The sequence below is a fragment of the Lacihabitans sp. CS3-21 genome, from assembly GCF_024343675.1.
In the GTDB taxonomy this organism is placed as follows: domain Bacteria; phylum Bacteroidota; class Bacteroidia; order Cytophagales; family Spirosomataceae; genus Leadbetterella.
Genome location: NZ_RJUD01000008.1, coordinates 1 through 57671 on the forward strand (window position 1 = coordinate 1; position 57671 = coordinate 57671).

39 protein-coding genes and 2 pseudogenes (1 of these 41 running past the window's edge) are annotated in these 57671 nt (G+C 35.2%); 17 read left to right on the top strand and 24 right to left on the bottom strand.

The features are described 5' to 3' along the window. The 13 genes and pseudogenes from EGI24_RS06855 to EGI24_RS06910 form a co-directional block, all read right to left on the bottom strand. Positions 1-268, bottom strand: a pseudogene (locus tag EGI24_RS06855) (helix-turn-helix domain-containing protein); the annotation flags it as partial. Between the two features lie 396 nt (positions 269-664). Then, positions 665-2116 carry a hypothetical protein gene (locus tag EGI24_RS06860; protein WP_255047622.1) on the bottom strand — a complete coding sequence of 484 codons (1452 nt, stop codon included), beginning with the start codon at positions 2114-2116 and terminating at the stop codon, positions 665-667. A gap of 288 nt (positions 2117-2404) precedes the next feature. After that, positions 2405-3754 (bottom strand): glycosyl hydrolase family 28 protein, encoded by a 1350-nt coding sequence (locus tag EGI24_RS06865; protein ID WP_255047623.1) that lies wholly within the window; start codon positions 3752-3754, stop codon positions 2405-2407. Between the two features lie 860 nt (positions 3755-4614). Then, entirely contained in the window at positions 4615-6792 is a 2178-nt protein-coding gene (locus EGI24_RS06870; protein WP_255047624.1) for a hypothetical protein, read from the bottom strand. A gap of 42 nt (positions 6793-6834) precedes the next feature. After that, a complete protein-coding gene (locus tag EGI24_RS06875) occupies positions 6835-8490 on the bottom strand; it encodes a glycoside hydrolase family 30 beta sandwich domain-containing protein (protein ID WP_255047625.1) in 1656 nt (551 codons plus the stop codon). Positions 8491-8517: 27 nt separating this feature from the next. Then, complete coding sequence (locus EGI24_RS06880; RefSeq protein WP_255047626.1) at positions 8518-11445, bottom strand: VCBS repeat-containing protein; 2928 nt, start codon at positions 11443-11445, stop codon at positions 8518-8520. Positions 11446-11502: 57 nt separating this feature from the next. Next, positions 11503-11865, bottom strand: a pseudogene (locus EGI24_RS21965) (FG-GAP repeat domain-containing protein); the annotation flags it as partial. Positions 11866-11872: 7 nt separating this feature from the next. Then, complete coding sequence (locus tag EGI24_RS06885) at positions 11873-14740, bottom strand: glycosyl hydrolase (protein ID WP_255047627.1); 2868 nt, start codon at positions 14738-14740, stop codon at positions 11873-11875. A gap of 183 nt (positions 14741-14923) precedes the next feature. Next, the gene (locus tag EGI24_RS06890) at positions 14924-16429 is read right to left on the bottom strand and encodes a RagB/SusD family nutrient uptake outer membrane protein (RefSeq protein WP_255047628.1); all 1506 of its coding nucleotides are present in this window, start codon (positions 16427-16429) and stop codon (positions 14924-14926) included. Between the two features lie 24 nt (positions 16430-16453). Continuing rightward, a complete protein-coding gene (locus tag EGI24_RS06895) occupies positions 16454-20155 on the bottom strand; it encodes a TonB-dependent receptor (RefSeq protein ID WP_255047629.1) in 3702 nt (1233 codons plus the stop codon). 13 nt (positions 20156-20168) lie between these two features. Beyond that, positions 20169-21137 carry a FecR family protein gene (locus EGI24_RS06900; protein WP_255047630.1) on the bottom strand — a complete coding sequence of 323 codons (969 nt, stop codon included), beginning with the start codon at positions 21135-21137 and terminating at the stop codon, positions 20169-20171. 89 nt (positions 21138-21226) lie between these two features. After that, positions 21227-21883, bottom strand: coding sequence for an RNA polymerase sigma-70 factor (locus tag EGI24_RS06905; RefSeq protein ID WP_255047631.1), 657 nt, complete (start codon positions 21881-21883; stop codon positions 21227-21229). 486 nt (positions 21884-22369) lie between these two features. Then, the gene (locus EGI24_RS06910; protein WP_255047632.1) at positions 22370-22804 is read right to left on the bottom strand and encodes a polyketide cyclase/dehydrase; all 435 of its coding nucleotides are present in this window, start codon (positions 22802-22804) and stop codon (positions 22370-22372) included. A gap of 409 nt (positions 22805-23213) precedes the next feature. Between EGI24_RS06910 and EGI24_RS06915 the strand changes: the two genes are divergently transcribed. Together EGI24_RS06915 and EGI24_RS06920 are read left to right on the top strand one after the other, a co-directional pair. Continuing rightward, complete coding sequence (locus EGI24_RS06915) at positions 23214-23519, top strand: ATP-binding protein (protein ID WP_255047633.1); 306 nt, start codon at positions 23214-23216, stop codon at positions 23517-23519. Between the two features lie 206 nt (positions 23520-23725). Continuing rightward, positions 23726-23923: an ATP-binding protein gene (locus EGI24_RS06920; RefSeq protein ID WP_255047634.1), complete on the top strand. Its 198-nt coding sequence runs from the start codon at positions 23726-23728 to the stop codon at positions 23921-23923. Between the two features lie 221 nt (positions 23924-24144). Here EGI24_RS06920 and EGI24_RS06925 read toward each other — a convergent pair whose 3' ends face one another. Continuing rightward, a complete protein-coding gene (locus tag EGI24_RS06925) occupies positions 24145-25344 on the bottom strand; it encodes a site-specific integrase (RefSeq protein ID WP_255047636.1) in 1200 nt (399 codons plus the stop codon). Between the two features lie 695 nt (positions 25345-26039). On the opposite strand from EGI24_RS06925, the gene EGI24_RS06930 reads away from it, so the two are divergent. The 3 genes from EGI24_RS06930 (at position 26040) to EGI24_RS06940 (ending at position 29850) form a co-directional block, all read left to right on the top strand. Next, positions 26040-28700, top strand: a complete 2661-nt coding sequence (locus EGI24_RS06930) for a DNRLRE domain-containing protein (RefSeq protein WP_255047637.1) — start codon at positions 26040-26042, stop codon at positions 28698-28700. A 274-nt stretch (positions 28701-28974) separates the two neighbouring features. Continuing rightward, positions 28975-29421: a hypothetical protein gene (locus EGI24_RS06935; protein WP_255047638.1), complete on the top strand. Its 447-nt coding sequence runs from the start codon at positions 28975-28977 to the stop codon at positions 29419-29421. Positions 29422-29523: 102 nt separating this feature from the next. Then, positions 29524-29850 (top strand): hypothetical protein, encoded by a 327-nt coding sequence (locus EGI24_RS06940; protein WP_255047639.1) that lies wholly within the window; start codon positions 29524-29526, stop codon positions 29848-29850. Here EGI24_RS06940 and EGI24_RS06945 read toward each other — a convergent pair. Beyond that, the gene (locus tag EGI24_RS06945; protein ID WP_255047640.1) at positions 29843-30406 is read right to left on the bottom strand and encodes a hypothetical protein; all 564 of its coding nucleotides are present in this window, start codon (positions 30404-30406) and stop codon (positions 29843-29845) included. The genes EGI24_RS06940 and EGI24_RS06945 overlap by 8 nt on opposite strands. A 313-nt stretch (positions 30407-30719) precedes the next feature. On the opposite strand from EGI24_RS06945, the gene EGI24_RS06950 reads away from it, so the two are divergent. The 4 genes from EGI24_RS06950 (at position 30720) to EGI24_RS06965 (ending at position 38587) form a co-directional block, all read left to right on the top strand. Then, a complete protein-coding gene (locus EGI24_RS06950; RefSeq protein ID WP_255047641.1) occupies positions 30720-32015 on the top strand; it encodes an acetylxylan esterase in 1296 nt (431 codons plus the stop codon). After that, positions 32015-33400 carry a c-type cytochrome domain-containing protein gene (locus EGI24_RS06955; RefSeq protein ID WP_255047642.1) on the top strand — a complete coding sequence of 462 codons (1386 nt, stop codon included), beginning with the start codon at positions 32015-32017 and terminating at the stop codon, positions 33398-33400. Before EGI24_RS06950 ends, EGI24_RS06955 begins: the two co-directional genes overlap by 1 nt. A gap of 342 nt (positions 33401-33742) precedes the next feature. Beyond that, the gene (locus tag EGI24_RS06960) at positions 33743-36964 is read left to right on the top strand and encodes a DUF1553 domain-containing protein (protein ID WP_255047643.1); all 3222 of its coding nucleotides are present in this window, start codon (positions 33743-33745) and stop codon (positions 36962-36964) included. A 177-nt stretch (positions 36965-37141) separates the two neighbouring features. Then, positions 37142-38587, top strand: coding sequence for a DUF1501 domain-containing protein (locus EGI24_RS06965; protein ID WP_255047644.1), 1446 nt, complete (start codon positions 37142-37144; stop codon positions 38585-38587). A gap of 494 nt (positions 38588-39081) precedes the next feature. Here the strand turns inward: EGI24_RS06965 and rluF are convergent, their stop codons facing one another. From rluF to EGI24_RS07000, 7 genes are all read right to left on the bottom strand, one after another. Further along, a complete protein-coding gene (gene rluF, locus EGI24_RS06970) occupies positions 39082-39843 on the bottom strand; it encodes a 23S rRNA pseudouridine(2604) synthase RluF (RefSeq protein WP_255047645.1) in 762 nt (253 codons plus the stop codon). A 91-nt stretch (positions 39844-39934) separates the two neighbouring features. After that, on the bottom strand, positions 39935-40894 hold the full coding sequence (locus EGI24_RS06975; protein ID WP_255047646.1) for an aldo/keto reductase: 960 nt from the start codon (positions 40892-40894) through the stop codon (positions 39935-39937). After that, positions 40891-41205: a hypothetical protein gene (locus EGI24_RS06980; RefSeq protein ID WP_255047647.1), complete on the bottom strand. Its 315-nt coding sequence runs from the start codon at positions 41203-41205 to the stop codon at positions 40891-40893. The genes EGI24_RS06975 and EGI24_RS06980 overlap by 4 nt, the downstream gene beginning before the upstream one ends. Before the next feature lie 3 nt (positions 41206-41208). Further along, complete coding sequence (locus EGI24_RS06985) at positions 41209-42507, bottom strand: Gfo/Idh/MocA family protein (protein WP_255047648.1); 1299 nt, start codon at positions 42505-42507, stop codon at positions 41209-41211. Between the two features lie 168 nt (positions 42508-42675). Then, positions 42676-43446 (bottom strand): 3-ketoacyl-ACP reductase, encoded by a 771-nt coding sequence (locus EGI24_RS06990; RefSeq protein ID WP_255047649.1) that lies wholly within the window; start codon positions 43444-43446, stop codon positions 42676-42678. After that, positions 43443-44894 (bottom strand): NADH:flavin oxidoreductase, encoded by a 1452-nt coding sequence (locus EGI24_RS06995; RefSeq protein ID WP_255047650.1) that lies wholly within the window; start codon positions 44892-44894, stop codon positions 43443-43445. The genes EGI24_RS06990 and EGI24_RS06995 overlap by 4 nt, the downstream gene beginning before the upstream one ends. A gap of 15 nt (positions 44895-44909) precedes the next feature. Then, positions 44910-46298 carry a glycoside hydrolase family 88 protein gene (locus tag EGI24_RS07000; RefSeq protein WP_255047651.1) on the bottom strand — a complete coding sequence of 463 codons (1389 nt, stop codon included), beginning with the start codon at positions 46296-46298 and terminating at the stop codon, positions 44910-44912. Between the two features lie 211 nt (positions 46299-46509). Here EGI24_RS07000 and EGI24_RS07005 point away from each other — a divergent pair, with 211 nt between their 5' ends. After that, positions 46510-46962 (top strand): thioredoxin family protein, encoded by a 453-nt coding sequence (locus tag EGI24_RS07005; protein ID WP_255047652.1) that lies wholly within the window; start codon positions 46510-46512, stop codon positions 46960-46962. Between the two features lie 2 nt (positions 46963-46964). On the opposite strand, the gene EGI24_RS07010 is transcribed toward EGI24_RS07005, so the two are convergent. Continuing rightward, a complete protein-coding gene (locus EGI24_RS07010) occupies positions 46965-47348 on the bottom strand; it encodes an iron chaperone (protein ID WP_255047653.1) in 384 nt (127 codons plus the stop codon). Positions 47349-47462: 114 nt separating this feature from the next. Then, positions 47463-49004: an SBBP repeat-containing protein gene (locus EGI24_RS07015; RefSeq protein WP_255047654.1), complete on the bottom strand. Its 1542-nt coding sequence runs from the start codon at positions 49002-49004 to the stop codon at positions 47463-47465. A 405-nt stretch (positions 49005-49409) separates the two neighbouring features. On the opposite strand from EGI24_RS07015, the gene EGI24_RS07020 reads away from it, so the two are divergent. The 7 genes from EGI24_RS07020 to EGI24_RS07050 form a co-directional block, all read left to right on the top strand. Next, positions 49410-51053, top strand: a complete 1644-nt coding sequence (locus EGI24_RS07020) for a TldD/PmbA family protein (RefSeq protein ID WP_255047743.1) — start codon at positions 49410-49412, stop codon at positions 51051-51053. 69 nt (positions 51054-51122) lie between these two features. After that, positions 51123-52439 (top strand): TldD/PmbA family protein, encoded by a 1317-nt coding sequence (locus EGI24_RS07025; RefSeq protein ID WP_255047655.1) that lies wholly within the window; start codon positions 51123-51125, stop codon positions 52437-52439. Between the two features lie 78 nt (positions 52440-52517). Beyond that, positions 52518-53012 (top strand): GNAT family N-acetyltransferase, encoded by a 495-nt coding sequence (locus tag EGI24_RS07030; protein WP_255047656.1) that lies wholly within the window; start codon positions 52518-52520, stop codon positions 53010-53012. A 28-nt stretch (positions 53013-53040) separates the two neighbouring features. Then, positions 53041-54156, top strand: coding sequence for an alkane 1-monooxygenase (locus tag EGI24_RS07035; RefSeq protein ID WP_255047657.1), 1116 nt, complete (start codon positions 53041-53043; stop codon positions 54154-54156). Between the two features lie 416 nt (positions 54157-54572). Next, a complete protein-coding gene (locus EGI24_RS07040) occupies positions 54573-56180 on the top strand; it encodes a glycosyltransferase family 39 protein (protein WP_255047658.1) in 1608 nt (535 codons plus the stop codon). Then, on the top strand, positions 56177-56914 hold the full coding sequence (locus tag EGI24_RS07045; protein WP_255047659.1) for a glycosyltransferase family 2 protein: 738 nt from the start codon (positions 56177-56179) through the stop codon (positions 56912-56914). The genes EGI24_RS07040 and EGI24_RS07045 overlap by 4 nt, the downstream gene beginning before the upstream one ends. A 281-nt stretch (positions 56915-57195) precedes the next feature. Further along, positions 57196-57671, top strand: partial view of a TldD/PmbA family protein gene (locus EGI24_RS07050; protein WP_255047660.1) — the 5' portion only. 1165 nt of this gene lie beyond the right edge of the window; the window shows 476 of its 1641 coding nt (coding positions 1-476); its start codon is at positions 57196-57198; the stop codon falls past the right edge of the window.

Below are 57671 nucleotides of genomic sequence, written 5' to 3' on the forward strand. Positions count from 1 at the left end.
CTTTTACAACAGATGCAAAACCATCATATAGCGTTTCCAATGATGATTTACTTTGATATTCAGGCTTAACGATAAGTTGTAAATCATAATCATCAAGCTTATGCAACTCATGAAGACCTAAGGGATGAGAGTTGAAAATATGAATATATTTATCGACGGAGTTGCGAGAAATCTCAACGATTCGACTAATGTACCTACGGGATTTACCCTCCATCAGCAATCGCAAAGCTAAATGTAACTTATTCATAGATAAAATTTGATTAGCCATCTTGGTATTTTTATACCAAATTAGTAATCAAATCAAAAACCAAGTGGCTCACTTTCGCCCGGAATTAGTGGCTCACTTTAACCCGGAATCAGTGGCTCACTTTGAGCCGGAATATCCAGCCTGGTTGGCATAAGCGACATACCCATTTTAAACAGTCCAAAGGCAATTTTAGTGATCACATTACCCAACTTAAATACGCTAGTTACTCTAATTTCTATTTTTTCATTGTATAATTTTCACTTAAACTTTATTTAGATAGCTCTGGGAAGATCGCCTAGGCACCAGTGACGAAAGAATAATTAGATGCTTTTTATATTAAAAATTCGTCTGTTCATAATAATAGCTGTTGATATTGATTAAAGAATTTTCTGAAAATAAGATTCTAACAATTCTATCTTATCTAAAAATTGTAACAATACCACTACTTGAATGTTTAATTCGTAAAACGCCTTTTGTCCAAGTAAAACCTTCGTTATCATGTGTTTGAAATTCTCTTATTTCGTTTTTACCAATCAAAACTTTAGTTGGTTTTTTGGGCAATTTTATTATTTGCGTGGCCTCTTTTGCAATACAATGGTAGTATAATATTACTTTTTCTAAATCTTTATAAGGGACATCTTCACCCAAAGTTTTGTTAAAATTTCCATTATAACTCACCAGAATCAATGGGTGGGAACTATGTAAAATATGTACCTCATCGGTCGGGGCGAGTTCTGGTTTGTAGGCCATTGCTCGCAGATAATGCCTAACATAATCGCCATATCCGTCAGTTAACCAAACTTCATCACGAGGGTAGTTATTTTTTCCATCAAAATCGACCATATATGTGGCCCAATTCAATACTCTAATGGCGTTTTCTGTTCGAGAATTATCGCCCGATAGAGCGGCATATTGTAATTCGGCAGCAGCTTGGCGGCTGCTATGGCTATTGCCAGGGGTTTGGTAGGCAGTTTGTTCGTTCATTACAATTACACCATATTTTTCCCATTGTTTATTTCCCATGGTTTTGTATGTCCATTCAAAAATGACTTGTACTTCGGTCTTCCAATTTGGGAAAAAAGTTGGGTTTTCCATCATATATTTTGCAAAAGTTATGGCATTGATTTGGGTGTCAGACCAACCTTCGATATCTTCAAAAAAGGGGCCCCATTTGTTGGTTTTTAATGGAAACTCTTTCATCCATTTTAAAATTGTTGCATGGGCTTTTTGGTATTCAGATACATTGCCTATATTTAATTTTATTAGTTCTTCGAATAACCTAAGAGTACCCACCCAATTGGTGGTATAGGAAGATTTTCCCGAAATTACAGTTGCATCTGTCCAAGAATTTTTCAAATTGGCTACTTCCCCTGTAATGGCATTCACTTTAAAAGGTAAAGGAGAGTTATCGTTGTCTCCAATTTGGGTTTTTGCAGCCAAAGTATTCGCTATTTCCATTGCATAATCAAGGTACCTATTACTATATATTGGTTGCCATTGCTTACGTGATGTAGTATAATGCAATTGAACCAGCTCGTAACCAAAAGAACCCGCTTTATCAGGTTGTGTAACACCTTTCCCCTCTGTCATATCACCATCAAATACTCCTGAATAAACCAATGTATTGTATGGAAAAGGTATATTTGGCCAAAGAGCGTCTTTTGGGGATAAGCTGTGTGTGAGATAATAGTCAGCGATAAATTTCATGTTTTCTCTTACACTTTCATCGCCAGTATATTGGTAAAGCAACTGCCAAGAGGATAGTAGCATGGCAAATTGATCACCACCAATGCCACGGGGATCATTGGGTAGTGGCCGCCAAACTTGATGATTCATATAATAAGGTAATCCATTTTGGTCTGTTCGCATGTTTTGCCAAAAGTTCCAACATAGTTTTACTACATGACTATATGATTTCCCATAATCATATGAATACCAAGGAATTATATTTCCTTTAATGTCAGTTTTTATAGGATGGAATACTAAAAAACCCTCCTTAGTTTTGTCATATTTCGGTACTAATTGACCAAATAAATATATTGGGCAGAGGAAAATTAGTAAAAAAATAATTTGTCTCATTTGTTTATCGGTTGTTTCTTACTTTTTGTAATTTCATTTTTTTTTTAAATTAGCAGCGTTCTATAATTCTCACAATCATCATTTAAACTTTATGTTTTCACAATGAATAATAGCAAGCATTCCGTTGTAGATTGAGACAATTTTTTTGCCATGAATTGTAAAATCTTCCAAAGTTACATCCTTGATTATATGATCATCACTAAAGCCTAAAATTTGTGAGCTTGGGTAATGATTGCCTTCAACTGATATGGTTTTGAAATGAACTCCTTCAACTTTTCCTCGCTTTTGGTCTTTGGTATAATTCGATTTCATAATTCTAAAATCAATCAACCAACCTTTGGCGTCTTCTACCCTAATGTTTTCATACAAAATACTTTTCACAAAAGCTCTATCTCCATTATGAATTGTAAAAGTGCCTTCAGGGCCTTCAGTATGTATAATGTCACAATTTTTAAAGGTTATATTTTGAATAGTATCTGCCCGAGTTTCAAAGCCAATCTCAAGTGCATTGCCCCAGTCACCATTCCAAAAGGTTGAATTTTGTATTACTATATTATTTACATTAAAATCACTTTTAAACTTTGTATAATATGTAACTCCGCTTTTTACCGCAATACAATCGTCTTTCGTGCGAATAAAAACTTTGTCAACTAGAACATTTTGGCTTCCTACGATGTCTATTCCATCATCCCAATCATTATCAGAAACTATTTTGAAATTGTGATAAGTTACATTTTTTGATGCAAGTGAAGCACATGACCAATGCTTCGATTCTGAGATAATTATACCATCAATAAGCACATTATTTGAGCGATTTATTTCTATTGGTCGTACTTTGCCTTTTTCGAAAATACTATTATCAAGAATACCTCTGCCAGTTATTTTTACGTTTTCCGTACTATCAATTATAAAATTACCTTGCACTACAGCCCCACCTGCAATATAAACAGTTTGGTTTTTTTGTAGTTTTATGACGCCAACTTTATGGATTTTACCTGCTTCAAAAAATATAGTATTTGGAGTATTTTTGGTTGGTTGATTTATCTCAAGTGGATTAGCAAAAATAAATAGTGGTTTATTAATGTTTTTGTTGATTTCAACCGATAAATTTTCAGGTTTATCTAAAGTAAAAATAATCTCATCTCTATATTGTTTGGTTTCAATATTTTTGCTTTTGGGGCGAATATCAAAATTGTAAATCGGGGAGTTCACTATCACTTTTAGATCAATTTTACCTTCAAATGAAAAATAGGCAATTGCGGCTGTTTTTGTTTCATAAACAAATACTGTTTGGCCGTTTACCTCTAAATCATATAGACTAGATTTAGTAACATTGTTAGGTGAAGGATATATAACTAGCTGAGCAACAGAAGTATTGCAAATTAATATTAATAGGTTTAAAATGGTTAAATTTAAAATAATTTTCATTTTCGAATTGTTAAATTTTTTTAATGCTTTTCTTTAATTTTTTGGCGAATTTGGATTTGAATTACCTAATAAGATCTTTAATCAATAAATTCATAACGCTTTCAAGTTCATTTGTAATAAAACAATGCAAATCATTGCCCCTCTTCAAATTGAAATTATGAAAAGATAAATCATCAAATTATTGAGCATATAATCCATAGATACCGTGTTCAAATATTTATCTCTCTTAAGTGGCTGTTGGCGGAAGTTCAAAATTTCCTCCACTTAAAAGAGTTCCTTTACCTTTTTTAATATGCAAATTCACGCAATTCATCTGTATATTTACGATATTGCTTTGTCTAGTATAAAATAAGCGATACGCTTAATTTTATTTGAAATAATAATTTACGGAATACAATTGAGAAAGTTCACTTGAATAGACTCTTGTAAACCTTTTGATTTCTATTAAACTTTTTTGATATATTATTTAAGGATTTAAAATATTATAAGAATATTTTTGTCTTAAAAGATTTTAAAATTTAATACTACTTTTTACTAGTTAAATAACCAAATATGTTTTTTACTTCTATATTTCCTAAAACACTATTTCTTGAGAAGCCCATTTACTCTTTCCTGAATCGCACTAGCAATGGAATCATAACTTTTAGTAAAACAACAAGATTCAGCGTTTTTGGTCAATAATTTCTGATAGCCCCTACTACAATAAAATTAGCCACTGCATGAATGATATATTAAGTTTTTAAGATTTTTGCTTATTAGTGAATTAATTTTATCAATTTATTTGATTGTAAAATTATCCCAGACAGAAGTAGTATCAACAAAAAAAATTCTCTATTTTAAAATTTGATCATATTTCATTTTTAGTCTAATTTAATTTTTCCATTTTCTGAATCCAGTATAATTGTAGAACTATTTTTCAAAACCAACTTCATTTTTTTGCCATTTTTCAGAGTAATTTCTCTATCACCTGTGTCTTTTGCATGAAGCATTAGCAATCCAGAATTGGCATAAGTAAAATCATTATTCTCATTATAAATATGGCATCCTGCCTGCCGAAAAATTTCCCTAAAATTATTTGTACCATTCATTGGAACTCCACAAAATACAGATGTAAAATCATTCATTTTTTTTCTCACAGTAATGATTTTAGAATTTTCTTTTAAAATTGCCAAAGGTTCGCAATTGATTTCCTTTACAATAAATAATGGCTCAATTGGCCCATTAAATTTGTATTCGTTACCATTATTCATTTTTACGATTGGAATTACTGAAGAATCAATTTTTTGAAGGCTAATTTTTGTTAATGATTCTACGAATTTCAAATCTAAAATTTCCCCATTTGTATAACCAGTTAAATAATTCCAAACTAAAGTTCGACCATTTTTTGCCACTTTCTCCTGAATATATTGCCTTTGAATATCAGTCAATTTATATACATTCATAAAAACAATAGCTTTATATTGGTCAAGATTTACGAGATTCAAATCAAAATCATAGACGTGGTCACCAACTGTACCAGAATGTAATGCTTGTTCAATAGAATGGTCAATTACGTTAGCTGTAATCGGAAGAGTAGTAGATTTTAAATAATAAAAAACATCCTGACTCCAAACATATAGCACATCGGCTTCAGATTTGTAAGGAACTGAAAGTCTCTTTTCAAATAATTCTTTTTGTTCTTTTATCATTTTTAAATAATGGGGATTATCCCACCATCCAAATCCTACTTGTAATCCAAAATCGTATAACCAAAAGCCAATGCCTCGCATGAGTGGCAAGCTTACGCAACGTTTAAGTACGTTTGCATATGTGCTATCAAACCTTGCTTTGTATCTTATATTATCATAATCAGTTTTAGGGTGAAGGTAGCCATTATCAATTTCATCTAACCAAAGTTTTCCATGTAGCAAAGTCGACTCTATCAATCCTCTTGAATTACCAGATCCACCATCATTTCTACTTTCACCCCAATAAGTCTGAGGTGCAGATAGATAATCTATGTATTTACTTTCGAGAATTTGTTTGACAAAAAGGTGTCCACCAACAGTTTGACGATTAAAAGTCATGTGAAGATAACCATAGAAAATACCTGTTATTATTGGCCTTTTCCAGGTAGTCTTTACCAATTTACAGAAATATTCTGCATCGTCGGCAACCACTTCTTGCTGAGCTGTAAAATAATCAATTACACGCTGTTCAATTTTCGGATCTTTAAAAAAACCATCCTGAGTTTTCAGCCGATCTTCAATGTTCGGAACAGAGGCATTTTCGAATGTGTACTCATTTGTTTTCCAAGATCTTTGAAGATTTTCAGAGGTTTTGTATTTGTTTTTCAGCCATTTACGAAAATAATTAGTCATGGCAATACCGGTATCTGGATCATGGTCAATAAACCCCCAATAATGCCATTCACCATAAATGCCTCCTGCCAAATGCATTCCTATTACAGAATTACCTTCTTTAGTTTTTTGTAATCGCTTACAAAATTCAATCAATTTTTGACCAGATTCATTTTTCCATTTTTCCGATGCTAAACTTGCTCTTAAAGCTCTTTTTATATCATATTCTTCATTATGAAATGGTGGGCCTGCTTTTAGAGTTGTATCAATATTGCCATCAGCAAATTGAGTACATTCATCCAGATGACTTTCGTTCCACCAAAAAGGTGCATTTACATGAAATCTGATTATTATATTGGCATCAGGGCATTGATCGAGAACTCCTTTAATTTGCTTTTGAGCCTTATTTATATCTAAATTTTTGCTATTTTTTTTCCAAATATCTTCCAGCCAGATATCTACTTGATAAAGTCGAATACCGATTTTGCAAAAATTATTTATATTCCGAGAGGGAACTTCCTCCCAAGACCATCTTCCACCATAGGCATGAGTTAAAGCATAAAAAGCAGGAGTTTCAGGTCTATCATTAATGAAAATGGTAGGTCTACCATTGAATTTTTTTACTTCCGCCCATTTAAGATTTTGCGAGAAAGATTTACAAAATAAAAAACACAAAAAGATTAAAAAGAAATTTTTCATTAGCAGTAATGAATTTTAAAAAAATATTAAACAATAAAAAAATTAATATTCTCCTGAAAATAATGTAGTAACACCCATTGACTGAACAACAAATAATTGATCTTTAGTAACCCCTTTTACTTCAAGTGCATTTTCGAAGCTATTTGTGTTAATTACACGGTATTTTTCAGCCCCTCCCTTTATTTTCACTGCTCTATCAAAAGAAGATATATTAATTAACACAACAGTGGATTGCCCATTGTTTGAAAACGCAACAGACAAAACATCCGGAGATGACGTTGACTCAATTCTTACAGCACCTGGTCTAATGTATTTATAAAACTGTTTACTGACATAAAAACGTTTTGATTTTTCACCTTTTGAATTCATAAGGCTATATTCATCAATATTCTCAGTACTTAAAGTCCAGAAAACCCAAGCAGAAACATTTCCATATGTCAATGACATATACATTGCTTTGGCAAGATCTATTGCACCATCATATGTGTTTTTAAAACCAGAAGTCTCCGTCATCCATAGAGGCTTTTTAAAAGGGTTGCCCCAATCTTTCATTTTTCTCCAAGTTAAAGCATCGTTGCTTACAGATGTAATTCCATCAAAAGCATATCCATGAGTGGCAATTGCATCAATATACTGCCTGCTTTCTGTGTCAATTATACTAGGTTTTATTAGATTATCAGCCGCTTCAAACCATCCCACATCTTCTGGACCGAAAATTAGTGTTTTTAATCCTTCTTTTTTAAAACGCTTTCCAACAACTATCAAAACCTCTTTATATGCCTCTCCATTGTAAACACAGGAGGAATAAAATTGAGAAAAACGAGGTTCATTTTGAATACTTAATGCGTATAAATCTATTCCAATTTCACTTTTAAAAATTTTGCAATAAGCAACTAAGGATTCTGCAAACTCCTCATAAAATTCTTCTTTAAGTTGGTTAGTTTTGGTATCAGGTTTTGAATTAAATTCTGGGGCCGAATTATTTGGTGTTCCATTATCAATGTCATTGTTCCATTTCATCCAAGGAGCAGGAGACCAAACTGATGCAATAAATTTATTGATTCCTGCCTCATGCATTGCCTTAAAATGTTGAAGTCTAACCGCAAGCGGTTGATGGTGGCCCTCTATATTTTTGCTTAAATTAAATTTTTTCAAATCAATTATATAAGGATTATCATTGTCATTTATAATTTCAAAACTAGTAGGTACTTCATCCCTAATTATAGTACACCCTAGGTCATTTACAATGTCACTTACGAATCTCTCAGAAGTAAAAGGTCCATTTGACCAATAAACATTCTGTGCTCCAAATCCTCCAAAACCTTCAATTGTTTGAAAGGTAATGGACGGATTAATTTCAATTTCTTGTACTTCAGTCGAAATCGAAATAATTTTTTCACTTTCATTGGATATACCATCTGAAGCTATAACTTTAACAGAATATATTTGTCCATCTGAGAAAGCCTCAGTTTCTTTCTCATCTCCAAATCTTTTAATCCCATTTCCAAAATCCCAAAAAAGCTTTACATCATCAAATTCCTGATCTAATACTTTAGCACTAAATTCATAAGTCATCGGGTAAACACTAATAAGTTTAGACTCCAAAGTGACAACAGGAGATAAATTAACGTTCGAAATTTCTTGTGATTTGCATCCAAGAAAAAAAAACATAATAAATAAAAGGCGTTGAATTTTCATTTTTAAGAATAGATAATCTCTGTTTATTTATTTAAAGTTTAGAAATTTAAAAATTTGGAGGTTGGAATTAATATTTCCAATTATTAAAATCTTATCTCTTCTCCTCTTAACTATTATAGCTGACTTTGCTTCATTATCAGCTATTAAACCCCCATTATTTATTTTTTTAAATTCCCCATTTTCAAAATTTAAAACTGAACCAATGCTAGCATCCCACCACCCACCTACTGTTTCTGGTGCCTTTGAATTGCCAAATAGAAAGAGATAATTATCAGAATAAATAAAGGAATTAACCAATGAAAATTGGGCTTCGGCTGGAAAAGGATGAAACACAAAATTTAGCTTGCCAAGGTTCTCAAGCCAACCAGAGCGTAATTCTTCGACATTAAACTGTAAAGCACTTTCCAAATCTTTTTTGTCTAAAATATCTTTCATTTTGGCTTTTGCATAGTCACTATAAAGTGGGAAATAGCGTTTTAGCCCAGGGACTTGAAGAGTTATTAAATCTCTTGTTGGAACTGGAACCTCATTATTACCTAAATAAAAACTCATCACAGGATCTATTCTTCCGTTTGAGTCATAGTCTTTAGCATAAATCTTCAACGGCCTTTCTTTTGAAGCATGATATTTTGAGTTTTGTCCTATATTTCCTAGCATTAAATCTAAATCACCATCATGATCTACATCAATAGAATAAAGGGTTTGCCATAATCCATTTATCTTTTCAACAAGATTTTTAGCTGGTGAAAATTTATTTTTATTGTTTATTAATATCATTGGACTCATCCACTCACCAATCAAAACTAAGTCTGGAAGATTATCTTTATTTGCATCAAACCAAACAGAGGAGGTTATTAACCCTACTTTGCTCAATTCTGGAGCAAATTGATGGGTTTTATCTACAAATTTGACTTTGCCTTTAATAGTTTGATTTTCAAATAGAAAGCTTGGTGGTGAAAAAGGAAATTTTCCTGAAATTAATCGACTTCCTCGAAAAATATCCAAATCTCCGTCTTTGTCAAAATCAGATATGGAGACCGTGCTACCAGGGAAATATGTAGTGGGCAATCCATTCCTTTTAAGAGAGAATTTTCCACTTCCATCATTTATATACAGCCTATCTTGATAACTCTGAGAAGCACCTTCCGAATGACTCCCTCCACTTACAGCATAAAAATCTAAATCTCCATCTGAATCTGTATCAAATAATACTGATGAAACGGTTTCATATTTTTCACTTTCTTCTAAAGAAGTTTGAGAAAAACTACCATTTTCATTTTGAGTAAAAATCAAGTCAGATTGACCAACATCTGTTCCTATTATAAAATCATCAAGATTATCATTGTTAATATCTCCAGATGTTAAACTAGGACTAATTCTAGAATACTTATAGGGTAAAAGAGGATTTTGATTAAAATCATTGAAGTCTTTTTCTTGGTGCCTAAATTTCAAACCTACTGATTCGGGTGAAATTTCTAAATACTGTTTATCTATATTTTCTTTATGGATTGTAAAAAAAGGAATCGACTTTTTATCATTATATCTAATTTTAATACTTTGATTTGTATTTATAAGATTCTCAGATTGTTTTTTCCCATTTGGCCAAAAGACCACAACACTATCAATTTTTTTGTTTACTCCTAAACCAAAATGCAAAAAGTTTTCTACTGAGGAAACATAACCTCTAGTTGGTTGGTTTTCTTTAAAAAACACTTTGTCATCTGAAAATACCGCCACTTTTGCTCCGATGGCATCTTTATTGCCATCTAAGCCTTCAAATTTGATGCATATCCAATTTGGATGTTTTTCACTATTATTAGTTAGGTTTTCATAGAAAAAAGCTTTGCTATCAATGTTATTTACAACATAATCAAGATCACCATCATTATCAAAATCTGCATAAATTGCACCATTAGAGTAGCTTGGTTCATCAATTCCCCATTTTTTTGAAACATTAGTAAATGTCAAATCTCCATTGTTATGAAAAGCGTAGTTAGGAAGTTTAATTTCAGGCAGTTCCTTTATTTTTTCAAAAACTTTAAGATGGTCCTTAACTTTATTGTCGAACATTTGAAGGTCTCTTTGCGATGCTAAATATGCTGTAAAATCCATATTCGTAACATCCCGTCTATATCCATTGGTAATGAGCAAATCATTGAATCCGTCATTATCGAAATCGCCAAAAAGAGGTGCCCAAGACCAGTCGGTTTTATCAACTCCTGAAAATTGGCTTATTTCAGAAAAGACAGCTGGATAGTTATTTGAATAATCGAATTTTGATTTTTCACCTAAATCATTTGATAATTCCTTTTTTCTATTCAACTGTAAAGTGTTTCTCATAAATTGAGGTTGATACCCTAATTTTAAATCCATTTGTAACCTGTCATGATTTGAACCAGCGAGCATCATTTTTTGACGTTCGTTAGTTTCTGGCAACATGTCAACTACCATAATTTCTGGGTTAGCATCATTGTTTATATCCGCAATATCAACCCCCATACCATTATAGCTCTGATGTTTTAAATATTCTCCAGCCTTATTGGTAAAGGTACCATCCTGGTTATTAACCCATATCAAATCATTAGACAAAAAATCATTGGAGCAATAAACATCATCCCAACCATCACCGTTTATGTCAGAAATCACTAAACCTAGTCCATAACCTTCCGTTAAAATTCCAGCTTTGTGTGTAATGTTTTTAAATTTACAATTCCCTTCATTTCTATACAATCTATCGTTTGAAGGAGCTTCACCATTGACTCTTTTTGGTCTAAGAGTATTTCTATTTTCCTTTTCTAAAGCGTTTGTTAGAATATAGCAATCCAAGTCTCCATCTCGGTCATAATCAAAAAAGGCTGCTTGTGTACTGTATCCCATATCATTCAAGCCGTATTCAGTGGCTTTTTCTTTAAAAAATGGAATACCGTTTTTATTTAGTCCTTGGTTTTCAAACAAAAGATTTGCCCTTTTTGTAGAATCCTTTACAAAGCCTGCTACACAAACATATATGTCCTGCCATCCATCTTGATTGACATCAGTGACTGTAACACCAGTACACCAAGCTTTTGTACCTGTGTTAGATTCAGAAGTTATTTCCTTGAAGTTTAATCCACCTTTATTTAAATACATTTTACTAGAAACTTGATTTCCAGCAAAATACAAATCAGTTTTACCATCATTATTGAAATCTCCAACTGCCAAACCTGCTCCATTGTATATGTACTCGAATGTCATTGAATTAAAATCTGCGGAATCAAAAATAGTATTCTCAAAGTCAATCCCAGTTTCTGAAGAATCCAAAAATTTAAAAATTTTTTTATCAGAATTACATGACATAAAAAATAAACAGGCTATACAAATTTTAAGAGTTTTCATACGATAACTATTTTTCGTAAAATTCAATCTGAACAGGCCCTATTAATCCCGCAGGAATTAATTCTGCATTAGAAAACGGAACCATCCAAGCATTTGGGAGCTTGGTAATGTTCGTTTTAGTTTTTCTATAAACTTCAGGATTTTTTGAGTCACCTATTAATCGATTATTAATAGAATTTACAACCTCTATTTGCAAGAAATTATCTCCTTCTACGCAAGCACTAGTTATGTCAATTTTATATGGATAGTGCCAACTAACACCCAACCTATTTCCATTCAAATATATCTCCGCAATTTCTTTAACTTGACCTAAATCTAAAACGATTTTTGTATTGGTCTCTAGTTGGTTTGGAGAAAGTATAAAATTAGTTTTATAAACCACATTCCCTGAATAGTATTTCACAGCATTTTTATGGCTTTCATTTAAAGGTATTAGAATATTCATTGTGTCACGAGCAATAGTTCCAATTTTTTGATCAAAGGAGAGATACCAGGAATTATTCAGATTAATTTTAGTTTTCATCTTATTGTTTGCTGCAAAATTTGAAAAATGTGGTAAATTTAAATTTTTCTCCAATTTGACATTTGGCATTTTTAAATCCTTTATTTTACTTTTACTAAAAACAATAAAACATGAACCATCTTTAAATAATGAAATGGGAATTGTAATTTGTTTATTATTATTTTGATGATAAGTAATTTCTTGAATCTCTCCATTTTCAGGATTCCAAATTGTTGGAATCATCCCAGTTACACGAAAACTTATCTTTCCAACAACATTAGTTTTTTTTACATTTCTGAAAAAGTAAATTTCATTTTCTTTTGTTTTTCGATGTATAAAATCAAGACTATCAATATCAGATTGTAAATCAGCTATGACTCCTTTATCACTTAAGACCTCATTAATAGTTTTTCCAGAAACAATTTTCCCTTTTCCAAAAAATCTCTCTTTAACATTTATACCATCGCAATTTGCCCATAGTTTATTTGATAACTCTTTTACTTCAATATCATTTTGTTTGTAATTATTTAAGCCTGAGGATTTTTGAGGCTTTTTACCTAAAACTATTGCTCCATCGAATACCAACTTCTCCAGTTTTTTTAATACATCTAAGTTAATTGATACCTCATCAGGCAAAACCAAAACCTCGTAAAATTGGCCGTGAGGTAAATATATTCGCCCATCTTTTACAGACATTTTATTTAAAATAACATCAGTGTTAACTACGTCATAATCATAACCGAAGCCAATTTTCTTTTTTATTTCAGTCGGAGAAACGAAATTAGGTGCTTTATCACCATAATAATAAGCAATGTCTCCAACAAAGTTGCCTTGTTGTAGCAAATAGCTACATCTTGACAAATATTCATGAAATGGCTTAGATTTTGGCCACCATCCATTTGTAGTATTTATTAAAGTACCAAAGTTATAAACCCAACCAGGAAAACCAGATTCAGGAGGACTATGAGGAAAAGTATGGTAAACAAATCGATTTAGGCCTTCACACATTGCTTTATCAGCTAACGGTTTCAATTCACTTGGACCCTCTTGCCAAAGCCAAACACTTGTAAATGACTCAGCCTCTACATACTTTTGATTGTAGATATGTGATGCACTTGCAATTCCTTTTACAATTTGCAACAATTCTTGTTTTTCATGTTTATTCCAGAACTCTCCTCTAGGGATAGTTAGAGCACCCAAAGCTTTTAAGTCTTCAAAAGGAACGTTATGGAATGGCTGACCTGGGCCTCCTGCTTCGGCAACAAATCCTATACCTTTCTCCTCACAAATTGCACGTCCTAATTCATAATGATTTTTGATAATAAGGTCAGAAATTGTTTTTGTAAAATCATATTTAAATCTTTGACTTATTTCATCACTTTTTATTTTAAATCCATCTAAAATTGGTAAAAAATTTTCGAGATTATATTTGTTCCTTTTCAAAAATTCCTCAGGAAGATTTGGTGTCCAAACGGCAGAATTAACCTCATAACTATCGGCATTCAAATATTTCAAGGACCTATTTTTTAATGGACCAACAATTGGAAGAAGTTGACTAAATATATAATTTAGATTAGCTTTTTGTGCATCCCCACTAAAATGATCCAACATTAGTCCATTTGAAGCAGTGCTTGGTAAAACTAACTGTTGTCCAGTGGGAGCACAAACATATCTCACAATTCTCCATTTACCCTTTGGAACATTCCATTGTAAATGATTGTCTTTAAAATTTTCGCTCAATAGAATAATTGAATGATCTTTTATCAAAGAATCAGATGTAAAAACATGTGCTAATAAAACTACTTCTTTATAAAAAACTGGTAAACCTGTTTTGAGATCTTTTTTTATTTTCGACTGAGAGTCACTGGAGGTTTCTGAAATTTGGGGAAATGAAATATATGATGAAAAATTCTGAGGACCTTCTATAATTGTATCTCTTCTAAACAACCCCATTGCTCCATGCTCTGGTTTAACCCAGGAGCCACCTGCGTTCCAACTACTCGAAAAATTGAGGCCAATCTCTAAATCTAATCTATCCGCTTCATTTATTGTATAAGCAATTGCCTGTACCGATTCTTTACTCAAAAATGGTGGACCAGAAGGAATCTCTTTATAGGGGTCTAAGCTTGTTCCAATGTCCCAAATGTCAAAGCCGCCCATTCCTTTTCTTTTTGCTTCTTCCAATTCAAATGTAATTTGAGGTAAGCTAACATTTCCATTTATCCATGGCCAAAGAGCCTTAGGTCTAGCAGATACTGGCGGGTTTACAAACTCGTTTGCCAATTTTAAAATCGAATTATTCTGCAAATTATTTTGTGATTTTGCAAAACTTATGTTTAACAAAACAAATAAGACAATCAAACATTGTTTCATATCAAACTTTGAACTAAAATTTTATTCATTTTTATTTAATTCCTCGCGACTTTTAATAAAAAAAGCTGCCTCTCCAATATTTATTATTGAAAATTAGCTACTTAAAATTCGCTAAAAAAAGTAATTCCCTGCAAAACAGGGAAATACTAACCATTTGTCTATATAATGAAACTTGTTTGAGGCTCAATATCCTTTATTTTGAATTACATTTGGATTTAAATCAAGCTCATTCAGAGGAATAGGATAAAGTAGATTTTTGGTTACATCAAACTTTACATCGTTTCTTAATGAACTAAAATCATAATTTGCACCTAAGTTTATTTTTCCAGCTAAATGCCAACGACGAAGATCTAACCACCTTGTCCCTTCTTCACCTGCTAATTCCAAAAATCTTTCTTTATTAATCCAATTAAAAATCTTAGATTTATCATTTTCTGTAGTTAAATATTCTTCAGGAAATTTACCCCCAGTTTTCATATTTCTAGCCCTAGTTCTAACCTCATTAATATACCCAATTGCAGTTGAAGTAGAACCACCAGACTCCAAAGTTGCCTCAGCTTTCAACAATAAAATGTCAGCATATCTTAATATTCGAGGATTGTTTGCTGAGCCAACTCCAGCTTGAGTTTTTAACTCTCCAGTATTCCAATATTTATTAAAAGTAAAATCATTTAAGTTAATTGTTGCGGCAACTCTAGGATCTTCGCTATCAAATGCCTTAGCAAGTTTTTTTGTACCTTCATATCTTGGAGCTCCAAAAAGAGACCAATGATTTTCGTAAAAACCCCAATAAGCAGATGTTGATCCTGAACCCCCTGCTTGGAAATCATCTGAAAGCCAAACATTGTCAAAATCTGGCTGAGAGGCTTGAAATTCAAACAGTGACTCTGAATTGTTTTCTGTTTTTGAATTAAAATTATCGCCAAAATCAGCCACTAATTTTTTATCTTTTATTTTATTTAAGGCACTTAAAGCCTCTGTGAAATCTGCAGTATTTTTGGTCACGGAGCCTCTAAAAACTAAGGCTTTCCCCAAAAATCCATTTGCTGAACTCTGAGTCGCTCTACCCCTATTTGTCGCATTCCAAGATACCGGTAAAAGGGTAGCTGCTTCACTAAAATTTTTAATTGCCTCATCTAAAAGTTCATTCCCCTTTGAATTTGGTGGTGTTGTCTTATCAGAGCTTTCAATTCTTTCCGTGACCAAAGGCGAATTTCCAAAGTAATTCCAAAGTAAAAAATTTGCATATCCTTTAAGAAATAATGCTTCACCTCTAATATTATTTTTCAAATTGGGGGTTTTAATGACTCCATCCTCTTTGTCAAGTTTTTGAAGTACTATATTAGCACGATTTATTATTTGATAAGCTACTTTATAAAAAGTATTTATGCTTCCATTTGCTGCTTGAAGCGTACCAAAAATTTCGAAGGGGACAGTTCCAGATGTCGTTATATCATCTCCAGGCAATATCCAAAATCCATGAATTGGGTTGTTAGCATTAAACCAATATATATCCGTCATTTTTGCATAAACTCCTAAAATGGATTTATTATAATCCGATTCTTCAAAAAAATAGGATGCTTCTGTAGGAGACAAAGGTTCTAAATCAATTCGTTTTTCGTTACAACTGGTATAAGTGAAAATAGTAATCGCAAATATAATTATTGCTTTTATTCCTAAATTTTTCATTGTATTTTTTAAGGTTTAAATTGATTAAAATGAAGCAGTAATACCACCTGTTAACGAACGCACTGGAGGAACTAATTGACCGTTTCTGTCAGCGTCTTCAGGATCTAATCCTGTCCATTTTGATTTTACAAAAAGGTTTGTTCCTCCAATATATATCCGGGCACCATTAATAAAACCAAGAGATTTTGTTAAATTAGAAGGAATAGCATATCCAAACTGGATATTTTTTAGTCTAAAAAATGCAGCACTTTCAACAAAACGATCAGAGAATCTATTATTCCCAGCAGGATCGGAACGTACAGCTCTAGGCATTGTAGTAGAAGGATTGGCAACCGTCCAACGATTCAAAGTTGTAACCCATTGATTGTTTCCAGCACCAGCCATATTCTCTCCATTAGCCCTCCAATTGTTGTATCTATATACATCACCAACGCCCTGGAAAAATATAGACAAATCAAATTCTTTATAATTAGCTCCAATGTTTAACCCATAGTAAAAACCAGGAATTGTGTTTGCTAAAAAAACTCGATCATCTGGTGTAATTTTACCTTCTGACTTGTTTTCTGGTCCACTTACATCTTGAAAATACATATCACCCGGTTGAAAATTATTATTGTTTGTCTCATCTTTTAGGTTTTCCTTCCACTTATCTATTTCAGACTGATTTTGGAATATGCCTCCGACTTTATATCCCCAAAGGAAATTCATAGGCTGACCTACTTCTATTCTTCCATATTCCCCACCAAAAGGCTGATCTCGGAAGGTTTTTTCAACTTTGTTATTTACTGTTGTTAGGTTACCCGAAATATTATATTGAAAATCACTAATTTGTCCATTGTAACCAAGTTGAAACTCCATTCCTTTATTTCGTACCGATGCTATGTTAAGAATCGGTGGATTTTGATTTCCAACACTTGCTGGTAAAGCTGCGGCCTGCAAAATTCCAGAGGTCAATCTATTATAATATTCTACTGTAGCAGTTAATTTGTTTCCAAGAAAAGCTCCATCAAAACCAACACTTTTAGTTTCGCCGATTTCCCATGTTAAATCTTTTACAGGAAAATCTGGTAATGAGACTCCATTCTTAAGAGTACCAATTCCATTACCGTCACCTGAACCCAATGCATAATCTGGTGCATTGGAAATCAAAGATAAATAAGCAAATGATCTAGTCTCTTGATTTCCTAATCTACCCCAACCGCCACGGAGTTTTAAATCATTAATAAATGTAAGATCTTTCATGAAGTTCTCTTTACTTATACGCCAAGCTACCGATACTGCTGGGAAAGTACCCCATTTGTAACCTGGTGCAAATCTAGATGCTCCATCTCTTCTAATTGTAGCATCCAAATAGTATTTATTTTGAAAATTATAACCTACTCTTCCTAAATATCCCTGAAGCCCATTAATATCCCTAAATGAACCGCTGCTTGAATAAGGTGTAACAGTATTAATATTTCGGAATTCGGGCTGAGTAAATAATATTTGAGACGAACTTGCACCTAAAAATTCATACCTATAACCCTGATCCATAGCATTAAAAAGTAAATCTAAACTATGTCCGTTCCCTATAATTTTAGAATAATTTACACTAAATTCTTTTATTATGTTTAGATTACGAGTATGACGCTCTCCATAATTACCTTTTGAAGTTCCGTCTCCAATACTATAGGGATTACCAGGAGTTTGGGAAAAAAGGTAACTATCAAATGCTTCCCAAGAATTCCTCCGATTGTAAAGCCAATCAATACTTAAAGTACCTTTGAATTTTAAACCAGATATTGGCTCTATTTGGGCAAAGGCTGTACCCATATTCCTAAGCATACTATATTTAGTATCTGTTGTTGCCATAGTACCAAAACCATTTCTATTAGTTTCTGGACCATAAAGCATTATTACATCTCCATCAAATACATAAGGAGGTATAGAAGATAAATACTGAGGCCTAATAAAGTTTTCAATAACTTTACCTAGTTCTGGATTTGGCATAAACTTAATATTAACAGATGGTGCATATCCGAATGGCCCTTTGGGGTCAAAAATTGGCTGCCATGGCGAAGTCTCTGCATTATATCTTAAATCAGAAGCTGTATTGTCAGTAACATCATTATATGATAATCTATATGTGATTCCTGTAGAAATATATTTAGAAATCTTATTATCAATATTAATTGACATAGAATACCTATCCATTTTATTTCCTATTAAGGAACCTTCAGTTGAAGTATAGCCACCAGATACATAATATTTTGTAGATTCATTCCCCCCGGAAATCCTTAAGCTATAGTCATTATTAGATGCATTCTTATTCAGCAAAGGAGTTTGCCAGTCATAGGTTGCACTGTTACCAAGATATTTTGGGCTCCCAGATTTAAAGACATCAGGTAAGTTTTTCGCTTCGTTCTGATTATTAGAATAAGCTTCCACAAATAAATCTGTGTACTGTTTTACATTGAGCATATTCAATTTTTCAGGTACATTCTGAAAACTTGAAGAAATCGATAAATCAATTTTTGGACTTCCCTTTGATCCTTTTTTGGTAGTTATTAAGATTACTCCATTTGCAGCCCTTACGCCATAAATTGCCGCAGCGGATGCATCTTTTAAAACCGACATAGACTCAATATCGTTTGGGTTAATCATTGCCAAAACGTTTACATTTCCTCTGATATCGCCTTCTAATCCACCACTGCCGTCTGTACCACTTCCGTATTCGGTCAATGGAATACCGTCCACAACATATAATGGTTCAGCATATCCAAAAGTACTTACTCCACGAATTCGTACTTGTGGACGTGCAAATGCACTTCCACCAGGGCTGGAAACAAAGACCCCAGCCATACGGCCTTGCATAGCAGATTCAGGAGATTGTGAAACACTTTTTGAAATTTCTTTTGAGGAAACCGTAGATATTGCACCCGTCAAGTCTCTTTTATCTCGGGATCCATATCCTATTACAACAACTTCGCTTAGTGATCTATCGTCGATGTTTAAAGAAATGGTTATATTAGACTGAGAACCAACTAAAATCTCTTTTGTTTGATAGCCAATATATGAAAAAACCAAAATGGAATTCTGGCTTGGAACTTCGATTTCAAAATTGCCGTTTACGTTAGTAGTAGTTCCTTTAGAAGACCCTTTAATAGTGATACTTGCTCCAGGTAACCCAACACCTTTGCCATCTTCTACTTTTCCTTTAATCAATATATCAGAAAGTCCGTTTATCGTATATCGCTTAATATCTAATGAATTCGAAGAAATATTACCTAATTTTTGTTGATTGACCGGGGAATTTGAATCAACGTATATAAATGATTGATTTTCAATATTTCTAATTGATTGACTTTTTACTTTTTTATTATCTATTATCACGAAAGTACCTGACTTCACCTTTTTATACGTTAGGCCCAGGGGCTTTAAAACGTTATCGAGTGTCTTTTCTATCTTACGATCATAAACAATTTGACCGTTATGCAATACACCTTGAATTACTTTATCTTCATATAAAAAAGTTACTCCATAGTGGTTTTTCAAATTGTCAAAAACTTGTAATAATGTAAGTTTTTTTGCAGGTTCCCCAAACGGCTTGACCTGTTTAATGTTAGCAAATACAAAAGAGCTTCCTTGGGCTGTGCCTATTTTAGTAATGGAAAATAAGACAAGAAAAAACGCTACTTTAGTAATTGATTTCATTCTCATGTTTCTTGAATGTACTAGTTCTATCATATTTATTTAAGGTTTAATAAATTTCAATGGTATTATTATTTTTTTCTATTTGTAAATCAAAAATATTAGAAATGGCTTCTAAAAGTTCATCAACATTCTGGGCTTCTATTTCTCCCGAAATAGTCTTGTTTTCTAATTCAACCGATTTGATATTCACATCTAGTCCGAAATTTTCTTTTATTACAATAGCGAGTTCAGAAAGGCTTGTTTTGTCAAAAATGAACTTATGTGAACGCCATGCTGTAAAAGTTTTAGTTTCCTTTACTGCCTCTTTGGAAATCGAGCCATTTTTGTCAAGCTTCACCAAATCTCCGGGTTTCATAAGTATATCTTTCTTCGCTTTTGAATAGTGAATTTTCACTTTTCCTCTATCCAATAATACTTGTATTCCCTTGTTCCTGTTTTTTACAGAAAATTCCGTTCCTAAAACTTCTACTTTAAAATCTTTGGAGGTTTGCACTTCAAACTTTTGATTAGTTGGGGAGTGAATTACAGAAAAGTATGCTTCACCTTCAAGAATAACCCTCCTAGTATTTTTACCAAACCCAAACCTTGGTACCATTAATGAAGAGTTCGAATTCAAAGTAACTTTTGTTCCATCTGAAAGCGAGAGGTTTGTTATTTTCCCATATTCACTGTGATATTCTTTAAGAAAAAATTTATCTTGAAATAAATATGTTAAAAATAACAGTGCTAAAACGCATGCAGCCGCTACCCAAACACTAGTATTCTTTCTAAGATTATTCAATTTCATTTCGTAGGGTTGACTCTGATTTTCTATTTTACCCCAAATTTTTATAATTTCACTTTCAGAATCTGCTTTGAAAGCTAAATTTTGCTTTTCAAATTCTTCTAGATAGTGAAAATATAATTCAACATGGTCTGGATTTTGCAACCAAGATTCTAATTCATGTTTTTGTATAATAGAAGCATTACCTCTGAAATATTCAAACATTTGCTCTTTTGTAATTATATCTTTCATTATTTCTTGATTTCTATTTTAAGACACAGAAAATTAGAAATTCCCTATGTTTTTTTTTTAAAATTTATTCTTATGTATTGAAAAATCGTCTATAGCGTTTTTAAATCATTAATAACGAAATAGATTACCAAGGAGAAAATCAAATCATCTTTTAAATAAGTTCTTAAAATTTTATTTGCTTTGGTTAAATGCATCTCAATTGTTTTTACTGACAAGTTGAGTTCTGAAGCAATTTCATTATATTTTTTTCCATCAATTCTGTTTAGCAAAAAGACTTTCTTACATTGAGGTGGAAGTTGCTTGATTATTAGTTCAATTTTATATTGCAATTCGTCAAACTGAACTATTTTATCAGGGCTATTGATATCTTGTGAAAGACCTTCAAAATCCTCAAAATGAATAGTTCGTTCATATTCACGTTTGATATAATTGTAACATCGATTTCTGACAGCTTTAAACAAATAAGAACGATATGAAGTAACTATTTTATCAGAATCTTGATTTTGCCAAAAATTAAAAAAAACTTCAGATACAATATCTTGGGCAATTTCTTTAGACCAAACAAATCTAATAGCATGACTACATAAAACTCCATGATATCTTCGAAATAACAGTGTGAAGCCTTCATTTTTATCCTTCAAAAATGCTGATTTGATAAATTGCTCAGAATCAGAATAATATTGATTATTAGGTTTAGAATTAAAAACCGAAGGTTCCTCATTTTTTTTGTACTTGGTGAGCTTCATTCTTAATTTAGGTTAATAGTTTCATTCATCCTACTTAATTTATTGACAATTTATCATATGCAAATTATACCGAATCATTTAATTCCCTTAATAAGAACCTCTTTGAAATTTGGGAATAATAAAAATTAAAGGATTTTTGATAAATCATATTCCTGCTGAATATCTATTTGATATAGTGTTAAATTCAGGAATTGTTGAAATATTCTAAGTCTTGAATATATAATCACAAAAATAGGAGTTTACCCTATGTTTTATTTTAAAAAATAATCAAAAATGTCAATTCATTAAAAGTAAAACAAGGGTATTATCGAAGAATCTTGAAAATTAAGACAAATATCTAGCGAATCTAAATTGAACTATTTTGAAATAGTTTTTCCAATTAAAGTAATATTTATTTGAATATCAAATTTGTAGATTTTTGAAAATAAATTTCATGAATTAAAACAAATTTTTTTTTTAATTACTCTTCAAATTGCAAAAAAAATTCTATTTTTCGCACTCTGTCTTTAAAAAAACTAACCAATTTTCCAATGTTTTTGCTATTTTTTTTTGAAAAAATTCAGTAAAGTATTGAGCAAAAAAACCATCCATACTTTTCTCTACAATAACTTCTGTTTTTCCGTTTAACTCAAAGAGCTTCCAATTGTGAATTGCATAAATTCCCAAAGATTCGTTACTCCAGCCCAATAAATTTGGTTTATCAGAGGTATGTATATACGATTTAATTAGTGAAAAGCCACTTAACCAAACAAACGAATTGTCTTTATTTACCACATTTGTAATGTAAACTTTCCAAATGTCAGTTTGCCATTCTGGCCAATTATAAATGTCAGTTAATACTTCCCAAACTTTGTCCTTTTGCTTTTCTATTATTATTCTTTTACGAACCACTACTGGTGCATTATGGTTTATTAATTTCAATATCAAAAAGTTTACTTAACAAAATGACACATGAAGGAACAATTACCCTACTTCCAATGGCTCAAATTTCGAATTATTAAAAGATATTAGAAAAATAAACCAAAATTCATTAATATTTTTACTTTTTTAGAAGTAACTTATTCTTATAAGACTAAAAATTGAACTTTTTATTAATTCTAGACTTAAAAAAAAATATTAAACTATTATTTTGAATTATTCATTGTTTTAAGCCATCTTGTGTCAGAGGTGGGTATAATCAACGAATATTTCAAATAATATTTTTTTAAGATCTTAAAAAATAAAAATTTCTTATCTGTTGGCATTTAAAGTACTCTTGGTTCAAAATAATTGAATTCATTTTAATCATTACGTAATTAACAATTTCTATTATTGCAAGACCTTATTAACAATGCGAGCACTTAGGCTTGCTGGCATGGCCGACAGATATGAAGCCTTCAATTTTGTCCCGCAGCACCAAAGACTACAAACAGACGTCTTTTTAGCCCAGTTCCTCGAAGCGGAAGAACTATATCGAATTCACAGAAGGAATAAATTTTTTATCAAAAACAATAAGTTTAGATACCAAGCGAATCTTCAAGAAATCAACTTTATAGAGGGTAGAATTCTCAAGAAGGAAACCATTTCTGCCTTTAGTGAATGTCGATTCATCGACCGTGGTGAAAACATCATTATAACTGTATCCACAGGAGTTTGAAAAAGTCACCTTTCTTCAGCAATTGGTGACCATGCCTGTTAAGTAAAAAAAATAAATCGCTTACTTCTCACTCCCAAAGCATCTTTGAAAAATAAAAACAGACAAAATAGATGGGTCTTTCAGAAAAGAAACAGAGCAGATAGAATAAAAACAACTTCTGATTTTAGATGACTGGGGATTAACACCTTTAGACACTCAAGCTAGCTTTGCTACAAATAATTGAAGATAGACATAATAAATACGTCACAATTATTACATCTCAATTGCCTATATCAGCTTTGCATCAATATTCCAGTGATGACACCATTACAGATGCTATTCTCGATAGAATAACAGATCAAGCCCACAGGATAGAACAAAAGGGCGAATCCCTTAGAAAAAACAACAAAAATCAAAACAATTAAATATATTTGACTCAAAATCAAATCAACACCAAACAACTCACCTCAAGTGGCTCACTTTCAATGGAATATGCAGCTGGTTACACATTTCAAAAGATTCAACTCCGAATTATTTTTTAAACTCTTTATCAATGGTTGTTTCTAATTTTTTACTTAATTTTTCCTAATAGAACAACTGTAGTTTGAACTGTAAATGGATTAAAACAGAACATAAAAAATCTATTTCACCACAATTTCATCGCTTCTTTTTTGGCATTATTATTTATCTGTATATACTTTTTAAAAGATGAAAGGTCTTTATGGCCAGTCATAGATTGGATTACTGGAATTGCTATACCTTTTAAGATTGATAAAGTTATAAATGTACGTCTTCCAACATGCGATTTTAAAAGTTCATACCGTGGAACTATTGACTCCTTCCTTTTTCCGCCTGGAAATTCAACTAAAATTTGATTATCATCAATCCCTGCAATTCTTCCAACTTCTTTTATATATTCGTTTAACTTTTGTTGAGAAATAATTGGCAATTGATAATCATATTTTTCAAGTATTGCCTTTGAATAATTATTAAGCGGAATACTAATTTCTTCAGTCGATTTTTGAGTATTAATTATTATTTCACTACCTGAAATATTTTCTCTTTTCAAATTTTGAACATCAGACTCTCTCAGTCCTGTTGCACATGAAAATACAAATAAATCTCTTACCCTTTCAAATCTCGGATTTTTCGAGAAATCATGACTCCATATCTTTATTAGTTCTATTTCAGTTAAAGCAATTTTTGTTGCCAATTTTTCTTCGAGAAATTTAAACTTCGTTAGATTAGAAATATCATAAACTTCATGATTTGAACAAAATCTTAAAAAAGTTTTTAGAGTTTTTAATCTTTTATTCACCGTGTTATTGGTTAAGCCTTTTTCCTTTAATAACCAGTTTTTAAAACCATTATAAAAACTAAAATTAATATCTTTTATTGATAATGGGCTTTTAAAATCAAAATCACAAATTAGAGAATATAAGGCTTTATAGTTTGAATGAGTAGATTTCCTAGTTTCAATTGTTTTTGATTCATAAAATGCCCTAAACCACTTTTCAAAAGAATAATCCTCCACCACTTCAACTTTTGGTATTAAATTTTCAGAAATAACCTCAAATGAAATACTACTTTTATTCATTTCAAGATTAAAAATCACATCCTTTATTTCTTGTTGTTTTTGGCTAATTATAGAATTGATTTTTGCATGGTCATTGTTACCAGGCATTTTCTTAACCTTTTCATTCTTTAAATCCCAAAAGATTTGATTGACTTTTTGCCCAGTTGGGTAAAGTTTTACCTTCCCGTTAATACAAACTTGCACATAGATTGCTAGATCTCCAGTTCTGTTAGATTTATCAGGTCTTAACTTTAATTTTGTGGTTGCCATTACATTTTAAAAATTAATAGTGTAAAAGTAAGTGTAAAAGTAAAATATACAAAATTTAAGTAAATTAATTAAAATAAAAATTAAATATAATAGATAACTAACTATTATTCAATACATTTAAGTAAATCATAGTAAAATATAAACAAATAGGTTCGAGTCCCTTTGGGACCACAAGGCCTTCAGATTTCTGAAGGCTTTTTTTATGAATTGATGTTTCCTAAACATTAGATATGGTGGTGCGGCATCCCGATTCGATTCCCTTTGGGACCACAAGGCCTTCAGATTTCTGAAGGCATTTTTTTTTGGGATTTGTTTCCTAAACAATAGATCCAATGGTGCGGCATACCGATTCGATTCTTGGCGGGATCACGAAGCTCTCAAATTTGAGAGCTTTTTTTGTGAATAGATGTTTCCTAAACATTAGATATGGTGGTGCGGCACTCCGCTGGAACGCCAGCCCGGTTCAATTCCATTTGGGACCACAAAGCCTTCAGATTTCTGAGGGCTTTATTTTGAGGTTTGTATTCAAAAAATATAATTCAATCATAATAAACTTAATATTGACTTATCAATAGTTTTTTAGAGGATTTCTATTAGGTCTTAGATGAAATATTCATTCGAGAGAAATGACGGTAAACTGCAATCAAAGAAAAGCCTCTAATACTATTAGTGAGTTAAAAAGAAAATAAATAACTTTGTCAAAATTTATATCTAAAGTTTCTCTAATTACTTTCACACTCTCTATGAGAAGATACAGCTTATTCTTCATATCGGTCATTATCCTATTAAAATCGATTAACTTGGCAAGTGCTCAAAAAGCGGAGGTAGATGAGGACTTCATAAGTTCAAATAAATTCACCAAAAAAAGACAAATGATATTTTCTGATCATGTTGGTAATGACATTTTTTTAAAAGGGAATTTTGTAGAGGTAGGAATAAGCTCCAACGGTTGTTTAAGTTCATCAACCGCACCCCCCGCTGGATACAATAACACCTCCAGTGGAGGATTAGGCTTGGTTTATGACAATGGGAATGATGGCTGGACAGTTGGTTCGCCGAGTAAATCTGGTGACTATTTTAAGCCAGGAACACCATTCGAAGGCTTCATTGTGAAATATAATAATGAAATTTATTCAAATAACATAAACGGAGATTTTCAAATATCCGGCAATAACATATCTTTAAACGAAACTGGCGATACACACACTGCTATTTGGGAAGGTTTGGTAATTGGCAAATTTTCTGTTAGGCAAATCCTTGAAATGAAAACAAATGGTACAAATATAAAATTCAGTGTCGAAATCACTAATCTTAGTACTACAAATGCAGATATTTACTATAGTCGAGTTGCTGACCCGGATCAAGAAGCAGAAATAACAGGCACATATTTAACTAATAATACGATAGTAAGCCAATATTCATCGGGAGGAAACGGGTCACTTGTTAAGGCACTGGGAACTTCATACAATATTTACTTTGGTTTTGGAAGTTCTGATTCTAGATCCAAAGTTGCTATTTCCTATCCATGGAAGTTATCCCCCTCGGATTACTATACAGGCCAAAATGGTGCTATAATCAGTGGCTCCATTAACGCCGATTATGCACTTTCATTAAGTTTTTTTGAACCTAATGTTACATACCAGGAAAAAGTTGTTTTTGATGGATACTTTCTTCTAAATCCAAATGAAGAAAATCTAGCTCTTTGTAAACCAAGTAGCAATATAACAGCACAAAACACCACAATTTATGAAGGTCAAAGTACTAATATCGAAATACATTTAGGAGGTATAGGGCCATGGACTTTCAATTTAAATAATCAGATATATTCCACAAGTACTACTCCTTTTATTTTGTCAGTTAACCCCACTGTAACGACGGAATACCTCGTAAAAAATGTTAGTAATTCATGTGGTATTTTTAATGAACCCAAATTTGTAACTGTTGATGTTTTGCCATGTAATATTCCTACAACGGCTACCTTAAGTGGGTCATCTACAATACCTTTAGGTTCTTCTACAACTTTAACAGTTAATTTAAAGGGTTACAGTCCATGGAATTTCAAATTAAATGGCGTATCATATGTTGCGAATTCTTCACCTTATAATATTACAGTTTCGCCAACAACAAACACAACTTACTCACTTACTGATCTGAATAACTTTTGTGGAAATGGAACAGTTACGGGCACTGCAAACATAAACATTACAATCACTTGTGATGCTAATGAACCTAACAATTCCATATTACAAGCTTCCAACATTAACTCCCTGCCGTTCCAAAGTAATCAATTGTGTTTTCATGTCGACTCAGATGAAGATTGGTTCAAATTCGATATCAATGGGAAAAATTATTTAATTAAGTCAAAAATATTAAGCTCAACACCAACTGGCAATTACAGATTGAATGTTTTAGTAATTGGAGGCGTTATAACCATTGAAACTATTTCCAATGCAAACTCCAATTTGGACACTGAACTTTTTCTTTATGAATCAAATGGTTTAACTCAGTTAGCATACGATGATGACAATGGTATTGGTGCATTTTCAAAAATTATGTTCAATATATGTCCAAATAGTATAATCCACAATGTCAACAACAACACCATTAATGGTAAGTTTTCTGCATTTGAAAGTATTTCTAGCCAAATTGTAACTTCTAACAATACAGAATATTTTGCGGGCAAACATATTCTATTATTGCCTGGATTTAAGACTACCGATAATTATTTGTTTTCAGCTAAAATAAAGAGTTGTGAATCTAATACCACTTCCCCTTCTACTCAGTCATTAGTTATTCAACCTGGACCGTCCGATGGTCAGGATGGCGAAGTAAATTCTTTGTATCCAGATGTTATTTCTCTCAGTGGGCAAAGCAAATTTCTATCTCCCGCAGTGTGGACATATAGTGGAAACATAAATATAAAAAGGGCATATCTTAAATTTGATTTATCGGGTATTCCAAGTTCTGCAGTTATCGACTCCGCTCATTTAGATCTTTTCTATAGTCAAGAATTAATAAATACCTACCCTTACTTTTCAGGACAAACCGGACATTCTGGAGAAAATACTTTTTTAATCAAAAGGGCATTGTCGAATTGGAGTGAATCCACCTTAACATGGAATTCTAAACCTTCAACATCCGAAATAAATTCCGTAACAATCACCGCAAGTTCAATTCCAACCCAAAACTTCCTAAAAATAAATGTAAAAAATATTTTGATGGACATAATGGCTTCAACAAACCATGGTTTTGAAATAAGAATGCTCGATGAGTCTATTTATAAATCATTGTGCTTAACTTCTTCTGAAGAAGTAAATTCACTAATTAGACCAAAATTGACTATCTATTACCATTAACAGTTAGATTTTTCATAAACCAAATTACTAACCTCCAATCTGTAAAAGTATTGTAATTAAATGAAAATGGGCTTGTTTCAACCGCCTGAAAAATGAACTGTATTTTAATATTTCATAAGACCCATTAAATCTTGGATCACAAGTACGCTATTTTGGAATTGAAATGGTTAACTCAAACCGAACCGAAATGCTAGCCTCCAAAAAAACTTAATATTGACTTAACAATAGTTTTTTATAATATTGCAGATTATAACAGTACATAACAGATAAAAATATGAAAGCAGAAAAACAAGCTCTCAAAAAACAAATTGAAGAAGCAATAAATGCTATAGTTAAAGGTGACTCTAACAAAAAAATAGAGAAAGCTACTAAAAAATCAGCGGAGAAATTGGCTGAAATGATAATAGAGGATAGAAAGAAAGCGAAAAAGAAAGCTGAAAAAGACGCTAAAAAGGCTGAAAAAGAAGCCAAAAAAGCAGCAAAGAAACCTTCGAAAAAGGCTGACAAAAAATCAAGCAAGAAAGTGATAGCTCCGAAAAAGGAAGTGGTAGCTGAAACTGTTGCTCCTAAAGTGGAAATACTAAAGAAAACGCCTGCCAAGGTTACACCAAAAGCAACGACTAAAACTGCAGCAAAACCAGCTGTAAAGCCAGCAATGGTGAAAGCCGTAAAACCAGAAGTGGTTAAAAAAGCACCGAAAATAGAGACGCCAGCTCAATAATATTTTAATTTTCTAAAAAAGCCGAAGACGAAAACTTCGGCTTTTTTTGTCCCCAATTTTTACTTCATTTTACATTACCTTTGTGGGTAAATAATTCCAAAAATGAACATTTCTACCGAAGAAAAAATAGCACACCTTGAAGATTTTAAAACCAAAGATTGGCTAATTCTCGACGAATGGGAAGACCGTGATTTAAAATGGCCGGGCGACGATGTGGTAGAGCAAATGCGGCTTGAAATACTTGATTTTACCAATTTCCTTATATTTCACCTAAAAAAAGAAGGCATCGATCTTCAAGCGGAAACTCAAAAATACTACGCAGACTGGGATGCCGAATATTTTAAAAATGAAGAGATAGAATTCATCGTTGAAATAGAACTCATAGCCATGAAAATAGTAGGAATTAATGTAGATGAGATAATTATTTAACCCTCAAGTACTTCGACTTACTTTTAAATTCTAATAAATCCGCCGAAAGCTCGGCCATAACTTCGTCAACGGTTTTGCCCATAGTTTGAAAATAACTCCATTGAGCCTCCACCAATTTTCTGATCATCTCTAAGTACAATTCACGGTCAACCACCATCTCAAATGCATCTTTATTATTAAATGACAATTTGTATTTTATGACGGCAAGGTCTGAGGCAAAATCTGAAGATTTAAACTCTAAAAAACCAGATTTGAATTGATAGGTACCTTTGTTATTCAAGTAGAATGCATCCAAATCAACCATATTGATATCTGTACTTCTATCGTCAATTTTGATTTCATAGGTTCCGTCTTTGGCAAAACTCATCACCAAGTTTTTCGATGCCAACTCAGAGTTAGCCAACTCAGGATCTTTTTCACGAATATGTAACAAAGCCTCTGAGGAAATCAATTTCCAATCGCCCAATATTTGTTGATCAGGACTAGGTTCTGCTTGCTCACAAGCTGAAAAAATTAAGGTTGTTAAAAGTATAAAGAGTGGCTTATAAAATTTCATTTAGCTTGGGTTTTAGAACACCAAATTTACTGTCCATTCATAGGCATAGCCTAACAAATGAATGCTTGTGGTATCGTAGTTTATTTTCCTGTTCAAATTTAAGTTTTCAAAACAACAAAAAAAATCTGATATTCACCTCAAAAAAAATCAATTATTTTCTGATTAAAGGGGATTCATTATAATTTTAAAGCTTGACTATTAGTTTATTACCGCTTTAAAATGCCGTATATCTCCAAAATTTAAGAAAAACATTATTTGGCACTTTCAAAAAAAATCCATAAATAGTGGTATTCAACCATAAAAATACATTGATATGATTAAAAAGATAACTTTCAGTTTAATTGCTGTTTTTACGACTATTCATCTCGCCTTTGCCCAACCCACCGAGAAATTCATTAAAGTTATAGTTGCCGCCGATCATACCGACTGGACCTATAAAGTTGGTGAAAAAGCAAAGTTTACGATTTCTGTTTTACAAAACGGCAATCCCATAAAAAACGCCAAAATCCGCTATGAAATAGGGCCAGAAAAAATGGAACCTACAAAAAAAGAAACCATTACACTGGCCACAGGAACACAAACTTTAGAAGCAGGCACCATGACAACCGCTGGCTTTTTACGTTGTGTGGCCATAGCCGAAATCGACGGAAAAGAATATAGAAATTTAGCTACTGCGGGCTTTAATCCTATTGATATACAACCCACTGTGGCAAATCCATCTGATTTTGATGCATTCTGGACCGAAGCCAAAACTGATTTGGCCAAAATTCCACTTGACGCAAAAATGACCTTATTGCCTGAACGTTGCACCGAAAAAGTAAACGTGTATCAGGTTAATATTCAAAACTTTGCAGTTGGCACAAGATTGTACGGAATTCTTTGCGTACCCAAAAAAGAAGGAAAATACCCAGCATTGCTCCAAGTGCCAGGAGCTGGAGTAAGGCCTTACGCTGGCGACATTGCAAATGCCGAAAAAGGAATTATCACGCTTCAAATAGGTATTCATGGTATTCCTGTAAACCTCGACCCTCAGGTTTATGCAGACCTAGGGAGAGGAATTCTAAACGGCTATCCCAGTTATAACCTAGACGATAAAAACCGTTTTTTCTATAAAAGGGTGTATTTGGGTTGTGTAAGAGCCAATGATTTTTTGGTTAACTTGCCTCAATATGATGGTAAAAATCTGGCCGTAACAGGCGGAAGCCAGGGCGGAGCATTGTCTATCGTCACGGCCGCCCTCGACAGCCGCGTGAAGTGGCTCGGAGCATTTTACCCAGCCATTTCTGACGTAACTGGATATCTCAACGGAAGAGCAGGCGGTTGGCCGCATTATTTCGACAAAAATAGCCGAGCAGTAAACGACAAAAAAGAAAAAATCGAAACAGTAGCTTATTACGATGTAGTAAACTTTGCCCGCAGACTCAGCCAACCAGGAATATATTCATGGGGATACAATGACGAAACCTGTCCACCTACTTCTATGTATGCTGCTTATAATGTGATCAAAGCACCAAAAGAGTTGTATTTGGCATTAGAAACAGGCCACTGGACTTACCCTGAGCAGCAAGAAAAAGTAGGCAATTGGCTAGTTGGCAAGCTGAAAGAATAATGAATTATTCGCAAGTCGTCGGTCAGTTTCATCCGCTTTTGGTGCATCTGCCTATTGGCATTTTACTGTTTGCTTTCTTAATGATAATTTATCAAAAATGGCAAAAAGCAGAAATGACCGAGGCTATTTCACTCGCTTTACTTTTGGGTTCAGTAGCTGCTTTGTTTTCTTGCATTGCAGGTTGGTTTCTAGCTCAAAGTGGTGAATACGAAGCCGAAATTGTCCAAAAACACCAATGGACTGCGATTGCCTCCACGGTTTTCGGTTTTGTAGCCTATTTCTACAAAAACCAAAGGATGATTTTGTCGTCCATAATGGTAGCAACACTGACTATTGCTGGGCATTTTGGAGGAACTATTACGCATGGGCAAGGATATCTTTTTGGCAAACAAGAGCAATTGGCAGAAATTCCACAGAATGTTGAGAAACAAACCAAAATTGACACTTTGAATACAAGCAAGGAAACTGTAAAACAAACTTTTTTATACCAAGAAAAAGTGGTTCCAATTCTAGAAAAAAAATGCTACAGTTGCCATTCTTCCAGAAAAAAGAAAGGGGGGTTACGTCTTGATGCTGAAACATTTATACGAAAAGGAGGGAAAAATGGTGAAATTTTAATCGGAGGAAATCCGAGCAAAAGTGCACTATACACCAACCTGCTTTTACCTTTGGATGACGACAAACACATGCCTCCCAAAGGCAAATCTCAGTTGACTTCTGGCGAGATTTCCGTAATACACTATTGGATAAAAAAGGGAGCATCATTTACAGGAGAAATAGAAGCGGAAACTGTCATTCCACAAGTGATAACGCCATTGAACGAAGTTTCATCACAAAATATTCTTCCAGAAAATCTTGAACTGGATATTTTAGAACCGAATCTCAATAAACCTGATCAGCAAACATTAGAAAAACTCAAAAATGAAAAAATCGTCATAAATTCCGAAGGATTGGAGGGCAAAAAACTAGCTGTAAATTTTGTAAACATCAAAGATTTAAACACAAATCAAATAACTGATTTACAAACAATTAGAGAAAATATTTTTTCGCTAAAAATCAATAATAAAGCATTATCAGATGTAAATTTAGGACAGATTAAAACCTTTGAAAATCTAGAAAAACTAAACCTTGATCAAACCTCCATTACAGATAAAGGCATAATAAAACTGGTAAACTTAAAGAATTTAAAGCATCTGAACCTTTATGACACCAACATTTCGGATGAAAGTATAGACGCACTTTCAAGTATTAAAACCCTGAAAGTGTTATATTTATGGAAAACTAAAATTTCAGAATCAGGAATAGAAAAATTGAAAAAGAAACTGCCCAACACCAAAATAGAATATGGCAATTTCAAATTCTCAAAACCCGATTCATTGAAGTAATTAATAACTTTTAAATTATAACTTAATATTAATCAAGAACAAAATCGACTTGTATTGAGATGCCCTATAATTTAAAAAACTCCCATTAAGTATATCACTGTTAAGTTAATAAATACTAATGGTTCATTATATTTTTTGAACAGTCCGTTGTGAAATTTTGGACTGACTAAATTTATTAATTGGGAAAAGGTTAAATCCAAAATTTCACAGAGGATCATTGTTCAAAAAGTGTTTTTTTTGTTACTTTTTTTCAAAAAAAAAGTAAGCCCGCCCGGCAAGGGCACGAAAGATTGGAAATTAACGCTATTGATTAACCGATATCTATTAGAAATTAACTTCTAAATGAAATTTATAAAAATTCTCCTCTTATCTACATTTTCCCTTGGACATCTCTATGCCCAAACAAATCCAAAATTGCCCAAAGAAATAACCGATGCCCTCAAAAACCTACCTGCTGAAATCGACTACAACATCCATGTAAAACCCATATTATCAGATAAATGCTTCGCTTGCCACGGGCCCGACAAAGCCAAACAAAAGGCAGGATTAAGATTGGATATTGCTACAAATGCCTACGCTCAACTCCCCGAAAGTCCAGGAAAAGTAGCCATTTCTCCCAAAAACTTGAACAAAAGTGAGGTATTCCACCGAATCATTTCTCAAGATCCGAGTTACATGATGCCCACGCCAAAATCTCACCTCTCGCTTTCGGACACAGAGAAAGCTACCATCATCAAATGGATAGAAAACGGAGCGGTTTATCAGCCACATTGGGCCTTTGTAAAACCATCAAAAAAGCCAATCCCTGCGGTAGATGCCAGCCAATTGGTATTCAATCCCATAGATAATTTCATTTTAGCCATACTCAAAACCCAAAATCTCAAACAAAACAAAGAAGCCGATAAAGAAATATTGTTTCGCAGAGTTTCGCTTGACCTTACAGGCCTGCCCCCTACGCTAACCGAAATTGAGTCTTTTTTATCAGATAATAGTCCAAATGCCTACGAAAAACAAGTGGACAGGCTTCTCAGCTCTCCACATTATGGCGAAAAAATGGCTACCGACTGGTTAGATTTAGCACGTTTTGCAGACTCACATGGCTATACGGTAGATCGCCTCAGAGATATGTCACCCTACCGTGATTGGGTAATCAAGGCATTTAACCAAAACATGCCTTACAATAATTTTATTGAGCAGCAACTCGCTGGTGACTTGATGCCCAATCCAAGCAAAGACATGATCATCGCCACGGCATTTAACCGCAACCACCAACAAAATCTCGAAGGCGGTATAGTGGAGGAAGAATTCCAAACCGAATATGTGATGGACCGCACCAACACCTTCGGCGATGCTTTTTTGGGCATTTCAGTAGGATGTGCCCGCTGTCACGATCACAAATACGATCCCATTTCTCAGAAAAATTATTACGAATTGTTCAGCTTTTTCAATAATGTAAGAGAAGCTGGTCAAATAGCTTGGAACGACGATCCTCCTACGCCTACCCTACTTTTACCCGATCAGCAAAAAGAAAAAATAATTGCATTTTTAAAGAATACTGTCTCTGAAAATGAAGGAAAACTTGCTTTAGAGAAACAAAAAGCACAGGCAAATTTCGACAACTGGCTAAAAACCAAGGCTTACAAAAAACTTTCAGATTATTCTATTCCAAAAAATAATCTAAAAGGACATTACACTTTCGAAGATTCATTAAAAAACAGCATAAATCCTGCCCAAAAAGGTATAATGCGTCGTGATGCAGGCACAGTGGACAAGCCTACTTTCGAAAAAACCGGCAACAATACTTATCTCACCCTCGATGGAGATGTGTACGCCGACCTCAAAGACGTGGGTGTATTCCGCAAATCGGAGGAATTTACAGTCGGACTTTGGCTAAAAATACCCAAAGACATGAAGGAGGGCGTTATTTTCCATAAAAGTAATGCTGAGCGACTTTACAATTTCAAAGGCTTCCATCTTTACTTAAAAAACAATCGACTCGAAGCCACTTTGGCTCATACCGCCCCATCCAATGCCATCACCAAACTGAGCATTTCTGATGTGCCCAGAGACAAATGGCAGCAAATCACCCTGACCTACGATGGTTCTTCCACAGCTGCAGGTTTGCAGGTATATTTAGATGGAAAACCGCTCGAAATGGAAACCGTTATTGACCAACTATACAAAGACATCATATTTTTCTCCAAAAACGAACCAGCCCTCCAAATAGGAGGTTGGTGGCGTGGGCTAGGATTCAAAGGCGGAAAAGTAGATGATGTTGTAGTTTATGACCGAGCACTTACTAGTTTAGAAATCAATATCTTAGCTAAAAAATCTTCTTGGAATACCATTTCACAAAAAGAAATTGAGCACTTTAGCCACACCGAAAAGGAGAACTTAAAACAATATTACATTTCGGCAGTAGATTCCAATTGTTTAGTAGCCAAAAAAGCTCTAATTAAATCCAGAACAGCTTTGGCCGACTCCATGGAACACATCCCCGAACTCATGGTAATGCAAGAAATGCCTAAACCAAAACGAACTTTTTTACTCCAAAGAGGTCAATACGATGCTCCAGGACCAGAAGTTTTCCCAAATACACCCGAAAGCATTTTGGCTTTTTCTAAACAATACCCAAAAAATCGACTAGGTTTAGCCCAATGGCTTACCGACGAAAATCATCCCCTCACCGCTCGGGTGGCGGTAAATAGATTATGGCAGAATTTCTTCGGAACAGGCCTCGTAAAAACCGCCGAAGATTTCGGAAACCAAGGCGAAATGCCCACACATCCCGAACTTTTAGATTGGTTGGCCATTAATTTCCAAGAAAATAATTGGGACTTAAAACAAATCAATAAACTCATCGTGATGTCGGCCACCTACCGACAAGACTCCAGAGCTGACAAAATCTTAAGAGAAATAGACCCAGAAAATAGATTTTTGGCAAGAGGCCCAGCCAAACGCCTCACTGCCGAAATGATCAGAGACAATGCCTTGCTAGCCAGTGGATTGCTAAATGAAAAAATCGGAGGAAAAAGCATAAAACCCTACCAACCCGAAGGCCTTTGGGACATCAATGGAGCAAATTATAAGCCAGATTCTTCAGACGAAATCTACCGCCGAAGCCTTTATATTGTAGTCAAACGCACTGTTCCTAATCCTACTTTGGGGACTTTTGACGCCTCCCAAAGGAGTTCCTGCATAGTCCGTCGCCAAAGCACCAACACGCCTTTGCAGGCTTTGGTTACGCTCAACGACCCTACGTTTTTGGAAGCAGCCAAAAAACTGGGCGAACAAATGTGTTCTGACCATGATATCAAAAATAGTATTGTAAAAACATACCAAAAACTCACTGGAAAACAGCCCACAGAGGCAGAATTAAAGCTTTTGATGAATTTGAGAGAAAAAGAATATCAAAAATTCAAGGCCGAACCCGAAAAAACAAAAGGCTGGCTTTCAGCCGGATTGTCCAAAACCAATCCCAACCTAGAAGCCCCAGCCCTAGCCGCCAACGCAGTAGTGGCCTCCACCATCCTAAATTCGGATGCAGCTTTAACTAAACGGTAGAGTATAATGGAACACAGATGACATAGATTTTCGATAAGGAATATAGAACACAGATGACACGGATTAAACTGATTAACACGGATAAATTTATAAATTATTAAAAAATAGAATTATTAAAAAATCAGTAAAATCCGTGTAACATCAGTGTTATCCGTGTTCAATAAGAAAACGACAAAAATGAAAGACCTAGAAAATATATCTCAAAAACTCGACAGGCGGAATTTCCTCATGAAAACCGCCTCTGGCCTTGGAGCATTAGCACTGGGCAATTTACTCGCACACAGTTCCGACGCCAAAAGCATCGAGCAAAGCCTCCTTTCGGCATTGCCCAACATAGCACCAAAAGCCAAACGCGTAGTTTACCTTTTCATGGCGGGCGGCCCATCGCAGTTCGAAACCTTCGACTACAAACCTCGCCTGTCCAACATGTTTGGCCAAGATCTGCCCGATAGCGTCCGTAAAGGCCAACGTCTGACGGGTATGAGTGCCAATCAGGCCGTTTTGCCCGTGGTGCCTTCGGCTTACAAGTTTAACCAACACGGCAAAAACAAAACTTGGGTGTCTGAATTGCTGCCCTACACCGCCCAAGTGGTGGACGAACTCTGTATCATCAAGTCGCTTTATACCGAGCAAATAAACCACGACCCCGCCATTACTTTTTTCCAAACGGGCCACCAGCTGCCTGGCCGACCGTCCATTGGCTCGTGGTTGTCTTACGGATTGGGTTCCGAAAACCAAAACCTGCCCGCATTCATCGTTTTGGTGTCTAAAAACGCCGCCAAAGACCAGCCACTTTATGCCCGCCTTTGGGGCAATGGCTTCTTGCCATCAGAGCATCAGGGTGTGCAATTTCGGTCAGGTAAAGAACCCGTGCTGTTTCTTAACAACCCCGAGGGCTACGACGGCCCCGACCGTCAGCAGATGCTCGGCTACCTTACAGAGCTCAACCAACTCCAAAACGAGAACTGGGCCGACCCCGAAGTAGATGCCCGCATTGCACAATACGAAATGGCCTACCGCATGCAGACCTCCGTGCCCGACGTGATGGACACCACCAATGAGCCTGACGAAGTCTTTGACCTTTACGGCCCCGACAGCCGCGACAAAGGCTCTTATGCCGCCAATTGCCTTTTGGCCCGCAAACTCCTCGAAAAAGACGTGCGATTTGTGCAGCTCTATCACCAAGGCTGGGACCATCACGGCGGCCTGCCGAAAAACATGGCTCAACAGTGTAAACAAACCGACCAAGCCACCGCAGCCCTGCTCATCGACCTCAAACGCCGTGGCATGCTCGAAGACACCCTTGTGGTGTGGGGCGGCGAATTTGGCCGCACCGTGTACTCACAAGGCAAACTCACCAAAAACGACTATGGCCGCGACCACCACCCACGCTGTTTCAGCATGTGGATGGCTGGAGCAGGCGTAAAAGCCGGCCTCAGCTACGGACAAACCGACGACTTCAGCTACAACATCGTCAAAGACCCCGTACACGTGCACGACTTCCAGGCCACGCTCATGCACCTCATGGGCATCGACCACGAACAGCTCATTTACAAATACCAAGGCCGCCGTTTCCGCCTCACCGACGTCAGCGGGCACATCGTCAAAGGCATTTTGAGCTAAAACAAAATACAGTTTAGGGCATGCCCCCAGCTGAGCCAATCCGCTAGCCAAATAGCATCCCCAAAGCAGCTGGGGTCGGGCCATCACTACTCGCTTTTTTGCGTTCCGCCTATCGGCAGGCACTCAAAAAGAGCTCAAACAGGCCGTTCTGTCCCTCATGCGGGGGCATCCATAAAGAAAGAAACATTTAGGTTTACTTCTTAACTGTAACAATCAAAACATATAATTACTTTTGTACACAGGGCTCCCAGCTAAACAAAGAGCCTCCTCCCCCACCTATATCCTATCTAGAAATCCAAAAATATTGGGTTGTAATTCTTTTCCGTTTAAAACAGAAAACAAATAAAGTCAAACCGGACTTATGCTTAAAAAGGAGTTAAAAAGCGGAAAAAAAGAAAGTTTGATCATTAGGTATTCCTAATAAAAGTTGTTTCTTTACTTATAATTTAGCTATTATTATAAAGCTAAATCTTTTGATTTTAGAATTGAATATCCTACTCAAAATCCTCATACACCTTTGAAGAATCTACGGTAGCCGAGTTAATAATTTCAAGTTCTTTGGATGTGAGATTTCTCCATTTACCTATGGGCAAATCGAGGTGAATGTGCATAATTCTTACTCTTTTAAGCTTGGTTACAGAATAGCCCAAATACTCACACATTCGTCTGATTTGGCGATTCAGGCCTTGGGTAAGGATAATTTTGAAGGTATACAAATCTATTTTTTCTACTTTGCAGGGTCTCGTGACCGTATCGAGAATGGGCACGCCTTTACTCATTTTAAACACAAAATCTCTGCTGATGGGCTTATTCACCGTTACGACATATTCCTTTTCGTGGTTGTTTCTGGCTCTAAGTATTTTGTTTACAATGTCTCCATCGCTGGTGAGCAATATCAAACCTTCTGAAGGTTTATCGAGCCTTCCAATTGGAAAAATCCGCTTGGGATGGTTGATAAAATCGATGATATTGTCTTTTTCGGCTTTTATATCGGTAGTGCAAACTATACCAACTGGCTTATTAAAAGCCAAGTACACATGTTGTTCTTTGGGTTCTGAAATCAGTTTTCCGTCCACTCGTATTTCGTCGCCTTCCTGGATTCTTGTTCCCATCTCTGGCACTTTTCCATTGATGGTTACCCGACGTTCTTCAATGAGTGTATCGGCAGCTCTTCTCGAACAAAAACCGACTTCACTCAAGTATTTGTTGATTCTTGTGCCTTTGGGTTCGTCTATATTATGATTCTGTTCTGGCATATGTTTCTTGCTGTATCACGAAGGGACACAAAGATTCCACAAAGTTCCACAAAGGTTTTGGAAAGGTAATGAATAATAAGAAAGTTTTTATCTAAACTCCCTCATCCCAAAGGTTTTCAACCGTATAATCCGAACCTGAAAGGCACCAAAAATCACCTTTGATATAGCGGTAATTGATGTTTACAGCAGCCATTTGTACCATTTCTGAATCTGAAAGTTCGATATCTGCTGCTTCCAGATTCTCTTTTAATCGAGCTGGATTTACGGACTTCGGTATAGTGCAAGTACCTCTGCTCACTGCCCATGCAAGCATGGTTTGAGCCACCGAAAATCCTTTGCTTTCTGCAATATTTCGGATGATTTCATTATCAAAAAGTTTTGGTTCACCCGCAACAATTCTATTGGCTGGTCTATCTGCAGAGCCTAATGGAGCGTATCCTGTCAACAAAATCCCTTCGGCATCACAATATGCTTTTAAAGTTTTTTGTTGTAAAAAAGGGTGCATTTCTACTTGATTGTTTTCTGGCTTAACTCCAGTGGCATCAGTGAGTTCTTTGATTTTCTTTATACTAAAATTGCTTGTACCTATATGTAAAGCCATGTCCTTTTCTTGAGCGGCTATCATTCCTTCCCAAGTTTCGGTAAGTGGGGTTTCTTTCAAGCTAACCAATTCATCAGCTTTAGTTGGAAATGTAACTTCATCTTTCAGAACGATCGGCCAATGAATCAAATATAAATCTAGGTAATCGAGACGGAGATTTTTTAAGGTTAATTCCAGGGCAGGTTGAACTTGCTCTTTTCTATGGCGATTGTTCCAAAGTTTTGAGGTTATCCAAAGCTCCGCTCTTTTTACTTCTCCAGCTTTCATTGCATCAGCAAAAGCTTGACCGATTTCGGGTTCGTTGCCATACAAATGTGCACAGTCAAAATGTCGGTAACCTATCGTAATTGCCTCTCTGACAGCTTTATAAACTTCTCCTGGGGCCGACTTCCAAGTTCCTAATCCTAAACTCGGCATTAGGTCGCCATTGCTATATTTTAAATATTTCATTTTTTCTTTTTCAAATAAACAGTCAAAGGTGATGAATTTTCAACAAAAATAGTGTCTGTCGCGTAGCCTTCTTTCGAAAATTCAAGATTAAACTCTGGGCATTTTCCATTGGCTCTTCCTACCTCCACCAAACTAAAAGCCCCATCAGACTTGGTTTTTTCCTCAAACCCAAGGTTTGCCAGATTATTAATCAAAACATCTTCTAAAGGTTTCTTTGTTTGGTCATCTAGTACAACACCAGTGGCAGTAACCATGCAGTCACAACTCAATAGAAAAATTAAAGAAATAATGCCCAGAATTCTTTTTACCACTTGTTAAACTTTATCTGGAACAATAAATGGAGCTCTATATTTGCGTGTCAACATTTCATTGGCTTTTTTGTCGCCCAGAAATTTTTCCGCAATGGGGTCAAATTTCAAAGTGCGGCCAAGTTTGTATGAAATATTGCCTAAATGTGCCAAACTAGCGGCTAAATGTGCGGTTTCAACTGGCCCATTCAGCATTTTTTTATCCTGAGCTCTGACTGCATCCACAAAATTTTTGTAATGATCACCTCCCTCCTTACGAGCTGGACCTGGAGCACGTTCTTTACCCAAGAATGTTTTGTAATCGTTGTAGCCATTGATTACCATGTAGCCTTTATCGCCATAAAAGATATTGCCGATTTCTACGCCATCTTCTTTGTTGGTCATCCATGGACGCACCTCAAACTGCAAAATTTTATTCTCTTTTGTATATTGATAAGACGACGTCAAATATTCTGGAGTCTCCTTGCAATCGTTCCAAAGGTATTTACCACCAGATGAGGTTATGGTATCAGGTAAACCTACGTCTAATCCCCACATGGCGAGGTCTGTTTCGTGAATTCCTTGATTACCAATATCGCCATTGCCATAGTCCCAAAACCAGTGCCAGTTATAATGCACATAGTTTTTGCTAAAGGCCTTTTCCTGAGCGGGGCCTTGCCACATATTCCAATCTAATCCTTCAGGAACAGCTGAATTACCTAAATTTCCAATATCTGGTCGCCATTTGTAAACGATTCCTTTGGCCATATAAACTTTGCCAATGAGTCCATCACGCAAATGTTTGATGGCTTCTTGAATGGCAATCGAGCTTCGTAATTGTACACCATGCTGCACAATTTTGTTGTATTTGGTAGCGGCCTCCACCAATTTTCTTCCCTCAAAAACATTGTGACAAGCGGGCTTCTCTACATACACATCCTTACCTGCTTGACATGCCCAAATAGCCGCCAAAGCATGCCAGTGGTTTGGAGTGGCAATACTTACTGCATCAATATCTTTATCCTCATAAACTTTTCTGAGATCTTTTTCTTGCTTTACAGACTTGTTATATTTTTTCTCAAAATCTGTAGCTCCAGCACCTAAAACCACACTGTCCACGTCACAAAGTGTGGTGACTTGAACATTGTCTAAATTCATAAAACCTTTGATGTGATCCTTTCCACGGCCGTTTATTCCAATTACCGCTACTCGCAAGCGGTCGTTGGCACCAAAAGCCGTTTGAGGTATAAAAGTTGGAATAGCGTAAGCCGCCACACTCGCAGGCAAAGCCGTTTTAAGAAGGTCTCTTCTGGTAAATTTTTTCATTAATGGTTGAATATTTGTTAGGTTAAATTTACATTTAATATTTTGCAAATCAACAAATTGATGGGGTAATTTTTCAATTAACCAAAGAATAATATTCTAAATTAGCCACATATAAAAAGGCAGAAACAATTTCTATATTTTGTTCAGACTTAAAATTTGAACCACAGATTACAATCTCGCAATTGTCAATCCGCCATCAACCACAAAAACCTGTCCTGTCGAATACATAAAATTACCTTGGGCAATTGCCGTAACTGTTTTACCAACATCGTCGGGTAATCCCCAACGTTTGGTCAAACAAAGTCCATTTTCTATCAAATCGTCATATTTTTGACTTACTTTTTCGGTCATATCTGTTTTGATAATGCCTGGACGTACCTCAAAAACCGGAATGTCGAACTCGGCTAAACGTACTGAAAACAATTGCGTGGCCATACTTACACCAGCTTTCGAAATACAATATTCTCCTCTATTTACAGAAGCTACTGTGGATGAAATGGATGAAACATTGATAATTGTTCCCTCAAATTTATAGTCAATAGATTTCAATTCTACCATCCAGTTGGCTACAGATTGCGTTAGAAAATAGGGTCCTTTCAGGTTGGTTGAAATTAGATAATCGAAACTTTCCTCTGAAGCTTCAAGGATGTCCTTTCGTTCTTTTGGTGCTACTCCAGCATTGTTTATCAGCACATTAAGTTTCCCAAAATGGTTTCTTATTTTTTCTAAAATACTATTTCTATCTTCTTTTCTCGAAATATCTCCTTGGCAATAAATGACATCGACACCTAAATTTTTGAGATTTTCAATTACTTCCAATACATCAGATTCGGCCCGCATGCCGTTGATAGCCAAGTCGAAACCCGCTTCTGCCATCTTTTGGGCTATGCCGAAGCCTATTCCTCTTGAACCTCCAGTTATTAGGGCTACTTTTTTCATAATTTCTCCTTAATATCTTTCAAAGTCACCGCCTCTGGAAGTGTTTTATACAAAGGATCCAAAGGATAACAACCTGACACCAGACCGTTTCGAGGAGCCGTAGTGCAGTCGGAGAACGTTCTACACAAAAGTTTTCTTTCCGTTGGGCGATTATTGAGCATATCATCAGGCATAGTTGGGTACGAAAGCACCATCCTGCCGAATCCTACTGAATCCACCATTTTGTATCTCAGAACATTTTGAGCCACATGAGGCAGCCATTCTTGCAAATAAGAGTACCCCGAGCCTACTATAACTAAATTTGGGAAATCTTTTTTCAAATCCGCTACCACGTTAATCATTCTTGCCACACCAATCAGCGGCTCTTCAGGTGGCTGATAACCATCCGAAGGAGGAAAAAGAGCCGGACGAGTAACGTGTGGATTGTAATATGGACTCGAAAGTGTAATACAAACCAATTGAATATCAAGTTCTTCTAGTAACTTTAAAAACTTACGAGGTTCTTCCAGGTTTATTTCTAAACCTGTTTCATCACAACCAAAAGCATATTTATATTTTTCGTTTTCTTTCAAATCAGGTATCCCAATGCCATCCGCACCTTTTTTAAAAGGGGCAAAATCAATGGCACTTAATCTAACGCCTATTTCTAATCCAGGAGCTTCTTTTCGGATTCCAGCTACTATATTTTTTAGAAAATTAGTCCGATTTTCAAAACTTCCGCCATATTTTCCATTTCTATCGACAGCACTCAAAAATTCATGGCCCAAATAACCATGGCAATGTTTGATGTCCACAAAATGATAGCCAGCCTTTTGAGCCAAAACAGCAGCTTTTACGAAATCCTCCACCAATGTATCCACTTCGTCATCCGTCATGGGTAAATTATCTTCAGCCACATGAAATTTAGCATCTAACTTCGGGTGATTGTAAGCTATTTTTGACTCAAACTTGGTATTGTCATTGGGTTTACAAAATCGCCCAGAATGCGTCAACTGTAAACCAACCAATAGATCATCTGCAGTTCCGAATTTCTCCGCATGTTTATCTAAAACCATCTGTAGCATTTCGTCCAAATCGCCAATATTTGCCTCATTGATAGTCAATTGTCTTGGATTTGCCCGACCTGCATGTGTGACCGCCACAGCTTCACATCCCCAAAGCAATTTTGCTCCTGAAATGGCGAAATTTTCCCAGCGTTTCTTTGTAAAATGCGTTGGTTTGCCGTCCGCTGTACCATCCCAACCTTCCATTGGTAAAATCGAAAGGCTATTTCCTATTGTTCTTCCAGATTTCAAATGAATAGATTTATTAAAAGGCGAAGTTTCTTTTGAAAGCAGTTCTTCATCAAATTTTAAATCTACTTGATTTTCTTCTAGATATTTGGCAAAATCTGCAGCCGTTTTTAATTGTGCTACTCGACTATATTTGGGTTTAAATTTTCCGGTCATTTTATGGGTTAAATATTACTTAGGCAAACAGTTAAAAAAAGTATAATAAGGCTCATTATTTAAATGTTTTTGCAAATAAAGTGCTGCTTCTCTAAAATGATAATCGCCCCACATACATGACTCTCCGTAAGGTATTTTGCTTCCTTCAGGTACAAAATCCCAACCATTAGGTTGGTGATAAATGGTGTGCAAAAGCAAACCTTGATGGTTTTTATCGGTACTCAGATAAGGTTCTTCTAAAAGCGAATTCATTACTGTCAATCCTGTTTGCCAATATCTGTTTCCATCTTCGGTATCGCCATTTTCTTTCAAATATTTACCCAAACGTAACAAACCTTGAGCCGCTATGGCTGCCGCTGAGCTGTCCACAGGTTCATGATCGTTAAAAGGATTAGCTCTTTCGTTTAGAAATCCCTCCATTTTGTGCAAATTTGGAGCACCAGTATCCCAATAAGGTACTCCACAAATTGGCGTATTTTCAATATAAAAATCACATGTTGCTTTTGCCGCCTTAAGCATGAAATTCTTGATATATGACCTTCCACCTACAGCTTCCAATTCCATTCCGTCCAATATTTCAAGACATTCAAGTTGTTCCGCAAAACCACACATCGCCCATGCTAAGCCACGTGTCCAAGTACTAAATCCTGTATAGCCTTGCTGTGAATTTGGACAACGAAAATTACCGTCTTTTACATTAAAAACTGACTCGTGTGCCGTCCTGCCCCAAACATCATAAATATCTCTGCCTGCTCCATAAAAAACCGAAAAATTAGCTGTAGCCTCAATGTGCTTAATAGCTCGTTCCAAAAGACTTATTTTGGCATCACCCTCACCTTGAAAAACATGACCCAATTGGTGGCTAATCATTAATGCCCGACAAGAACGGATAGTATCAACAAAAAGCGAATGAGCTCCATTAAACGAATGAATAAATCCACCTTCGTTTTTTATGTCCGTCCATCGACTGGCCTGCACTGCTCCCGAAATCTTCAAGGCCAATTCATAGAAATTTTGCTCCCAATCATTCTGAGCGATTTTGCCCTCTCGCATCAATCGGAGCAAATTGCCATAGGTACTTACATTATTGAAGCCATGGTCATGTACTCCAATGTGACTGATGTGCGGAGCCATTTTTTCTAAAGTTTTCTTTCTTCCAATTTCAAGAAAAACGTCCTCGCTTGTAGCATCATACTGCAAAATGGCCGAGCCATACTGAAAACCCTGCGTCCATTCTGTCCAGCCACGGGTGGTATATTTACCGTTTTTAGTAAAGACTGGCGATCCGTCATTATCATCATATTCGGCTTGGATGGAGCGGATTTTTTCACCGGATAGTTTCCAAAATGTATCTAATTTGGATTGTAAATCTTGTGCTTTGAGAGAACTGTCTATATGTATCATTTTTGAAAGATCTAAACCGAGGTGTTAAGTATCAGAAATTTTAATATTTATGGTTGAAAATTTATTAGCCGAGAATTAAAATTCGGATTGAATTCTAAAAATCTAGGGCAATTAGGAAAGTAAATTTAGAAATCTTGAGCGATTATTGAATTAAAAACATTTTAAATTTTGTTCTTCTAATAATCAACATACCAAAAAAAGCAAAAATAGTATGAAAAACGTCCTCATAGCGATTGTTGTTCTCGGCTTAATAGCATTTTTATATTATAGAAATAACCCGAAAGTTGACTTTAAAGAAGATACCGTCGATGGCATTCACTTTCAAAAAGGTAACTGGCAACAAGCCTTAGATTTGGCAAAAAAAGAGAATAAAGTAGTTTTCTTAGACATTTATGCTACTTGGTGTGGGCCGTGCAAACAACTCAAAAAATACACTTTTGCGGACAAATCCGCAGGTGATTTTTTTAATACCAACTTTGTAAATATGGCACTTGATGGTGAACAAGAAGAAGGAGCAGTATTGGCTCAAAAGTTCGGAATTGAGGCTTATCCTACCTTGATGTTTGTAACACCAGAAGGCGAACTCATCACCAAATCACCTGGATTTCGTACCGCCTCGGACTTGATAAATTTGGGACAACAGATACTGGATACTAGAAATTAGGCTTATTTTTTCTTTGTTTTCCGCTGACTATCTATGTATTCGTTGTCTTCTACTCTGATTTTCACTATTTCTTGAATAAGATTTTTGGGCAAAACCGCATCAAACCTAAATCGGATGGTACCTGTGGTGTAATCCATACCCATGAGCTGATTTTCAAAATGATTCAACACGGAATTGCTCATGACATAAAAAGCCACGTGCTTTTTGGTAGCCCCAACCGCCACCAATCCGCCGAGGTATTTATATGTTGGGATACCATAACTTATACCCTCTTCGGCCTGCGGAACAGCTTCCTTTATGATAGCCATCAGTTCTAGAAGTTTGGGTTTTGATTCTTCTGGAATATTTTGGAGATATTCAGCAAATGAGCTGATGGTGGTGTTCATTCTCATGTGTTAATTATAGGCTTCGTTATAATTTACAATCAAAAATAAAATTTAAAAAAATGCGACCCAAAATATTGAATCGCATTTTTTAAAATAATCAATCTTTTGCCCAACCTACTCTGAAACTCTCATCACAAACCCATTTAATGGAGTTCCAGTGCTAGTTAATATAGTTCCAAAATTTACCGTTTGAGAAAAAACTCCAGTAATGAAAAAATTTGAACCCACATTTATTCTTTTAGCAGAATCAAAATCTGACCCACCATAATTTTGTAATAAAGTCGAAAAATCGGAACTGCTAAACTTTGAAAGAAAAATATCAGAGCTACCATTCGATGTTATTGATTTCGAACCGTTTGTTAACGTTCCGGCAAATTCTCCAATTAAAAAGACATTTCCATCTGCATCCGATCCCATATCATTTGCCTTGTCGTTATTATCTCCTCCAAAAAGTTTTGCGTTCAAAATACTAAGACTGCTATTCAATTTCACAAAAAAAGCGTCATAATTGCCGGCAGACGTAAGAACAAACGACCCAATTGTGGCATTTTGGTAAATAGCACCACAAGCCCAAATATTCGAATTGTTGTCTTTTGCTAATCTTGATGCCTCGTCTGTGCCAGCACCTCCAAAGCTAGTTGAGGCTTGACAATCTCCTGACAAATTATACCTTGCAATAAAAATATCTACATTTCCTACTGCAGAGTTGAGAGAGATTGAATTTCCAAAATCAGTAGTATTTTCAAAAGATCCAAACACATATAAATCCGTACCTGATATCAAAACGTCATTTGATTTTTGCTTTGCAGAACCCTCAATGCTTTTAGCCCATAAAACATTTCCAGAAGCATCCAATTTAGCCACAAATCCATCGTCTCCACCAGCAGAGTTCAATGTGATATTGCTCACACCGAAAAAAGTGCAGGAACCAGCAAAAGACCCTCCCAAATATACATTTCCAAAGGCATCTGTATCCACCGAATTGCATAAATCCAAACCAGAACCACTTACTTTTTTTGCCCATATAACTGAACCCAAAGGGTCATATTTAGCAACAAAAACATCGGATTCACCAGAAATTGAAAGAATATTTCCTCCAAAATTAATTGCATCGAAATAATATCCAGTAATCAAAACATTACCACTTGGATCAATACTAATATCTGTCGCAATATCTCCAGCTAGGCTTCCAGCAGTCCTAACCCAAAGAAGCACGCCTTCTGAAGTATATTTTGCCAAAAAAACATCATTATCACCTGCTGAATTGACGTTTGTGTTTCCAAAAACACCTGTTCCTTTAAAATTGCCAGCCAAATAAATATTCCCATTCAAATCTTTGGCTATTCCATTGGAAGATAGGGTTTCGTTGGTGCCGAGTTGCCATGCAATGTTGGACGTTTGACCCAAATCTTGAGCTGTCATTAGTTGCAACCATTTTGAACCATTAAAAACTCTCAAACAATTAAATGTCAAATCATACGCTAAATCTCCTTTTTGAGGATTCGGTAAAGCTAAAATTTGATCATTTGTAATTCTTGGATGACTGTCAGATGGAGCAGGAGATATTCCTGTGGGTAGAATGCTAACGTTCTGAGCGAATGCATAAAATGATAAAAAATACAAACAAAGTGTGTGTAGAAATGTTTTGGTAGTCATTTTGAGCGGAAATTTAATTAGTTATTAGATTTTGCTTCAAATTTAATTGCAGATAGAACAACTTTATTTTTATTCTTAAATTATTTTGGCAAAAGTTTACTTACCACCACCAAAAAAAATCGCGACCCAAAAGTTATGAGTCGCAATTCCTACACTAATCCCAGTTATTTAATTTTTCCAGGGTGAAAAAATCCACACCTTCCCAATTAAATTCCACTTATATAGACGCAATTATTCGGCTTTTCGATGCTTCATTTTTAAATATTTTTTTAGCAAAAAACGCTTATCTACCAAATACGCCACCTCATACCCGAAAAATCAGAATTTGTACCCGTTTTTGTTTTTTTATTTCAAAAAATAAATACATTTACTATTCAAATTTTATCACCAAACGAAACCCTTATGATGGATAGAAGGAAATTTATGCAGCTTTCTGGGCTCGGTATGGGTGCCTTGGTAGGTGCTGGTATTCCGATTATTGGAAACGCCACCACGCCTGAGCATCTCCTCGAAACGCCCGCTGACGCTGCCCAAAAGAAATTGATGTCGGACATTGCACTCAACGCCGCCCGAAGCAAAGGTGCTACTTACACGGATGTGCGTATTGGCCGTTATTTGCAACAGTTTTTGTTTACCCGCGAAACCAAAGTACAAAACATCGTAAACGCAGAGTCTTACGGTGTGGGTATCAGAGTGATTGCCAACGGTACTTGGGGTTTTTCTGCCACCAGCGACGTAAGCAAAGAAGGCATAGCCAAATGTGCAGAAACAGCCGTGGCAATAGCCAAAGCTAACGCCAAAATACAGACTGAACCCGTGATACTCGCTCCCCAAAAAGGTGTTGGCGAAGTTACATGGAAAACACCCATCGTAAAAAATGCTTTCGAGATTCCTATACAAGAAAAAATAGATTTGTTGATGAAAGTAAACGGCGAGGCCATGAAAAACGGTGCTGGTTTCGTAACTTCCAATCTATTTTTTGTAAACGAACAAAAATATTTCGCCTCTTCTGATGGCTCATATATAGACCAAGACATTCACAGAATATGGCCTACATTTACAGTAACTGCAGTAGACAAAGCCGCAGGAAAATTCAAAACTCGTGACGCTATAAGCTCTCCTATGGGCATGGGCTACGAGTATTTAGACGGCTTGGCTTCTGAAAAAATAGCTGGACCTAATGGTTTGGTAGGCTACAGAAACTCTTATGACATGGTGGAAGATGCCATTATGGCCGCCAAACAAGCCAAAGAAAAAATGACGGCTAAGTCGGTTCCAGCTGGCAAATACGACTTGGTTCTTGACCCGAATCACTTGGGCTTAACTATTCACGAGTCAGTGGGCCATCCGTTGGAACTTGACCGTGTATTGGGCTATGAGGCCAATTACGCCGGTACAAGCTTCGCAACATTGGATAAATGGAAAGCTGGAAACTTCAACTACGGAAGCAAAAACGTAACTATCGTTGCTGATAAAACACAACCGCATGCCCTCGGAACAGTAGGATATGACGACGAAGGTGTTCCGTCGAAACAATGGAATTTGATAAAAGACGGTGTTTTGGTCAACTACCAGGCGATCAGAGACCAAGTGAATATATTAGGTGAAAAAGAATCCCATGGCTGTTGTTATGCCGACAACTGGGATTCGGTGCAATTCCAACGTATGCCGAATGTTTCTTTGCTTCCTGGCAAAGATAAATTGAGTGTTTTGGATATGATAAAAGGCGTAGAAAAAGGAATATATATCGTAGGCCGAGGCTCCTACTCTATTGACCAACAACGCTATAACTTCCAGTTTGGTGGACAGTTGTTTTACGAAATCAAAAACGGAGAGGTAGTAGGAATGCTCGATGATGTGGCGTATCAGTCTAACACCCAAGAGTTTTGGAACTCATGCGTACAGGTATGTGACAAAGACGATTATCGTACTTTCGGATCGTTTTTCGATGGCAAAGGCCAGCCTTCTCAGGTTTCGGCAGTGTCGCATGGTAGTTCTACCACTCGTTTCAATGGCGTAAATGTTATTAACACTGGTAGAAAGATTTAATTTGATGTGTGGTCAGACACCAGTCGGACCTGAAATCTCAGTCTTTTTCAAAAAAACAGATTAAAAAAAATGAAAATATTAACTAAAGAAGAAGCCAAAAAAATCATCGATAAGGTGTTGGCTTACTCCAAAGCAGACGAAATGAGCGTTAACCTCAATGGTGGTCGCACGGGCAATATTCGTTATGCCAGAAACACCGTTTCTACCAGTGGAGAGTCTGAAAATCAATCATTGGCTGTCACTGCTGTTTTTGGCAAAAAATCAGGGACTGCTACAATAAATGAATTTGATGATGCATCCCTAGAAAAAACAGTTAGAAGAGCGGAGGAAATAGCAAGACTTGCTCCTGAAAACTCAGAGTACATGCCCATGCTCGGACCTCAAACTTATCTAAATACCAATACGTTTTCGGAAAATACAGCCAAAATTGACCCTAATCTAAGAGCAAAGGCAGCATTAGATAGTATTATGCCATGTAGAGAAAACAAACTCACGGCTGCTGGTTACATGGAAGACACCGCCGGATATTCGGCTATGGGCAACTCTAAAGGGCTATTTGTCTATAACAAAGCTACTCAGGTGGACTTCACGATAACTGTTAGAACTGACGACGGATTAGGCTCAGGCTATGGTATCCAGGACTTCAATGACGTGTCGCTACTCAACACCAAAAAAGTGACCGAGGTAGCTATGCAAAAAGCAAAAGCATCGGCCTCAGCACAAGCTTTAGAACCAGGAAAATACACGGTAATTCTTGAACCAGCCGCTGCGGTTGATTTGCTTCAAAACATGATGCGAAGCATGGATGCCCGCAATGCAGATGAAGGACGCAGCTTTTTGAGCAAAAAAGGAGGAGAGACGAAATTAGGCGAAAAGCTTTTCGACGAAAGAGTAAATATCTATTCCGACCCAATGAACGAAGAAATACCTGGTTCTCCTTTCTCTGGAGACGGCCGTCCACAGGAAAAAATATATTGGATAGAAAACGGCATAGTTAAAAACATGACCTATTCACGTTTTTGGGCAGACAAAAAAGGAGTAAAAGCCACGCCACCACCTAATTCGTTTATCATGGCAGGTGGCACAAAGTCACTAGCAGACTTGATAAAAGGGACAGACAAAGGAATATTGGTGACGCGACTTTGGTATATCAGAGCAGTTGACCCACAAACTTTGTTATACACAGGCCTAACTCGAGACGGAACTTTTTACATAGAAAATGGGAAAATTAAGTTCCCAGTAAAAAACTTCCGTTTCAACGAGAGTCCAGTAATTATGCTCAATAACTTGGAAGAAATGGGCAAACCAGTAAGAATTACAGGCAATCTTGTACCTCCTTTAAAAATAAGAGACTTTACATTTTCGAGCTTGAGTGATGCAGTGTGATGAACGATTGACGATTGACGATTGACGACTTTAGGTAAGTTTACTTAACATTAAATAGTTCAAAATTTTGAATATAAAATGGTTTCAATTCGTCCATTAAAGAAAAATGACGCTGAACAATTGGCTATCTTGGCCAATAATGTCAATATTTGGAACAATGTTCGAGACTATTTTCCGCATCCTTATTCCATTAAGGATGCGGAATTTTTTATAAATCTTACCAATGAGGAAAATCCAAAACTTACTTTCGGTATAGATTTTAACAATTGCCTTTGCGGCGTGATAGGCCTAGTAAAACAAAATGATATATACAAACATTCGGCAGAATTAGGCTATTGGCTAGGTGAACCCTTTTGGGGCAAAGGGATAGCTACTGAAGCAGTAAAACTTATCTCAAAGTATGGTTTCAATGAACTAAAGCTTCAAAGACTTTTCAGTGGAATATTTGAATACAATAAAAGTTCCATGCGAGTTTTAGAAAAATGTGGCTTTCAGTTAGAAGGCATCTCTAAAAAAGGCTTAATAAAAAACCAAAAAATATGGGATGAATATCGTTATGCTTTATTGAAATAAATTTTAATTTTGTTAAAATCTTAACGATATGTCAATTCAAAAGAAAATAGGATTTCTTGGGGCTTATTCTATTCCAATTTTCATTTTGCTTTCTTTCTATCTAGAAGGAACTTATTGGGCTTTTATGCCAGTTGTATACACCTATTTTTTCGTTCCCATTATAGACGAAATCATCGGAAAAGATGCACAAAATGTACAAAAACAAGAATTTGAAGGTCTAATCAAAGATAAGTATTTTGATTTTCTCGTTTATTCTCACGTTTGGATTCATTTTTTTATTCTAGTATATGTGGCCATTCAAATTTCCAGTCATCATTTCTCAAATATTCAAATTCTAGGGTTCGTTCTAAGCCAAGGAGTTTATGCTTCTTCCATCATTAATGTATCTCATGAACTAGGACATAGAAACCATCCATTAGCTATAATTCATGCAAGAGTAGCACTTATGTCTGTATGCTACCATCATTTTATAATTGAACACAATAGAGGGCACCATGTACATGTAGCCACCCCCAATGACCCTGCAACCTCTAAAAAAGGCCAAACGGTTTTCGAATTTTGGATTCAAACTTTGATTGGGAGCTTTAAAAGTGCATGGAATATTGAAAAAAGACTATTACAAAAAAAAGACATCAAAACTTGGAGTTTAAAAAATGAAGTAATTCAAGGTATTCTTGGAAGCTGTGCTATGGCAATTTTGATGTTTTCCTTAATAAGTCTTTACAGAAACGAGCTCTCCTGGATTATATTAATACATTTTTTTGGTCAGAGTATGGTAGCTATTCTTTCTCTAGAATGCGTAAATTATATCGAACATTACGGTATAGTTAGAAATGAAATTTCTGAAGGAAAATATGAAAAAGTCAATCCCCTTCACTCTTGGAATGCCAACCACTTTTATAGTAATCTCCTACTTTTTCATTTGCAAAGACATTCTGATCATCATGCTTATGCTTCAAGACCCTACCAAGTTTTAAGGCATTTTGACGAAAGTCCACAATTGCCATTTGGATATCCAGTTATGATTATTATGTCCTTATTTCCACCTTTATGGTTTAAAATAATGAATCCCAAATTGGAACAATGGAAATCAAAAGCCATTGACTCTGAACAAATTAAAAATATCGTGAGACAGTTTGCCTAATGCAGTTATATTCAATAATTCTTGACCTATTTAAATTTCCATCGAAATAAACCTCCATTACAATGTAAAACCTGAAATTATTCGACATATAAAAACTCGAATACTGATGAGAATAATAAGAAATAGATATCTAACTTTCAAATTAAGAGAATTTACCTGCTCAAGTTTTAGCTACACCGTTTAAGAAATATAATTATTCTCAAAAAAATGAGGTCTAATAACAAATTGCCACTCATTTTTTATTTTAAAACAAGTATAAATTACCACTTTCAAAGTAAACCTAATATATTTGTATTTTGATTTCAGAAATCTTTTTAAGCTATATTATATGGCAATTTGGATGTCTGTACCAAATTATAAATAGGAGTTTTCTTTTGAGAACCTCAATATGTAAATAAGCACAAAAGGCTTCGTGTATGACAAATAATATTTGGCGGTCCCTATCTGTCATACTTCCACTAATTTTATTTGGTTTCTTGGCCAGTTTATTTTTGGAAAGACCAGGCTTACAAACCGACGAGATTCTATTTGCGAATCTCTCACTTGGCGAAATCAGCCATACAACCTACATTGCTCGCAAAATTGGCGGCATCACTTTTTTTGTTATTTCATACATTGGAGCCTTAAAATCTTGGATTTTCATACCTATTTTCAAAGTTTTTGGATTTAATTATTTTAGTGTGAGAATTCCAATGATTTTGATGAGCATGGTGAGTCTTTTGCTGGTTTACAAGAGTGTTCATATTTCTTTCAAGAAACCTTTATTAGCTTGGATGATATTGATGGCTTTGGTAACAGAATCGACCTTCATAACCATGGTAAGAACAGATGTGGGACCCATCGCTATTGAGTATTTTTGCAAAATTTTGAGTATTTTTCTCATTTTCAAATATTTGCAGAACAAAAACCAAGGTATATTTTACTTAATACCCATAATTTTAGCTCTTGGAATTTTTAACAAAATAAATTTTATTTGGTTTTCTAATGCACTCATTTTTAGTAGCTTACTATTTTTGTATTTACTAGAAACTAAAAAGGAGAAGGTTAAATTCGTAAAAGTTTTAGCCTTGATCTTTATATTTGAATGCCTACTTTTTATTGGATTTAACAAGCTCAATCCAGGCATGGTAAGCTCATCAAACATTAGTTTTGACTTAAACTTTATAAAAACCAAGCTTCAATTGTTTTATTATTTTGGGAAAGGCATATTTGATGGCACAGGTTTTTATAGAATTCAATATCTAATTTCTGAAGAGGTTTTTGGATATAATATTATTTCAAAGGGCATCTATAGCACTTTATTTTACTTATTCGAAGTATGCCTCACCTTGATTATTGTCTGTTCTTTTGTGGTTTTTCGGAAAATTTGGAGAAAAGATTTTGATAAATCTGACATCTTTTTTTTGTTCTTTTTAGGAATAATAATTTTTACTGGTGCTCAAATTTTCATCGTAGAAAATGCCCGCAACCTTTGGCACTTTTATACGCTATTTCCGTTTTTTACAATTTGCCTTTTCTATAGTATAAATCAACTATTTGGAGCAAAAATCAAGTGGTTGTTTTTCTTAATTATCCTCATATACAATCTCAATAATTACTCAGTTTATGTCTTTGCACTTCAAAACAAAGTGCCTAATCCGTTTTGGTCTAATAAAATAAATGATCTGGCCGAATACTTAAAATCCAAAGAAGGAGAATTTGTAGAACTTGATTGGGGCTTAAGTACCCAATTACTTTGCTTTACAAAGGAAGACAAATTCAAAAGAGGATTTTTGACTAAAAAGGGAGAACTTATGACCTATCAAAAGAATCCCGATGAAGTTTTTTTTAATGATTATGTAAACAATAAAGACTTAGAGAAACTATTTTTTATAAGTATTCAAAGTAAATTGGCAGATCCTAAAATGAATTCTATTTTTGAGGAAATGACCCGTAAAAGAGGTTATCAAACCATCTTAATCAAGAATTTTTACGAAAATGACAATACTTTGATTTACAGCATATTTAGACTAAAGAAAATATGATTTTAGAAAACCTAGAGCAAAAGACATTATCGATTTTAATTCCAGTATATAACGAAGAAAGAACGGTGCATTTTATACTTGAAAAAGTAGTAAATGTGAATCTGATTGGAGGATACAAAAAAGAGATTGTTCTCGTTAATGACGCATCAAAAGATAACACGGAAGGTAAAATTCAAGAATTCATCAATAAATACCCCAATGAAACCATTAGTTATTACAAACATGAAGTGAACCAAGGCAAAGGGGCTGCCATTCATACTGGTATAAAAAAAGCCAAAGGCAATTTGATAATTGTTCAAGATGCTGATCTCGAATACGACCCAAATGAGTTCAATATTTTACTAAAACCAATCATTGACGGTTTTGCAGATGTGGTTTATGGATCCAGATTTATCGGAGGAAAACCGCACCGTATTTTATTCTTTTTCCATTCTATTGGCAACAAGTTGCTAACTTTCCTGTGCAACGCATCCACCAATCTTAACCTGACAGACATGGAGACTTGCTATAAACTTTTTGATGCAAAAATCCTCAAAAGTCTTTCCTTAAAAGAAAACAGATTCGGATTTGAACCAGAGGTGACTGCCAAAATTTCAAGAATAAAAGGAATCAGAATATACGAAGTAGGTATTTCTTATTATGGCAGAACTTACGAAGAAGGCAAAAAAATTAACTGGAAGGATGGTTTTAGAGCTTTGTATTGCATCTTAAAATATGGCTTCTTCTCAAGATGATAATAATTTAGTCGCTTTAGATTGTTTTTATTTCGGTTCAAATATATATGAGATTATCAAAATCTTTTGAAAGGGTATTTGTCCATAGTTCTTCAATTAAAGAAATTGAGACAGCTTTTCCGCTTATTCAACTCTAAATCGTTAATAAACCTTAAATCGGCCTCCTCTCAACTGCTTTTTTTATCCGCTTATACAATTGCAACTATTGCTCCATTGTTTTCATCTTTGATTTGATTTATATTTACCTAATATATTCATTTCTAATCTAAAAGCTATTTACCTTGAAAAGACGAGATTTCCTTCAATTATCGGGTCTTGGAATTGGTGCGGCCATGCTGCCTAATATTCCAGTTATGGGAAACAATGTTTCCTACGAAGCCTTACTCAATGGCTCCATGGACGTAGCCATAAAAAAACGCCTTGCCGACGCTGCATTAAATGCAGCCAAGTCCAAAGGAGCTACTTATACGGACATCAGAATTGGTCGCTATTTAAACCAGTTTGTGGTTACGCGTGAAGACAAAGTTCAAAATATCGTTAATACCGAGTCGTACGGAGTAGGTGTTCGTGTGATTGCTGACGGGTGCTGGGGTTTTGCAGCAGTAGTTGATGCCAAATCAGAAGCCGACACAGCCCGGGCTGCAGAGGAAGCGGTGGCCATTGCAAAAGCGAACGCCAAACTGATGAAAGAGCCCGTAGCCTTGGCTGCCCAAAAAGGATTTGGAGAGGTAAGTTGGAAAACACCCATCATCAAAAA

Coding starts and splice junctions, on each gene's coding strand:
- EGI24_RS06860 (WP_255047622.1), bottom strand. CDS start 2,116: ATGCGAACAGACCAAAATGGATTACCTTATTATATGAATCATCAAGTT.
- EGI24_RS06865 (WP_255047623.1), bottom strand. CDS start 3,754: ATGAAAATTATTTTAAATTTAACCATTTTAAACCTATTAATATTAATT.
- EGI24_RS06870 (WP_255047624.1), bottom strand. CDS start 6,792: ATGAAAAATTTCTTTTTAATCTTTTTGTGTTTTTTATTTTGTAAATCT.
- EGI24_RS06875 (WP_255047625.1), bottom strand. CDS start 8,490: ATGAAAATTCAACGCCTTTTATTTATTATGTTTTTTTTTCTTGGATGC.
- EGI24_RS06885 (WP_255047627.1), bottom strand. CDS start 14,740: ATGAAACAATGTTTGATTGTCTTATTTGTTTTGTTAAACATAAGTTTT.
- EGI24_RS06890 (WP_255047628.1), bottom strand. CDS start 16,429: ATGAAAAATTTAGGAATAAAAGCAATAATTATATTTGCGATTACTATT.
- EGI24_RS06895 (WP_255047629.1), bottom strand. CDS start 20,155: ATGATAGAACTAGTACATTCAAGAAACATGAGAATGAAATCAATTACT.
- EGI24_RS06900 (WP_255047630.1), bottom strand. CDS start 21,137: ATGAAAGATATAATTACAAAAGAGCAAATGTTTGAATATTTCAGAGGT.
- EGI24_RS06905 (WP_255047631.1), bottom strand. CDS start 21,883: ATGAAGCTCACCAAGTACAAAAAAAATGAGGAACCTTCGGTTTTTAAT.
- EGI24_RS06915 (WP_255047633.1), top strand. CDS start 23,214: ATGCGAGCACTTAGGCTTGCTGGCATGGCCGACAGATATGAAGCCTTC.
- EGI24_RS06925 (WP_255047636.1), bottom strand. CDS start 25,344: ATGGCAACCACAAAATTAAAGTTAAGACCTGATAAATCTAACAGAACT.
- EGI24_RS06935 (WP_255047638.1), top strand. CDS start 28,975: ATGAAAGCAGAAAAACAAGCTCTCAAAAAACAAATTGAAGAAGCAATA.
- EGI24_RS06940 (WP_255047639.1), top strand. CDS start 29,524: ATGAACATTTCTACCGAAGAAAAAATAGCACACCTTGAAGATTTTAAA.
- EGI24_RS06945 (WP_255047640.1), bottom strand. CDS start 30,406: ATGAAATTTTATAAGCCACTCTTTATACTTTTAACAACCTTAATTTTT.
- EGI24_RS06950 (WP_255047641.1), top strand. CDS start 30,720: ATGATTAAAAAGATAACTTTCAGTTTAATTGCTGTTTTTACGACTATT.
- EGI24_RS06955 (WP_255047642.1), top strand. CDS start 32,015: ATGAATTATTCGCAAGTCGTCGGTCAGTTTCATCCGCTTTTGGTGCAT.
- EGI24_RS06960 (WP_255047643.1), top strand. CDS start 33,743: ATGAAATTTATAAAAATTCTCCTCTTATCTACATTTTCCCTTGGACAT.
- EGI24_RS06965 (WP_255047644.1), top strand. CDS start 37,142: ATGAAAGACCTAGAAAATATATCTCAAAAACTCGACAGGCGGAATTTC.
- rluF (WP_255047645.1), bottom strand. CDS start 39,843: ATGCCAGAACAGAATCATAATATAGACGAACCCAAAGGCACAAGAATC.
- EGI24_RS06975 (WP_255047646.1), bottom strand. CDS start 40,894: ATGAAATATTTAAAATATAGCAATGGCGACCTAATGCCGAGTTTAGGA.
- EGI24_RS06985 (WP_255047648.1), bottom strand. CDS start 42,507: ATGAAAAAATTTACCAGAAGAGACCTTCTTAAAACGGCTTTGCCTGCG.
- EGI24_RS06990 (WP_255047649.1), bottom strand. CDS start 43,446: ATGAAAAAAGTAGCCCTAATAACTGGAGGTTCAAGAGGAATAGGCTTC.
- EGI24_RS06995 (WP_255047650.1), bottom strand. CDS start 44,894: ATGACCGGAAAATTTAAACCCAAATATAGTCGAGTAGCACAATTAAAA.
- EGI24_RS07000 (WP_255047651.1), bottom strand. CDS start 46,298: ATGATACATATAGACAGTTCTCTCAAAGCACAAGATTTACAATCCAAA.
- EGI24_RS07005 (WP_255047652.1), top strand. CDS start 46,510: ATGAAAAACGTCCTCATAGCGATTGTTGTTCTCGGCTTAATAGCATTT.
- EGI24_RS07010 (WP_255047653.1), bottom strand. CDS start 47,348: ATGAACACCACCATCAGCTCATTTGCTGAATATCTCCAAAATATTCCA.
- EGI24_RS07015 (WP_255047654.1), bottom strand. CDS start 49,004: ATGACTACCAAAACATTTCTACACACACTTTGTTTGTATTTTTTATCA.
- EGI24_RS07020 (WP_255047743.1), top strand. CDS start 49,410: ATGGATAGAAGGAAATTTATGCAGCTTTCTGGGCTCGGTATGGGTGCC.
- EGI24_RS07025 (WP_255047655.1), top strand. CDS start 51,123: ATGAAAATATTAACTAAAGAAGAAGCCAAAAAAATCATCGATAAGGTG.
- EGI24_RS07030 (WP_255047656.1), top strand. CDS start 52,518: ATGGTTTCAATTCGTCCATTAAAGAAAAATGACGCTGAACAATTGGCT.
- EGI24_RS07035 (WP_255047657.1), top strand. CDS start 53,041: ATGTCAATTCAAAAGAAAATAGGATTTCTTGGGGCTTATTCTATTCCA.
- EGI24_RS07040 (WP_255047658.1), top strand. CDS start 54,573: ATGACAAATAATATTTGGCGGTCCCTATCTGTCATACTTCCACTAATT.
- EGI24_RS07045 (WP_255047659.1), top strand. CDS start 56,177: ATGATTTTAGAAAACCTAGAGCAAAAGACATTATCGATTTTAATTCCA.